Genomic DNA, 56164 nt, shown 5'->3' on the forward strand with positions numbered 1-56164 from the left:
AACTCACAACTCACAACTCACAACTCACAACTCACAACTCACAACTCACAACTCACAACTCACAACTCACAACTCACAACTCACAACTCACAACTCACAACTCACAACTCACAACTCACAACTCACAACTCACAACTCACAACTCACAACTCACAACTCACAACTCACAACTATTTCATTTCCCTGACAAACAATTACCCGCTGCCGGTCTTTTTATATACGACAATGTTTTTTAATAATTGATACTATGGAACAGCGCGAATTAGGCTTATCGGGCATTAAAATAGCGCCCCTGGTTTTTGGGGGCAATGTATTTGGGTGGACGGTTAAAGGTACCGGTACAGCATTGTTGCTGGATGCGTTTTTAGATGCAGGCTTTAACGCCGTTGATACTGCCGATGTTTATTCAAAATGGGTGCCGGGCAACCAGGGCGGCGAATCGGAAACCGAAATTGGCAAATGGCTTAAACAAAGCGGCAAACGCGATAAAGTAATTATAGCCACCAAAGTTGGGGGCGAGCTGGCAGCAGATAAAAAAGGGCTTAAAGCCGGTTATATCATCAAGGCTGCCGAAGATTCATTAACCAGGCTGCAAACCGATTATATCGATCTTTACCAGTCGCATTATGATGATGCCGCCACGCCGGTTGAAGAATCGTTAACGGCTTTTGACCAGCTGATAAAAGCTGGCAAAGTAAGGGCCATAGGCGCATCCAATTTCTCGGTAGAAAGATTGCACGAATCGCTCAAGGTAAGCCGCGAAAAAGACCTCGCAGCCTACCAAAGCCTGCAACCGGAGTATAACCTGTTTGACAGGGAAAAATACGAAACAACGCTTGAACCCTTCATCAAAGAACAAAATATAGGCGTCATCAGCTACTTTTCGTTAGCCAGTGGCTTTTTAAGCGGCAAATACCGCACCGAAGCCGATCTGGAAGGTAGCAACCGCGCCCCGATGGTAAAAAAATACCTCAATGAAAGGGGCGCAAACATTTTAAAGGTTTTAGACGAGGTATCCGCGCAATACAACAGCAAACCTGCCACGGTAGCTTTAGCCTGGTTAATTGCCCGGCCCACGGTAACCGCCCCGATTGTAAGCGCCACCAGCCTTCTGCAGCTAAAAGATCTTACAGCCGCTGCTGCTTTACAACTAAGTAACGAAGCCATTGAGGCGCTGAATACAGCAAGCGCTTATTAATTACTTTTTGATAAATTGTAAAGCCCTCGTACCTATTTTGCTTAAAGATTGCCGCGAGGCCAGGAAAAAACCACCAGGTTCCCTGACGTCCTGGCAATCTTTTTCCGCAGCTTGTGTCCTCACAAGCTGCTATCGCAGTATTTTGTCTGAACCTGGATTAAACAGATTTTCGGAATTTCTCGGATTTTGATTAACTCACCACTCACTACCCACCACTCACTACTCACAACTCACCCAACCCGTACCATTATCAAAAAGCAGGGCAAGCATGCACCGCCTATTATAGCCATGACGGCCAATGTTTTAAGCGAGGATGAAAACGAATTCACCATGGCCGGCATGAAAGATTTTGTAAGCAAACCTTTCACCTTTGAGCGGTTGGAGAATGTGATTCAGAAGTGGACCAGCGCTTAGTCAATAGTATTAAGTCGTAAGTCTAAAATTGAATTTTTTCTTTTTCGACTTAGAACTTAAGACTTTGGGCTAAAGACAATCCGCCAATTTATCGTTGACATGACACTAGAATAGCCAAAATAAAAAATCAGTAAATAGTACCATTCAAACTATATACAGTACCATTAAAGCAGTGGTATTGTGTGTAGCTTTGAATTATGATACAAAGTATTCCCGTTTATGATATTTGCTCCCTGTCCGACGTTCGGCAGGATGATCTGCTGGTAAGCCGGTTTGCACCGTATCTTGATAGTCATAAAAGCCTGTTTTTTCCGCATAGGCACTCCTTTTACCACCTGGTACTATTTACCCATGGCGCAGGCACACATAGCATAGATTTTGAAAACTTTGACGTAAAGCCCGGTCAAATATACTTTATGATTCCCGGGCAGGTACATTCCTGGCATTTTGATGGCTTTACCGATGGCTATATCATCAATTTTTCGGAGGCCTTTATCCAATCGTTTTTATTGCAACCGGGATACCTGGATAGCTTTTCATTTTTTAACGGCAATTTAAACGAAGCCGTGGTTAATCTTCCTGCCGATACCTTTACCATTGTAAAAGAACTGTTTGAGCATATCATCAATGAAATAAGCAAACCTGCCCCATCCGGCAGCGACATGGTGCGTTTGCTGATGCTGCAGATTTTTATCCATGTAAGCAGGCTTAATAACAACCCGGTTGCTATGGGTAAACTAAGTTACAACCAAACATTGCTTAAAAATTATCAAAAATTAATTGAACAGCATTACACCGATATCAAGCTGCCAAAAGATTACGCCGAACTGTTGTACATCACCCCAAACCACCTTAACGCGGTTTGTAAGGACCTATTAGGCCTTTCGGCCGGCGAGCTGATCCGTAACCGCACTTTGCTTGAGGCTAAGCGGCTGCTAACCAATCCGCAGTTAAGCATCAGCGATATCTCGCTCAAACTGAATTTTAGCGACAACTCCTACTTTACCAAATTTTTCAAAAAAACAGAAGGCGTTACCCCCGAAGAATTTCGCAAACAAATATTAACATCTTAAACTGGATGACATTATGGAAAGTAATCAATATAAATTAGCAGCCTGGCCCGCCATAGTACATGCAAAATGCCCCCGTTGTCGCCGTGGCAATATGTTTGCCAACAGCATGTATGGTTTTAAAGGCCAGGTAATGAACAAAACCTGCCCGCACTGCGGCTTAACCTTTGAGCGCGAGCCCGGCTATTTTTACGTAGCCATGTTTGTGAGCTATGCCCTAAACGTTGCCGAAATGGTTACGCTTGCAGTGGCCATAAGTGTTTTAACCGGCAGCAGTAACCCATGGTTATATTGTAGCATTATATTGAGTGTGGCGGTAGTTTTGTCGCCGTTTAATTTCAGGTATTCAAGGGTGATACTGCTGCACTGGCTTACGCCGGGGCTGCATTACCACCCCGAAATGAGTAAGGATAATTTTGTACATCATTAAACCCTGTGTAGCGCTTTCTGTCAAAATTACAACAGTCCACATTTACCGCGACTTTAATTTTTTGAGTTATGAAAGCAAGAATTGAAACCATAAAAACCGATATGTACAAAGTATTTATAGCAGGCAATGCCGATAACGTACAATTAGCCAAAGCTTACTTTTTACTGGCCATTCCCCTGTTAACTATATTTTTTACATTGGGGCATTTTAAATATTAAAAGCAGCGCTGCAAACTTTTAAAAACAAGACAGCCGGTACATTGCTGTACCGGCTGCTTGCAACTGTTTCCCTAACTAAATTAAACTAAAAAATTAACTGAATCGAACTATTTGAATTTTTGGGGCAGGCTAAATTGATTGAATGCCATTTGAAAATTATCCAGGTACGAGTACACGTTATAAGTTTGTTCCCGTTTGTCATCAACCGCGTAAAAAAGATATGACTGTGTATTGTCCTTTAAGCCGGTAAGCACAAACGGATTGGTTTGATTGGTAGCTATTGTTGAATGATGCAGAGGACTGTCATCATCGAGTTCCGGAGATGTAAATTCGTCTGTTTGCGATTGAACTTGAGGGTCGGATGCAAACACACTGGCACATGCCAGCAGCACGAGTGATGCAATCACGAAGAATAAAAAATGGTAAAAAAGTTTCATAGCGATAGGCGGATTAAAGTCAGGACTTAGGCATTAAATAAATGTTACATCAAAGATACGGCTTGACAATTAAAAAACACCCGGTGTTTTCACTGAAAATGCATACGTAGTTTTACGCAATTTTCAAGATAAATGGAATTTATTAATATTTTTTATAGCTAAACCTCCCAGATTTTGAATTCTTTGTAACATACCTATTACAATCATTGGTTCATTGGTTCATTGGTTCATTGGTTCATTGGTTCATTGGTTCATTGGTTCATTGGTTCATTGGTTCATTGGTTCATTGGTTCATTGGTTCATTGGTTCATTGGTTCATTGGAACGCGGGCATAGCGGGCATGCTGGCTTTTTGGCTGAATCTCTTCTATCCAATAATACCGCCAGAAAAGACTAATGAACTAATGAACAAGTGAACTAATGAACGAAAAGAAAAGACCAATGAACTAATGAACAAGTGAACCAATGAACTACCTATATCCCGCCGCCTGTAAATCAAACAGCTCGGCGTAGCGGCCGCCTTTCAGGAGCAGTTCTTCGTGGCTGCCAATTTCAACAAGCTCGCCTTTTTCTAATACCAGTATCCTGTCGGCCATGCGTACGGTGCTAAACCGGTGCGAGATCAGTACTGCCGACCGGCCTTTAGTGAGTTCGGCAAAGCGTTCAAAAACATTGTATTCGGCGCGGGCGTCAAGGGCCGAAGTGGGCTCGTCTAATATCAGCAATTGTGCATCGCGCATGTAGGCGCGGGCAAGGGCAACCTTTTGCCATTCGCCGCCAGATAGTTCAACGCCATCGGCAAAGCGTTTGCCCAGTTGCTGGTCATAAGCGCCGGGTAGTTTGGCAGCCAGTACATCGGCCAGGCTTTGGCGGGCCGAGTGTTCTATCAGCGGCCTGTTATCCTGTTCGCTTATTTTGCCCACGGCAATGTTTTGTGCAAAGCTCATCTGGTAACGCAAATAATCCTGGAAGATAATGCCGACGTTAAGCCGCAAATCGGCCAGGTCATATTCGCGCAGGTCGATGCCATCTAATAGAATGCGGCCCTCGGTGGGGTCATATAATCGGGATAGTAATTTAACCAGGGTGGTTTTGCCGGCTCCGTTCTCCCCTACCAGCGCCAGCTTTTCGCCTGGGTAAAGGGTAAAACAGAGGTGCCTGTTGGCCCATTTATCGGAGTTGAGGTACCTGAATCCAACATCCTCAAAAGTAAAGCCCTGCCGAATAGTTTCAGGGAATGGCAGGCCACTTACCGAAAGTTTAATTTTAGGCTCGATCTCAAAAAATTCAAAAAAATCGCGCAGGTAAATAGCCCCCTGCGATACGGCTGTAAAGCGGGTGAGAATGCCTTCCAGCAAAGCCCGCAACTGGCGGAACGATCCTGCCAGGAAAGCCAGCTCGCCAATGGTTACACTGCCTTGTACCGCGCGGATAATGATCACCACATAAGCGCCGTAATAGCCAAGGCTGCCCAGCATCGCAAAAAACGTACCCCATAATGACCGGTTAATGGCCAGCCGCTTATTATCAGCATAAAACTTATTCGAAAGCTGCTTAAAACGGTTAATGATAAATCCCGAAAGATCAAAAATCTTTACCTCCTTGGCGGTTTCATCGCTCGCCCCTAAATATCGGATATAATCCAATTCCCGCCGTTCGGGTGTTTGTCCACGGGTAAGCGCGTAGCTACGGTCGTTAAAGTACGATTCGCCTAAAAAAGCAGGGATAATGGCTATAAGGAGCAATATTATAAGCCATGGGTTAAAGGCCATCAAACCTACAGCCAAAAAGCCCATGGTAATTAAATCCTGTACCTGGCTCATTACCTGTGATAGCAATATGGTACGGCCAACGGTTTGCTGGCGGGCGCGTTCCAGCTTATCGTAAAACACCGAATCTTCAAACTGATCAAGATCCAATGTGGCGGCGTGCGCCATAATTTTTACGGATGTATGGTTGCTAAATAAATCGCCAAGCAGGCTATCCATAAGGGTGATGGCGCGGCTTAACGCGTCGGTTAATATCGCCAAAGCAAACTCAAGGCCTACCAACTCCCAAAGCTGGGCCATATCCTTTACCTGGCTGTGGCTCATGGTAACCACTTTATCAATAATCAGCTTGCCCACATACAATAAGCCAAGCGGCATGGCCGAGCGGGCAATACGCAACAGGGCGTTAAATACAGTCATCCAGCGGTTGGTTTGCCATACCAGACCGAAAAAGGCAGGCAGGTTGCGCAACGCGTCGAAACGTTCTTTTAGGGTTATTTTGTTGTCGATGGTATTTTTGGGCGGGCGGTTGGTATTCAATATAAAATGTTCCTTTGTTTAATGTATTTAAACAAAAATACTCAATTGGCAAGGGATTAGTATACAAATAGGGTATTTGTGAGGGGTGGATGACAATAGCTACATCTTATGTAACAGTTTAATCCGCCGTATCAATTTATAGGTTGATACAGCCCTTTTTATTTTCATTTGTGTTTGCAAGTACTCCAATATGATGAATAAAATAAAAATGGCTAAAGCCGAACCAAGGACTATCAGCCCGGCATAATGCGGGGCGTTTTTATCGGCCAACACGATATTGGCAACAATACCGCCGATAATCAACATCAAAACACCAGATGAACGGTTACTTAAACTAAACCGGCAAACGCAGTTGCCGCCCTTAACCACTACATTAAATATCAGCTTAGGGGCAAACCTATCAAACCGGGACATTAAACGGGTATAATTAATGTTGTTTTTAACTATTTGCCTCGCAAAAAATAAGTTAGTCATTTTTGATTGAAACCCAGCTAAACTTCCCCGTTCTTCAGAAAACCTATCTAAAGCAGCTTCCAACACCTTTCCATCTTCTGCCTTAAACCCAACTTTTTTAAAATAGATCATCTTTTTATGATCTAAATATAAAATAAATCTAAGCTATCTGCCGCACAGAAAAATAAACCTGTTACTTTTGCCGCCATCATGAGTACTTCATTAAAAAACACATTCGATAGCATAATTTTTGATTTAGACGGCACCCTTTGGGATAGCACCGCGAACGTGGCGCTGGCCTGGCAACACGCGCTTAACCAGGTTGATTATTTGAACGAAAATATGACCGTTGAACGCGTAAGATCAATTACCGGCATGACCTATGATGCTATATTTGACAAGCTGTTCCCTACCCTGAGTGATGAGCAGCGCAAAGAAGTACAAACCCTATGCGCCGTGAGCGAACTGGAAATATTGCATAAAAAAGGAGGTGAGCTTTACCCTGATTTGGAAGAAACCCTGAAATACCTGGGCGCAAAATACAAACTGTACATAGTGAGCAACTGCCAACGCGGTTACATTGAGGTATTCCTTGATTTAAATAACATGCACCCTTATTTTTTGGCGCACCAATGCTTTGGTACCAAGGGCAACCCCAAGGCTGATAATATTAAGGATATTGTGAACGATCATGGCCTGCAGGCGCCTGTTTATGTAGGCGATACTATGGGCGATTATACATCGGCAGTAAAGGCAGGTGTACCATTCATTTTTGCAAGCTACGGTTTTGGGGTTGTACCCGATGGTATGGTGGCAACTGTGGATAGCTTTGCTGAACTGACGGAACTTTTGTAGCTACAACCGGCTCCTGTTTTTTACCCAATTACTGGTTTCGATAGTTACGTTAGCTGCCACAGCGGCTCTCCTGTCACCAAGCAATTGTTCCATCAATATCGCGGCAATCCTTGCTTCTTCCTCATTTCCGGTTTGTAATACTTCGGGGCTGAAGTACTTTTTCACAAAATGGGTATCAAAATTGCCCGATGTAAAAGCCTCATGCTGCATTACAAATTTGCCGAAGCCCAAAGTGGTTGTTATGCCGGTTATCTGGTATTCGTCAATTGCCCTTATCATGCGTTCTATGGCTTCGGTGCGGTCTTTGCCATAAGTTATCAGCTTGGCTATCATCGGGTCGTAATAAATGGGAATTTCCATGCCCTGCTCAAAACCATCATCAACCCTTACCCCCGGCCCTTTTGGTGTAATATAAGTTTGCAGGGTGCCAATATCCGGCAGGAAATTATTGGCCGGGTCTTCGGCATAAACCCTTAATTCCATGGCATGGCCGCGAATTTGCAAATCTTCCTGCTTGAAACTGATGGGTAGGCCGCGGGCTATATTAATTTGCTCCTTTACCAGGTCAATCCCGGTAATCAGTTCTGTAACCGGGTGCTCAACCTGCAAACGGGTATTCATCTCCAGGAAATAAAAGTTGAGCGCATCATCCATGATAAACTCCACCGTACCGGCGCCGGTGTAGTTTACAGACCGGGCCACATCAACCGCGCATTTGCCCATTTGCGCCCTTATGGCAGGAGTAAGCACTTTTGAAGGCGCTTCTTCAATCACCTTTTGATGGCGGCGCTGTACCGAGCAATCGCGCTCAAACAGGTGTACAATATTGCCATGCGTATCGCCCAGTACTTGTATCTCGATATGCCTTGGCGACGAAACATAGCGCTCAATAAATACCGATCCATCGCCAAATGCAGACGTAGCTTCGGATACCGCCAATTGCATTTGTTCCTCAAAATCATCGGGACCGTCAACTATACGCATGCCTTTACCGCCACCGCCTGCCGCCGCCTTTATCAATATAGGGAAACCTACTTCAACCGCACGCTTTTTTGCCTCGGCTACATCGGTTATTGCTTCTTCGGTACCGGGCACCATGGGGATATTATACCTAAGCGCAGCTGCTTTTGCCGATAGCTTATTGCCCATTACCTCCATGGCCTCGGGAGAAGGGCCTATGAGAATTAACCCCGCCTGGCGCACCTGTTTTGCAAAAGCGGCATTCTCACTCAAAAAACCGTAACCAGGGTGAATGCCTTCGGCGCCGGTTTTTATGCAAGCCGCTATAATTTTTTCGCCAACAAGATAGGACTGATTCGATGGGGCAGCGCCGATATGCACAGCTTCATCGGCATAGCGCACATGCAATGCATCGCGATCAGCATCTGAATAAACGGCGACTGTTTTAATGCCCATTTCGCGGGCCGAGCGCATTACCCTTACAGCTATTTCGCCACGGTTGGCTACCAGTATTTTTTGCATAAAACAAATGTAACCGATTTAACGGTTAGCCGACAGGAAATTTATGGATATGCGCCTGAGCTGTTTCGGTTCAAATAAGCATTGGCTATGAATGCTGGTCACGACTCACTGCCATACGATATATGTCATCTCCTCCTTCAGAATTTCGCAAAATTTTACAACAATCCAAGACAAGTTAAAAACCGCAAGTCATCCTTGTTTCAGGATCCCACAGGACGGCACCCCAAATGCATGCTGTACAGCATGCATTTGGGGTGCCGAAATAAGCATGACATTAAAGATATTAAGCGTCGGTATTTTAAATCGACCTTAATTGTTTAAGTCAATAACATTTAAAGAGAAAGGATGGAATAGTTTGAACTCCGCTGTTATCTGCCAGACCTATCAATTCTGTAGCTTTTCCGGCTACAGCGATAGCAAACATAATGTTTAAGCGGCAACCAAAAAAACAGCGTTCTAACCAAGGGGCCCCTTTTTATCCGGGATATGCCAACATTGCCGCAGCCACGGCAACGCAGGTCTTTTTGGGCCGTTACAGGTTTTATTTTCGCGATGTTATCAATGCCGCTTTTTGCATCTAGTTCGGCTGTCATATTGTTTATTTATTAAGGGGTACTTTGAAGCCCTAATATAGCCAAAAGATTGTGAATTTATAGTGAACATTTAGCAAAACATCAAAAAAGGGTATTTTTAGCTTATTATGTACTTATTTTTCATTTTGGCCAAACAAAACGGCCTGTAGTTGGTACCACAGGCCGTTATCATATTATTCCTTTTTATCCGGTGCAGGTGTACCTGCCGGTGGCGGACCAGGCTGACCACCCGGAGGCGGGCCACCAGGACCAACACCGGGAGCACCAGGAGGCGGGCCGCCCGGGCCACGGGCCGGCAATGTTACTTCGGGGTGGGCCGAACCACGATGGCAGCTGTAGCAGTTAACGCCCGATTTTAATGTTAAGCCTAATGAGTCTTTTTTGGCATCAAAATATTTCTCGTTGATCTTGTTCATCATCTTGAACATATCGCGGGCCATTTTCTTTTCTGGTTTTGCATCACTTGCCCAATCCATTTGTTTTGCAGCTTCATCACGTACGTGGCAAAAATTGCAATGTACGCCCAATGAGTGTTCCCACTCTTCCATCACATCATGAAGTTGATCTTTAGTGATGTTTTTAGGTAATACTTTCAGGTTTTTCCAACCTGGTTCATCAGCCTTTTTCGGCGTCATCGATGTCATGGCACCTATTACCACCACCGACATTAAACCAAGGGTAACTAATATTTTTTTGTTTACCAGCATAATTGTCATATTTAAGTCATCTAATGTAGATATTAACTTTGAATGTTACAACCTTTAAAATAACGATTAATTGGTAACTTTTTAGATACAGAGTGGTAGATGTGCAGATTTCAAATGTGCAGATATGCAGATAAGGAATTAATGGTTTGCTCCATTAATTCAATTAACTTTTTATGGAGTTAATTAATTTCCAAAATCTGTACATCTAAATCTTTCATTTGAAATTTGCACATCTGAAATCTGCACATCATCAAAAGCTTAATTTTTCGCTGATGACCCAAAGTTTGTCCCGGGCGGCGTTATCTGTGGCGATAGCTGATGTTTTGGCAATTTTTTTCTTTTTAAAATAGCCTCCGTTATATTTATCGAGGCGTGGCGCGGTTGCCAGGAATACGATAGTTGCGGCCCCTTGTTGTGCACTGATCATAAACGGGCGAATCAGTGTGGTCATCAGTTTGCCCAGCCCTTTAAAATCATCCCAAAAATGGGTATTTACCACGCCGGGATGCAACGAAAATGCGAGAATACCCTTATTGGCAAATTTTGAGGCTAATGATTGCGTAAAATAAATATTGAACAGTTTATTCATCCCATAAACTTTCCAGGCGTTGTATGACCGCTCGCATTGCAGGTCATCAAACTGCGGGGTACCGCGTTTATGCGCCTCTGAACTAACGTTAATAACGCGTGCCTGCCCTTTTTGCAGCAACGGCATCAACAGGTTCGTCAATAAAAAATGCCCGAGGTGGTTAATGGTGAAGGTTAATTCAAAACTATCTTTACTTAGCGCGCGTTCGGCGAAAATTCCGCCGGCATTGTTAATGAGCGTGTTGATGGCAAATAACTTGCCGGATAATTCGGCGGCGGCATCTCGTACCGTTTGCAAATCGGCCAGGTCGCATTTAATAACATGCACATCCTTGTTCCCGGTTTCGTTAAGTAAATAGGTTTTGAGTTCATCGCCTTTTTGCATATTACGCACCAACAGGTAAAGCGAATGTCCCTGCCGGGCCAGTGAAAGCGCGGTTTCTTTCCCGATGCCCGATGTAGCACCTGTAATAACGGTTGTTTTTATTGCCATTCCCCCCAGCCCCCTAAAGGGGGAGCTTCTGATTGGCAAGATAGAGGTTTTTCCTTGAAGGAATTAAGGTTGATTTAATGTCGAACACCGAATATCCAATTTCGAATAATGAAGGATAAACTTCGGTGTTGGATATTCGAAATTCAGTGTTCGATATTATTTTTCACTTCTGCTTTTCTTACTTAATGACATTGGGGGGGGCTGAATGGGGCTCACTTCTGCATCACCATAACGCCATTCATCAGCAAAGTACTGCCGCCATCAGCTACTATGTTGTAAACTTTTTGGATGCCACCGCCTTTTTCGGTCTTTTGCAAAACGGTAAAGGCTTCGTATTTTCCGGTTTGCTCGTTAAGGCAAAGCACTTCCTGGCCGGTGGTTATCTCACCCATTTTTAGGTTGCCTTGTTTAGTAAGCATGGGATGATTAGGCGTGGCCTGCAATACTTTAGTGTTCAGGTTTATTAACCGGCCTGCATTTGTATTTTTTACAGCGGCCGATACAAGCACCAGGCGGGTTAAGGCGTAATTTTTTGCTTCGTGGGTGGTTAACTCCTTTACCTTAACTACCGAGCTTTTGTTGGTAGCCGGGTCAATAGTAATTACTTCATCACCGCTTTTAATAGCGCTCAGCATTTTTTTGCCGCCACTGGCCATGGTTACCATCTCGTCGCCGGGGAAACAGATATCGTTACCATAAGTGGCCGACTCCTCCTTCATATCCTTACCGCCGTTGAGCACCTTATATTGCTGAAAGCTCACTTCTTTTGACAGCACATAGGATAGCTTCAGGATAAAATTAGTTTCTACCTTATTAATGTTATCGATATCTAAAAAGTACTTTTCCCATACTTTGCCATCGGCGGTAAAATCGGGCACCAGCGCTTTGTATAGTTTGCCTTTTTCGTTGGTGTAAAACACCATCAGCCCAATTTCCTGCATACCTTCCTTAGCTATCAGCTTATAAAGGTCGACACGTTTTTTAAGCCCGTCAGATCCGGTGATGAAATAAGGTTTCCGGCTTTCATACCTGTCCAGTACGTAGGCATTCTCAAATTTTACATAAGTATCCTTATCCAGATCGGCAATAGTAAAAGTTTGCGCTTTGTTATACTCATCCATAGTAAGCGGACGAGGGTTTACCGGCGCTGCTATTTGCGCTTGTGTTAAATAAAAAGAGCCGGTTAAAAGTAGTGTTAATGTTAGTTTACGCATATATTGAGGAGAGTCAAGAGTCAAGAATCAAGAGTTAAGACTTTATTTATCAGTACTTAAAGCTGATTCTGCAACTGATATTTTGTTATTATATTACTTATTTGCTTTGAAATAGAAGATGAAGGAAATGAAAAAGTTAGAGCCAAAAGCCTTCCTGTCTTGACTCTTGACTCTAACCTCTTGATTCTTTTCTAAGACAGTTGTTTAAACGCCTCGGCAAATGCTTCCATTTCGTCCATACGGCCGATGCTTACGCGGCACCATTCTTTATTGTTGAATTGCCAGCTGCGTACGCCCACGCCGCGTTTCATCATTTCGCTCACAAATTTTTTGCTGTCCATTTTTAAGGGGAACATCACAAAATTGGCTGATGACGGAATATATTCGTAGCCTTCTTTTTTTAATACCGAATATAAATACTCTTTTGACGCCAGTGTTTTTTCTAAAGCTTCTTTCAAAAATGCCTCTTCACGATAACCGGCGATAGCACCGGCAATGGTTGTCGCCGACAGCGAGAAACCCGTTGTGTAATTAGATAAGGCCTTAATAGTTTCGGGTTGGGCTATAACATAACCGCAACGCAGGCCTGCAAACCCATATAGTTTAGAAAATGTACGTGCAACTATAATATTGTTGCCTGCTTTCATGGTACTTATCATCGATGCGCCTTTAGGATCGGGCAGGTAATCGATATAAGCTTCATCCACAAAAACAGTTACCTTTTTAGATACGCGTTCGCAAAAAGCTTTGAGCTTGGCGGTATCCAACACGGTAGCTGTAGGGTTATTGGGATTGCAAACATAAACCAGGCCGGTATTGGCATCAATTTTGGCCTCCATGGCATCCAGGTCGAGTTTGTAATCGGCAGTCAACGGCACCTTAACCCATTTGCCTTCCAGTCTTTCGGCATGTGATGGCAGGTCATCATAAGATGGATCGCCGGTAATAATGCTTTTTCCGCCCTTGCTATAATATATCGCAGCAGCAAGCAATAATGGCGACGAACCCGATTCCATCAGGATGTTATTTGGCTGAATACCCTCATAGTCGGCAATTTTTCCATAAAGCGTCCCCATTGATTGCATAGGATATTGGTAGCCCAGGTCGATAGCTTCCTGAACCGCTTTTTTTGCTGCAGGCGAGGGGCCAAAAGGGTTTTCATTGGCCAGCAAACGCGCCTTTAATACCGGCGGCGCATCCAATATGGCATCCTGGTCGGTAAAGCGTTTAGCTAAAGGTGCAAGCTTTTTAGCAACCGGCATAGCGGCCAGCTTGCTGATTGTCCCCGAAAACAAGGCCAGTCCCCCGGCCATAAATGCGCTGGATTTGATCCAGTTTCTGCGGTTAAGTGAGTTTGCCATTTTTTTAAGTATCAAGTAGTTAGTATCAAGTATCAAGACTTTATTTGTGACACCTGACGGATAGTTATTTGTCTTGTGTAATTAGTATCAAGTAGTTAGTATCAAGTATCAAGACCTATAATTCTGACACTTGACGATTTTTTTAATTATCTCGGCCTGTTAATAATTCAATCTTTTGTCCGGAAACATCTTCCCAACCCACGCATCCACCTTAGCTTTAATTCTTCCCTCAAACTCTATTTTGTCCATGTTTTATACAAAATCTTTCGTCCTATGGTCAAAAATCTTAACTCTTGATTCTTAACTCTTGATTCTATTTCCACAACCTATTTTACCGCCGGGTACAAAGCCCTGCCTTCTGTTACCCTGGCATGCAGGGCAGCCACTGTGCTGCGGGCCGATTCAAATGCGCCGGCCATCCAGGCGTTAAGATAGGTTAGGTGTTCGCCGGCAAAGTATACCTGCTTGTCGGGCTTTAATAGTACCGGGTATTGTGTTTTGCGTGTTTCGGTGCTATAGACAGCCCATCCGCCTAAATTGTACTTTGTTTTGTGCCAGCTAACTGAAAAAGACCCTTCAAATTCCTTATCATATTGAGGGTGAATAAGTCTGCCTTTTTCCAGTGCAAACTTTTCACGATCGGCATAACCTAAAGCGCCGATTTTCTGGGCTTTTTCATTAAAATTGTAATATCCAATCAAGATACCCTTTTTTCCTAAATAATCATAGGATGGGTAAAAAATTTGCGTTAAATCGTTGTTGGTGTGGGTAATACCACCGTAAATATGTTCATCCTCTTCCCAAAATCTCCGTTTAAACTGCAAACCTATTTTTCCGGTTTGGATATAACTGATATAATCGATAGCCCGGCTAACATCGCCCGAGAAATTGTTGTTTACGTTACTTAAAACAGGTAGTGGCAAAGTGCAAATACACATATCGCCGGTTAACTCATGAACGCCCGTGGCATCTTTATAAGTGATCTTAACACCTTCGGCCAGGTTATTAATCGCGGTAACCTCGGCGCCCATTTTTACAGATGGGGCAACCTTTTTTTCAAGGGCTTTGGCTATCTGATCCATACCGCCAACGGCCTGGAACATGGTCATCTGCAATTCGTAGGTGTATTCGGCCACGTTATAAAAATCAGGATCCATGAGGCCCGAGTGCAGTATATCGGCCAGTTTATGAGGATCGGCAATTTTGCCCGGCCTGTCACCTGCCCCCGGCGATTCGGTGTAGCCCCGCCTTGCAGATGCCTTGTAAAGCTTATCTATATCAAGGCCTCCTTCGGCTTGCAGGTAGGCAATTATCTTTTCGCCATCCTCTTTAGTCATTGCGCCGTCCAAACCTCCGTGATCGATGCTTTTAGCCAGCATTTCGGTCATGTAACCCCGGATATCATTATGCACCTCGCGTACGCGGATTTTTTTATTGGAGAGCGGGCCTTTGCCTTCGGCAAAGTAATAAGCGCCTTCATTTACGTTATTATACACCTGTATAGGTACACCCAGTTCTTTACAATAATGAAGCGTCAACTCATGATTGTGCGGTATACGCGACGGGCCGGCGTTGAAATATAGCCCGCCGTCAAATTTAGCTGTGGCAACTGGTTTATCTGTTTCCTGGTTAGTTGCGCCATTGCGCACGCTCCAGCAACGACCGCCGGTGCGCTGGCGGGCTTCCAGTATGGTGCATTGATAGCCTAATTTATTAAGCTCATAAGCACAGGTCATGCCGGCGAGGCCAGCACCTAATATGACAATGTGTTTGCCCTTGCCATCACCCTCCAAATTAAAGGCGTGCGCGGGAGCGGGTTTTAGCATGCCCAATGCCAACATGGCGGGGTAAGCCCCACCGGCCAGCATGGCGCCTTTACCCAAAAAATCTCTGCGGGTAATTGTTTTCAATAAGATCAGCTTTTATGTTTTACAATTATGTAAGGCTTAAAGATAGTTTTTTAAATGATTTAATAAAAGATATGCCTTAATTTTTTAATTATGATAATATCTACAGGATTTGTATGGATTATTTGAAAAGCATCCAGATTTGCCATTCAATAGACATTTTTACATATTATATAATTATCGCTTTAACCCAATACAAGTCGTCCCCATTTCTAATTGATTGTTATAGCGCTTCAGATAAGGAAATTATGTTGAGATTAAACATAAATTTGTAGATTTATACGCTTTATATCAGTCATAATTAATGAAACCTATTCTTATCTTAATGTTTATCTGTTTTAGCGGGGCCGCTTCAGCACAAAATTATTCTCGCGGTGTTAAAGTTGAATTGAAAGAGGATGCCATTTATTGGGAAAAGATGGATGGAAAGTCGATGCCCTTTAAACAAGACAGCACTACCATCTTTAAACGTATCCCCAACACCATATTCTGGACTTGTTTACGCAAAGACCAAATTGTATATACTACCGATTATTACATAGTTGAAACGGGGCGTTTCAAACAAATAATTGACAGTTTAGATATCAGGCAGCGGGCAAAAGAAAAGCTCGCCTGGAGAAAAGAAATGGTGCTTCGTTACGGCAAAAGCGACGCAGCATTAATTTTTGACAATAGGGTTAGAATCGGGATGAAAAAAAGTGCTGCAAGAGAGTCCTGGGGAAGCCCTCAAAAAATAAACCGTACAATTCTGGCTAACACAGTTGACGAACAATGGGTTTACGAAAATAGCTATCTGTATTTTACAAATGGCATCTTAACCGCCATACAGGATTAAATATTTTTATCGTTAAAAGCGTAGTAACAATATATAGTCCTACGCTTGGTTTGTAATGATTATTTTTTCATTTACTGGGCAGGTTGCCCCTTATGTGCTGCCACCTGCTTGTTGTAATAGTCAATCAGCTTATCTATATTCTTGAGGTTATACTTGTGCTGTTTAATGCTTTCAACCACCTGCTCCTCATCGCCCAATATCTCAACCATAATATCCTCAAAATTGGCATCGGTTATGCGTTGCATATCGGCAGTGCTTTCGCCAAAATAGTAGGTAGTTTTTGAGCTTTTACCACCGCCGCCATTACCGCCGCCGCCACCGAGCGAAACACCTACCCCGCCGCCAAGCCCCCCACCGTAACCACCGCTACCGTAGCCCATAGCTACGCCCGGCGAAAAATGAACGCCGCCACCCCCACCGGTTGCACCTTTGGCCGCGTACAGTTTAAGAGGTTCGTCCAATACTACCTGTACAAAATCGGTTTCCTCTTTGCTCCAGTCTTCGTTGCGCGGGGCATGGGCAACCACAAAGCTATCCTTGCCTGCCACAAACGAGCGGATATCGCTGGCGCTGAGTTTATAGGGATTTGTTTTTTCGTCGTCTTTAAACTCAATAAAGCCTTCATCCTTAATGGGGCCTTTGCCGCCGGGGTTTACGCGGATAAAGCCGGCAATTCGGTTACCTTTTACATCGGTAAAAGCACCCGACTGCCATTTTTGCGATTTTGCTGATACAAAACACAGCATAAAAAATAAAATGATTAAAATTGAGCGCATAACAAGTGTAAAATACAAAGAACGTAATTTTTAGATATTTAATATGATGACTGTTGATTTACGCAGCGACACCGTTACCAAACCAACTCCCGGCATGCTGGAAGCCATGTGGAGCGCCAAAGTTGGCGATGATGTGTTTGGCGAGGATGAAACCATAAACGCCCTTGAAGAAAAAGCCGCTGCCATGTTTGGCATGGAAGCGGGTATTTTTTGTCCATCGGGTACCATGACCAACCAGATAGCCATTAAATGCTTTACCCAGCCATTGGATGAGCTGATTGCCGACCAAACCGCCCACGTGTACCGCTACGAAGGTGGCGGCATAGCCTTTAATTCAGGCGTATCTACCCGTTTGCTCAACGGCTATCGTGGCATTATCACTGCCGAAATGATTGAGCCGGAAATAAACGCCGAGAACATTCATTACCCACACACCAGTTTGGTGGTTTTGGAAAATACCGTAAATAAAGGCGGCGGCAGCTGCTACACTTTAAATGATATTGAACCCATTGCCCAGCTTTGCCAGGCCAGGGATTTAAAACTCCATTTAGATGGCGCCCGCATTTTTAACGCACTTGCCCATACCGGCGATAAAGCTGTTGACTACGGAACTTATTTTGATGGTATTTCAGTTTGCTTATCTAAAGGGCTTGGCGCTCCGGTTGGCTCGGTTTTACTGGCCGATAAGGCGACTATAAAATACGCGCGACGCATTCGTAAGGTAATGGGTGGCGGTATGCGCCAGGCTGGTTTCCTGGCCGCGGCAGCTGTATATGCATTGGACCACCATGTAGAGCGCCTAAAAATAGACCATGCCCACGCACGTATTTTGGGCGAAGAACTGGCTAATTTAAGCTGGGTAAGCCATGTAATGCCGGTAGAGACCAATATTGTGTTGTTTGATACCGTAGAACCCGCCAAAGCCGTACTGACCAAACTGGCCGAAAAAGGCATCAAAGCCAGCGATACCGATAAACACCGCATCCGTTTTGTAACACACTTAGATGTGCATGCGGATCAGGTGGAATATTTGGTGGGAGTGTTAAAAGAGTTGTAAGTTTTGAGTGATGAGAAAGCAATAAGTTCAGAAGCCAAACCTTCTTTTTTAGTTTTAGGGCAATAGCAGCCGTTTGATGTTTTCCTTTTGTTAAAGCTTTTCTATTTCTTCAGCCGAAAGCCCGGTGAATTTTTCGATCTGGGCAACAGGCATGCCTTCTTTTTTCATTTCACGGGCAATAGCTTGTTTGCTTTTTTTTTCACCTTTTTTCTCGCCTTTTTTCTCAGCTCTATCCAATAAAAGTTCTTCAATACCCATGGTGTTACTCCTTTCTGTTAAAATTTCTACCTGTTGTTCAAATTTAGTGTTTATATCCTGATTTTCAAAGCGTATGTAATACCTTAAAAAATTCATCAGTACCCTTATCTTTTCTTTCGCTATCTGTTTGGCCAGTAATAGCCTGGTCAGGTTAAGCTTTAAATTCAGGAGCAGTTCGTCACGTTCCATGCTGCTTTTCAGGTCTTTGCCTGCAAGCGCCGCCTTTGCCGTAAGCACTACCAGGGCGAAAGGGTTATCGCTGGCTTGCAATGCTTCATCGCTTTGGTTGGCTATTTTATAAGTGTTAAACGTATAACGTAAGCTTGTGCCCATAAAGTCTATCGCAAAATGATTGGGTCTTTCCCTGGTATTGGATTCAGTAAATATAGCGTAGGCAACAATAGGCTTTTGATATTTATCCAGTATCCGGTAAAAGTAAGTGTACATGCGGCTGGCAAAATCTTTTTGATACTGGCCCTGTACCTCCACATGTACCAAAATCCATTCCTCTTTGCCTGCTTTAGTAAATACTTTAACCAGTTTATCAATCACCTTTGGCGAATACTCGTCGTTTTCGGGCGGAAAAACCTGTTCCAGCTCTTTATCCAGAAACTCAAATCCTTTATCAAAGTCGAAAATCTCCGTGGCTTCAGGACTAAGAAAGCATAGGAAATCGTCAAAAACATCTTCCAAAATCCCTTTCCAAAGGATGTCGTCTTTTCTTCTCATCAAACAATAATAAAGAAATATTTACCAGTAAAAAAAGAGTTGACGGTAATAAAAATCGAACATTTGTTGTGGCCTATCTCAACCCTGTTTCCGCTTGCTACTCAAATACTTCCTTACCGGGATATCGTAAGCCACCATGGCCAGGTAGCCCATGCCAACCAGCAATATTACACCTGCAATAACTATATAAACAATTTGGCCGGTTGGCGGCTTGTGGCTTATTACATAATTACCAAAAAACCAGATACCGACGTAATGGGTCATATACAAAGGGTAAGAAATATTACCCGCAAAATTGCAGAGTTTTTTAAGGCCTCCCGAAAGCGTGGCACCTGCCCCTAGAGCAATAAGCAACGGGAAGTAAAAAAGTACCACAAGTAATTGAGCAAGCCAGTTCCATTTGCTATGGGGCATCATTAAAGCCGCTAACAATAACACAGCAAGACCAACAAAGCCAAGCTTATTTTTGATGATGAAGTTAAACCGGTATACAAGCAACCCTGCTGTAAACGAATAAAAAATGCGGGCGCCGCCCTCCCAAAAGTTTTCGCCGGCCCAGCCGCCCGATAATATTTTGGCATGGAAGGCCACAAAACTGAGCGCTGCCGCGGCTATAACCAGCAATACAACTAAATACTTACGCGCAAGCCTGTAAAGCACAAACGCATAAACAATATTGGCTATATACTCCCAAAATAACGACCATGCCGGTGCGTTAAAACTAAAAAGGTTAAAATACCGCTCCTGCATGGCCGGGAACGGGATAAGCAGCATCGAGCTTACAAATATCACCGCCAGCCTGCCAAAACTGTAAGCCTCCGGGTGACCGCCAAACGGATCAATAAGGAAACCAACCAGGCCCAATACCGAGCCCAAAATAACCAATGGGTGCAGCCTGATAATCCTTGATTTAAAAAACTCAAGCACACCCATTTTACCAATCCGGTCATCATAAGCATATCCTATGACGAAGCCCGACAGGCAGAAAAAAAAGTCGACGGCGAGGAAGCCGTGGCCAATAAAATTTACATCGTAACTTGGAAAAAGGAACTCGGTAAAATGAAATACCACTACCGCCAAAGCGGCAACGCCACGCAGGCCGTCCAGGATTTCGAAGTGTTGTTTGGTTTTTAAATTTACAGGAATAGTGCTCATAAATAATTATTGCGTCGGCCATTGGCTACAGCAATTTTTAAAGATGTGTGTGATGTTTCAAGATTACCGATTAATATCAAACCCGGCAAATATTTGGCGGCGTTTGCATCCACCTTTATAAAAGGCAAAATCCCGGATGGTTGTCCGTCCGGGATTTTGCGATGCTTTGTATTTACTATTGTTTAGCTATCCTATACATTTTGCCATTATCAGTTACGCCGTACAACGCGCCGTCTTTACCGGTGGCAAGCGACCGCCAGCGTTCGCGTTTGTCTTTAAACAGGCGCTCTTCGCCTACAACTTTATTATCTTTAATAACCAGGCGCGCAATGTGCGATCCGCTAAGGGCGGCTACAAAAAGGTTACCCTTCCATTCCGGTATCATATCGCCGGTGTAAAAAGTAATACCGCAAGGCGATATAACAGGGTCCCAGTAATAAATGGGTTGGGTTACCCCCTCTTTTTGCTGGATACCATCACCAACTTTTTCGCCGCTGTATTCAATACCATAGGTAACCACAGGCCAGCCGTAATTATTACCCGGCCGAATGATATTGATCTCGTCGCCGCCGCGCGGCCCAAACTCATCTTCCCATAGTTCGCCGGTTGCCGGGTTCCAGGCCATCCCTTCGGGGTTGCGGAAACCGTAGGCATAAATTTCGGGCAAGGCATTTGGGGTATTGGCAAAGGGGCCACCAGGCACCGCCTTACCATCTTTGGTTAAGTGCAGTACTTTACCGATAGCAGCACTCAAATCCTGCGCTTTCATGCGTATATCGCCACCAGAACGCTCACCGGTGCTTACAAACAAGTTGCCTTGCTTATCAAACAAAATGCGGCTACCGTACTGCAAAGCGCCCCTGTAAGCGGGCTTTGCGCGGTATATCACTTCAATATGCTCTACCTGGGTTTCATCTGCAGATAATTTACCTTTAGCTACCGCCAGTACGTTTCCTTCGGGAGTCACTTCGGCATAATCCCAAAATATCATCCGGTTGGTTTTAAAATCAGGGTCGATGTTAACATCCAGCAAGCCGCCCTGGCCTTGCGCCAATACTGCAGGCAAATTACTTATCGTTTTATCGGCCTGTCCATCAGCTTTTAAAATACGCATAGTACCACCCTTTTGGGTTATCAAAAAGCGGCCGTCGGGCAATACGCAAAGCGCCCAGGGCTGCTTTAACTCGCTATTGATAACCGTTGCAGTCACCGCCATTTTGGTTTTAACACCCGTAATACGCGTTTGACCGGGAAAGGCTGATTTATAATCGCTGTTGGGCTTAATGGTTTCAACAGGTGCACCTTTGCCGGTATCGGCAACCGCAGTTTGTTGCGGGGCCGCATGGCAGGCCGCTATCCCGGCTGTTAACGACAGGCTTAAAATGAGAGTTTTATAGTTTTTAGGCAGCATGAATTTGGTTAATAAATGTTTATGATACATTAGTAGCTAAAACTACAAATTGGTTTTGAGGATAGCCTGCATACGCTGTAAAAATATTATGACATGCCCCTGTGGGCTATTGATCCTTATCCCTTCACCTAAAACTTAATCCCCTACCCCTTGTTGTACTTTGCATGAATCGCCTGGTACAAAAACTGGAAAAAATTGGTCGCGACCCAAAAGTTACTGCAAAGGCAGTTGGCTTACGTTATGTCTCAGATTCAACCCCAGGCTACACCCGTAAAAAAGCGGGCAAGGGCTGGAGTTATTATGATGCCGGGGGCGCTTTGGTAAAAGATAAGGAGTTGATTGCCCGTTTTGCCAAACTGGTTATCCCCCCGGCTTATACCAACGTATGGATCTCGCCTTACGAAAACAGCCACCTGCAGTTTACGGGCACCGATGCTGCAGGGCGTAAACAATACCGCTATCATGCCGGCTGGAACCAAATCCGTAATCAAAGCAAATACTACCGCCTGCAAACCTTTGCCGAACACCTGCCTGCTATACGTGCCCAGGTAGATAAGGACCTGGCCCGCCACAACCTTGACCATGAAAAAGTTGTAGCACTGGTGGTACGCCTGATTGAGCTGACCAGCATCCGCGTGGGTAATGAATCGTACAAAAAACTTTATGGCTCGTTTGGGCTAACCACCCTGCTTAATAAACATGTGGCCATTGAGGGACCAAAAATAAAGTTTGAATTTAAAGGCAAAAAAGGTATTTTTCATAAAGTAGCCTTGCAAAGCAGGCGCCTGGCCAGCCTGGTAAAACAATGCCGCGACATACCGGGCAAAGAACTTTTTCAGTATTATAAACCCGATGGCGAACGGTGTAGTATCGGCTCAGGTGATATTAACGATTACCTTAAAGGCATTACAGGCGAAGATTTTACCGCCAAAGATTTTCGCACCTGGAGCGGCAGTGTAAGCGCCCTTTACGCCTTTAAAGAAGCCGGCAAGTTTCAAAACATTACCGAATGCAAAAAGAAAATTGTAAGCGTATTGGACGAAGTGGCCATTAACCTTGGCAACACCCGCACCGTTTGTAAAAAATACTACGTACACCCAACGGTAATAAAGAGCTACGAGGAAGGCACCATATTTAAATACATTGATAAAATTGACGGGCACGAAGACGTAAAAGCTGCTGAGTTAAATATTGCAGAGCAAGCATTACTGAAACTGCTGGAAACTGAAAAACTCGCTATCGCGAGTTGAGGGGTTGATTGTCGGAATCAGAATTCTCAGAATTTTTAAATCAACGGAATTAAGGAACGTTTTATAACACAATTAACCAATCACTAAGCAACATGGTTGATTAAGCTAATGGGGATAGTAAACTTATCAACTACTAACCATTTAACTGATCCTATTATTAACTTAATCAACCTTGTTTTTTGTAGTGGATGGTTTGTTAAGTTGATTGTGTTAAGTGGTTGGCTATTTTGAATGAAGATTTTGACTATCAACGACTTAATCAACCCAATCTAACTCAATCAACTACTCACTTAATTAACCACTCACTTTTTCTTAAGCTCAATAACAATTACACCTTGTTTGGCTTTTTCGCCGTATTTTTTATCGGTGGCAGCATCGTTTTTAAGCACGTTTATACTTTTGATATTACTTTGGTCTACCTTTTTAAATTCGGCCTGGGTAACCTCTTTACCATCTACTAAAATCAGCGGGCTTGCTTTATCGTCATTCCGGGGACGGATCCGCAAAATTTTAGTTGCGGTGGCACTTATTCCATTTCTGCTATCAACCATAGTTACGGGATCGCCGTCGGCTGTCATCATCACGATGGTATCCATTGGTGTGGCACTATTTAAGGTAATAGCATTGCCTTTTATTACTATGTTTTTATGAATTGGCTTGCTGTTCCAGCTGGTAACCGTTGTAGCGCCGGAAGCCGCACTGCCAGATAGCCTTTTGGTGGTCCTTACACTACTTACCCCTGTGCCGGTTACGGTGATGGGTTCCGCATCGTCGATATCATCTGCAGTGCCTACAACAACTTCATCTATCTTCAGATTAGATTTAAGCGCCTTTGTGGATTTGGCCGACATCTTTACTTTGCTGAGGCCTTTAACCTTACCTACTACCACGGGATCGGCCGAGTTAACCGTATAAGCGTAATAAATACGCTTTGTTTTGCCGTTTGCATCCTTTAAAGTATCGCCGGCAATTTTCATATCCCTTATAAAAACTTTATCAACGCGGCCTTTTGAATGAGCGGGGCTAAAATCCATAACTGTAGCAAACCCGGCGCCTGTTGTACCTTTATATTTATCCAGCTTCTCTTTAAATTTTAAGCCCTCGGCCGAGTTTTTTGTGGTAATAAATACCAGCCCTACGTTATCGGCCACCTTATCATCCACAAGCTGCGCAGCATCGCTGTTTTTAAATACGTTAACGCTAAGTATATCGTCGGGATTTACATTTTTGATATCTCCTTTTTTACCGTTAATATAATACACAACCGAGTCGTTTCCATTGATATGGATAGCAAAAGCCCGTTTGGTAGTATCGGCGTTTACCATATCTTTTAAAATAAAATTCACTTTGGCATTCACATGCTCAATAGCGCCCTTATTAACGCTGTTTACCTTTATTTTACCTGCGGCTACCAGTTGTGCTATTTTTTCTATCAGAGCTTTACCGGCAACCGAATTTTTCCTTGTTGCAAAGGCCACTGCATGGTTGCCATCGCCGGCATTAAAATACTTTTTGGCATCAGCTGCTGTAAGGTAATCTATACTTTCGGTATCATCGGCAAAGCCATTAGCATTTGATACCTGTACCCCATCCAGGTAAAATACAGGGCTGGCGTTACCATCATCAGCTTTACCCTTAGCTGTGGTTACAGGGGTTTTATTCTCATCCTTACCTGGCAAAATCAATTTTATGGTAGCAGCCAGCTTATTTATGCCTACAGCATTACCCACATTATTTGACAATATGGTTATCGATTTAAAGGCGGCACTCTTTTTTACAAAATCGGCTTTTGAGATACTAAAAACCAACAACAGGCCAACTACAACCGGCACCATGAACACGTACCGGGTTAGGTTTATTTTTGAAGATCGTTTGGCGTTCATCATGATGATACGTTTTTTAATGGTTGATAAATTGAAATGGTTTACAATGCCAGGTTGCGTGTTATTAAAACTTACCGATACCAGGCTATACTGGTAAGTTTTACTATCTATCCCTTTTTTAAGGATCTTTTGATCGGTTATAAACTCGATATTTTCGCGGATGGCTTTTTTCATGAGCCAAATGCCCGGATTAAACCAATAAAAAATACTGCTCAGCTCGGCCAGCAGAATATCGGCAGTGTGCCATTGGTTTACATGCACCTGCTCGTGCAGTAAAATAGCCTTTAAATCGGCAGGCTCATGGTTAGCGGGATTAACAAATATGCTTTGCCAGAATGAGAATGGCGCGGCATCCTTATCCATCAGCCTTACCTGGTGGTTGCCAATAGTAGCGGGCTTTGAGTTTTTATATAAACGGTACAACGAAAATAGCTGCACAAACAAGCGGATGGCCAGCAGGGCTGCCCCTATCCAGAATACCAATTCGATATATACCCAGTAATTGGGCTTATCAACTGTTTTTGCCAGGGCTTGTGCGGGCGCCTGCCAGTTTATAACAACCTGCTGAACAGGCCGTGCCAATTGCTGGTGGCGTTGTATAAAATCCGAAACATTTATTTGGGGGTAAATGCTGGCAAACAATATAGCCGCAAGCAGGTAAACGCGGTTAAGGGTATAAAAAGTAAGGTGCCTTAATACCAGGTAATAACCGGCGCAAAACAATAACAAGGCAATATTTACTTTAAGCAAAAAAACAAACAGTGCTGGCATGGCTTTGGGGTTTATTGTTTTTCAATCAGTTTAATAATCTCTTGCAGGTCTTTTGCGCTTAGCTTTTTATCCTTGGCAAAAAAGGTTACCAGGTCTTTATAGGAGTTTTGGAAGTAGTCGTTCACAAAACCGCTCATAAAGCGTTTTTTGTATTCTTCCTCTTTAATGGCCGCGCTGTAGCGCAGGGAATTGCCCATTTTTTCACTCTTTAAAAAACCTTTACGTTCCAGTTTTTTTATAGTTGATGCAAGGGTGGTATATGGCGGCTTGAGTTCCTCCATCTGGTCAAGAAAATCTTTTATAAAACCCACCTCGCATTGCCATACCGCCTGCATGGCTTCTTCCTCTTGTTTTGATAATTTTTCCATTATTAACTACGATTATTTCGTAAATCTACGAATAGTTCGTAAATAACAAAATTATTTAACAAAAATTAACAAAGCCGGGAATTGGACGTTATCATATTGAAAATTTGGTATAAAAAAAGCCGTAAAAACGGCCTCTCCTGCAGTTTATATGTAATTGCTTAGCCAGATGCAATTATGCACCGTTAGGTGCTACCTGTTTGTAGCATTTGTTAAAAAAAATAAATTGCTCCGTAGGTGCAAACCCAGGCTGCAAGGTAACATGCATGGTAGTGAGGGTAGCCTCTACGAGGCAAAATATTTTGGGCCGTTCTTGCTACAAACGGGTTGCACCTAAGGTGCATTTTACCTCATCCTGCTTATTTAATCTATCTTAATACCCTTATAATACTCCGCTGCTTTATAATCTTTTCTCAACGGGAAACCATCCCAGTCATCAGGCAATAAAATGCGGCGCAGGTCGGGATGATTGGTAAAAAAGATGCCTAACAGGTCGTAAGCTTCGCGTTCGTGCCAGTCGGCAGTGCGGTATATGGCAGTAATGCTTTTAAATTCAGGCAATTGGTCGCTTTCGCGGTCGTGGGGCTTGCTTATCTTCAAGGTAAGCTGTGTTTTATAAGGAATAGATGCGAGGTGATAAACCACACCATAACGATTAGCCTCATCGTTATAGTGCAGCCCGCTGATGCTCGATAAAAAATCGAAATATGTTTTGGGGTTGTTACGCAACTCCAGGCATACCCGGTCAATATCATCGGGGTTAATTAGCAAGGCAGGCTGCAAGCCGCCGGTTTCTTCGCCGGCAATAACAGCCTCGCCAAATTTTTTGGTGAGTAATAATTTAATGTCGTTAAACATCATGGGGCCAAACGTACTTTTTTCCAGGTTTTTTTATCAGTTTTCTTGTAAAGGATGCGGTCATGCAGCCTACTTGGCCTGCCCTGCCAAAACTCTACAAGCTGTGGCTTTAAAATATATCCTCCCCAGTATGATGGTTTCGGAATTTCCTTGCCTTCGTATTCGGCTGTAAGCTGGGCTTGTTTTTCTTCCAGTACTTTCCGGTCTTCAATTTCCTGGCTTTGCGGCGATACCAATGCACCTATCTGGCTGTCTATAGGGCGCGAGTGAAAATACCGTTCAGATTCTTCCTTGCTCAATTTCTCCAATGTACCTTCAATGCGCACCTGGCGTTCCAGTTCGCCCCAAAAAAAGGTAATAGCGCCATGCGGGTTTTTAGTTATTTCTTTACCCTTGCGGCTCAGGTAATTGGTATAAAACATAAACCCCTCTTTATTAATACCTTTCAGCAAAACAATACGGGCCGATGGCTTTCCGTTTGTAGTTGCCGTAGCCAGTGTCATGACGTTAGGTTCGGGCAATTTTGCGGCCAGCGCTTCGTTAAACCATTGTTCAAACTGGTTCATCGGGTCGGCCTTGGTGCTGTTTTCCAATAAAGTAGCGGCAGAATATTCCTGCCTTAAATTTTGTAGTTGCTGCTCGTCCATTTGTGCAAACTTACTAATTAATTAATCCGTATATATTGATATATTTCATTTTCACATTTGAACATATTTTCAGTAAGCTTGTTGTGTTATTTAAATTTAAACCTGTATGTTAAGTACTATATCGGCAGCCGCCGGGCGTCTGCTTATTTCGGAACCATTTATGATGGACCCGAACTTTAAAAGATCGGTCATTATCCTCACAGAATTTTCTGCCGACGGTGCCATGGGCTTTATTTTAAACCATCATGGCGAATATATGCTTGGCGACGTACTGCCCGATGTATCCTACTCCGAAATGCCGGTGTATGAAGGCGGCCCCGTGGGCAAAAACACCCTGCACTTTATTCATCGGGCACCCGAAAAAATTGACGGCGGTATTGAAATTGCTTCCGGCGTATTCTGGGGCGGCGATTTTGAACAAATAAAAAAACTGGTGAGCAACTACCAGCTTAACGAAACCGAGATTAAATTTTTTGCCGGCTATTCCGGTTGGACACCACAGCAACTCGACGAAGAAATTGCCGCCGACAGCTGGATAGTAACCGACAAGTTTGCCCCCGAAACCCTTTTTGAAGGTGAAGAGCACAACTTATGGAAAGATGTAATTAAAGGCCTGGGCAACCGTTACGCGCATATAGCCAATTTCCCCGAAAATCCGGCGTTGAATTAGTTTGCAGTGGGCGGTTTGCAGTAGTTGAAAGGGCAATCCCGCTGGCCGGGCTGTATACTCATACGCCGATATACCAATGTCATTAAGCTAAGAATCTTAAATGATTTAATATCGGACACTGAATGTCGAATAATGAACAGAAGACTTCGGCGTTGGACATTCAAAATTCATTATTCGATATTATTTGGACTACTGTATTACCTTTGCCTTAATGAAAGTATCCGGATTTACATTTATCAGAAACGCGGTTAAAAACGATTATCCTATTGTCGAGGCCATTAACTCTATTTTACCCCTTTGTGATGAGTTTATTGTAGCCGCCGGGAACTCTGACGATGGTACCCGCGAACTGATTGAGGCCATCGGATCACCTAAAATCAGGATCATAGATACCGTTTGGGACGATTCGCTGAAAGATGGCGGCCGTGTATTCGCGGTTGAAACAGATAAGGCTTTCGCGGCCATATCGCCGGATAGCGACTGGGCATTTTATATCCAGGGCGATGAGGCAGTGCACGAAAAATACCATCCCCTAATCAAAAAGGAGATGGAAGATGCCTTAAGCAAGCCCAACATTGAAGGCTTGCTGTTTAAATACCTTCACTTTTACGGCTCCTATGATTACTATGGCGATTCGCGCAGGTGGTACCGCCGCGAGATCCGCCTGGTAAAAAATATCAAAGGCATTCATGCCTACCGCGATGCGCAGGGTTTTCGCCTTAACGACCGGAAGATTAAAGTTAAGCTGATTGATGCTTACATTTACCATTACGGCTGGGCCAAACCCCCGCAGGGATTAAATAACAAGATCCGCAACTTCAATAAGTTTTACCACGACGATGCCTGGATGGAGCAAAACCTGCCCGAAACTTTTGAGTTTGACTACAGCAACGCCGATAAATTGGTACGTTTTACCGATACCCACCCTGCACCTATACAAAAACGCATTACCGCCACCAACTGGAATATTGATTTCAGCACCAAAGAACTGCGCAAAGCGATGACTTTTAGGCGTAAATTTTTGCAGTTTGTGGAGAAGTATACAGGATGGCGGATTGGGGAGTATAGGAATTATGAGATAGTGGAACGGTAAAGGAACACCATCTGTCATCCTGAACGTAGTGAAGGATCTATTATACGTCTTGCATAGGCACTTACAAAGTTTGCGAATAGATGCTTCGTACCTCAGCATGACAGGGGGATCGCTACATTTATTCCATGTTATTCCCTATATATTCTGCGCAATCACAAACCCACTGGCCCAGGCCCATTGAAAATTGTAGCCGCCAAGCCAGCCGGTTACATCCACGCATTCGCCGCCGAAGAACAGGCCGGGGACTTTTTTAGCTTCGAGGGTTTTGGACGATAGTTCATCTGTGGATACGCCGCCGCGCATTACTTCGGCTTTGTCGTAGCCTTTATCGCCGGCGGGTTTTACTTTAAATTCGTGGATCAGCTGGCTGATATCTTCAATCTCGGTTTTGGTGAGCGATGCCAGGTTTTTCTCAACAGGGAGCCTATCGCTTAATGCTTCGGCAAACTTGCGGGTATACAGGCCAGCCAGGTAGGCCAGCAGCATTTTTTTGCCGTTGGTTTCTTTTTCCTGCTGAATCAGGTCGGCAATGTTTTGGTTGGGAAGCAGGTCGATATTGATGGTTTCACCGGGTTTCCAGTACGAGGAGATCTGCAATATGGCCGGGCCGCTCAATCCCCAGTGGGTAAACAGGATATTTTCCTCAAAGCTGGCCCTGTCGTTCCAAACACGGCAAAAAATGCTATTGCCGCTCAGTTGCTCAAACCATGGCTGATCTTTGCCTGTAATCGTAAGCGGCACCAACGCGGGCGCGGTATCTGCTATTTTTAAACTGAACTGGCGTGCAGTCCTCAATCCAAAATCGGTAGCGCCCATTTTGGGGATGGGTAAACCACCCGCTGCAATAACCACACTTGGCGCACTGATAAATTCCTGCCTGCCATTAATCTCAACCCGAACGGTAAACCCATCCTCAGTTTTCTCAACCAGTTTTACGTCGGCATTGCACCATATAAGTTGATCAAGGTCGGTACACAGGTCGGTAAATACGTTTACAACGTCTTTGGCCTTATCGCTCTCGGGGAACAACTGGCCTAAAGTCTTTTCTTTGCCTACGATGCCATAAGTTTCAAAAAAGCTGATGGTATCATCTACCGTCCATTGCGAAAAGGCCGATTTACAAAAGTGTGGATTTTGCGATATAAATTGCCGGTCGGTAGCGTACAGGTTGGTGTAATTGCAGCGGCCGCCACCGCTAATCAGGATCTTGGCCCCTACACGGTCGGCTTTTTCTAATATGAGCGTACGCTTGCCTAAAAAGCCGGCTTGTACCGCGCACATGAGTCCGCAGGCGCCGCCGCCAATAATTATTGCGTCGAAATCTGTTTGTTTTGTTAATTTTGTTGTCATGACCGAGGTTTCGCAAATATCAGAATTTGGAAAGATACTCATCTTTCTTATCACCGGGATAATAATGGTGTGCGTGATATTTTTTTTCAACAGGTTACTGGCCCCCAGCAACCCCAATTACGAGAAGCTAACTTCCTATGAATGTGGCGAAGAGCCTACCGGCAATGCCTGGCTGCCCTTTAATTCGCGTTTTTACGTTATTGCGTTAATATTTTTATTGTTCGATGTCGAGATGGTGTTTGTATTTCCCTGGGCCACCGTTTTTGGCAACCACGAGCTGATAGCCGCCGATAGCCGCTGGGGATGGTTCTCGCTGGCAGAGATGTTTATATTTTTAGGTATCCTGATTTTAGGCCTGGTTTACGTTTGGGCCAAAGGCGATTTGGAATGGATAAAAGCCAAACCAACCGTGCCCACAACCGATGTAAACATCCCGCTATCGTTTTACCAACAATTGAACCTGGAACAGGGCAAGTTTGTTGTAAAACCATTTAGCATGACCAACGAACCTGTTTCACCGGATCCTGTTGCTGCCGGTGCCCCGGCAGAGGCGCCCCCGGTACGCAAGCCCATGTTTAAACCCACTTTTAAAAAGCCCACAAATGAGTAGCGATATAACCAGCGAAGACGGCGGTGTAGTGATCACCAAAATGAACGACCTGCTTAACTGGGCGCGTTTATCATCCCTTTGGCCGCTCAGCTTCGGGATAGCCTGCTGCGCTATTGAAATGATGGGTTCTATGGCATCTACGTATGACCTTGATCGTTTTGGTGTTTTCCCCCGTCCATCAGCCCGCCAGGCCGATGTGATCATTATAGCCGGCACGGTTACCTTTAAAATGGCCGAACGCATTAAACGCCTGTACGAGCAAATGCCCGAACCTAAATATGTGATATCTATGGGTTCATGCTCCAACTGTGGCGGCCCGTACTGGCAGCACGGCTACCACGTTGTAAAAGGTGTTGACCGGGTGATCCCCGTTGATGTATACGTACAAGGCTGCCCTCCCCGCCCCGAGGCTTTGATTGGTGCTATTTTGGAATTGCAGAAGAAGATTGAGGGGGAGCATTTGATAAAGGCGTAGAGAAAATTCATATATGAAAGTCCTCATCGTCCTGCTTTCAGCTTTCACCCTTTCCGCCCTCGTCTCCCATTTTTTTATTGGCGATTGGAATCTCATTTTCAGCGGTAACCTGGCCATGATGCTTATGCTGTGTTTCTCCGCGTTAGGCCATTTTATGTTTACCGATGGTATGGTAATGATGATGCCTGCGTTTGTGCCTTTTAAAAAGCCCTTAGTGTACATTACCGGCATATTGGAACCTGCATTGGGTATCGCTCTTTTATTTTCGCAAACCAGGCATGTCACCGGTATTGCCTTATTGGTAATGTTTGTGCTGATGCTACCTGCAAATATTAACGCCGCCCTAAAACATATCAACTTTGAAAAAGCCACTTACGATGGCAGCGGCCCCGGGTACCTGTGGTTCAGGGTACCGCTGCAGTTATTATTTATTGGGTGGGTGTTGTATTTCTCGGTTGGGGTGTAAAAAATTTTCTATCCCGGTGAAATTGCCAATAGTTTGAGCAGCAGCCGGGCAGATACTCACCATTTCGGTCCATTTTAAAATTCGCTAAAAAACCTATCTTTAGCTATCCAACCAATTATGATATATGGGTGGCACAAGCTTCAGCCCTTTACAGTACTTCTCCCCATGAACTTTTATCCTTTAGCATGATTTCCCTCAGCATACCAATTTGCGGCATACCGTGGTCAAGCACTGTATCGTGGAATTTTTTGAGGGAGAAAGCGGCCCCTTCCTGCTTTTGGTAATCATCGCGTAGTTTCAGGATTTCCAGCTTGCCAATGGTGTAAAACAGGTAGCCCGGATCAAAGGTACCACGTATGGCCTCCTGGCGCGATGGCTTATCGCCCTGGTACCAGTTGTTCATGAAAAATTTGGTGGCATCATCTACATTCATGCCCTGAGTATGGGTTTTGATGGATACGCATAAGCGGCAAAGCCTCAACAGCGCATCGCCCGATTGTGCCAGGCGGTATTTGGCTGCCTTTACAGAATCGCCGTTGTGGCCGTAGCCTTCGTCGGCCATCATTTTTTCGCAATAGTGGGCCCAGCCTTCAACAAAAGCGTAGCTGCCGAAAATCTTTTCAATTTTGGTAGCCGACGATGCATTCAGGTGCAAAAACTGGGTATAGTGGCCCGGGTAGGCTTCGTGGATGGTTACATTGTCGGTGGTATAATAGTCAAACTGTTTTAACCAATCCTCTTTTTGCCGAGCCGTCCATTTAGGATCAACCGGTGTTATATAATAATAGGCCTCGGTGGCGGTAGTTTCAAACGGACCGGGGGTATCCATTGATGCGGTACCTGTTGCGCGGGCGTATTGCGGTGTTTCCTCCACCTTAACCCGCACCTGCGATGGCATGGTCACGATGTTTTTATCAATCAAAAACCGGCGAATCTGTTCCAGGTTCTTTTTAGCATCCGGAATCAGGCTTTCGGCAGTTGGATGGTCTTTTTGCAGGTCGTGATATACATCAACCGGTTTTTTATTAGGGTTGATGACCCTGGCCGCGGCATTAAACGAATCTTGTTCTTTTTTTAACTGGGCCAGGCCAATTTCCAATACCTTATCGGGCGTAAGTTTTATCCCTTCGCTGTATAACAGCATTTTTTGATAGCTGGCGGTGCCTATTGCGTATTTGTTATTGGCTTTGGGGAGTTTTTCCTTTTTCAGATAAGCCGCAAAATCATTTACAGCTGCTATAGCAGCTGCGTTAACCTTGTTGAAGGTTTTCATGAGCGTATCGTTCTTCACATCTTTTAGGGCCACCTTCAAGTCACCTCCCAAAAAAGCAGCCGAGCCTTCTGCTATCTGGATAGCGGTTTCTACATATGGTTTCGCCAGGGTATCATTCAGGTTTAGCCGGGCATCGGCCATCATTTTAGGGGCCTGTTTTTCTATCGCGATGATAGATTTCACCCTATCCGCTATCGGTGCAAAATTCCGTTTTATATAAATACTTACGTCAACCGCGCCTGCGTAGGTCATGGGGTTTTTAGTGTAAATCCCCAGGTCTTCGAAATTCCAGAGTTCCTGTTTAATGGCCGAGTGTAAAATACGGTAATCGTAAAATGTTTTGGGGGTAAACGATGCAGTATCAGCGGAGTCAAGTTTGGTATCAAAATCTTTTAACCGCGCCAGTTCTTTTTCGATAGAGGCCTTACTGATATCGGTAACCTTTCCATCGTATTGGTGATATCCAAGGGCTACACCATTGGCTGGGCGCCAGGCCAGGTAACCGTCGAGGTAGTCGTCGGCAATTTTCTGGAAGGCAGCATCGCCGGATACTGTATCACTGTTATTGGCTGCGGGCTTAGGCTTGCAACCGGCGAGGATGCAAAAAGGAATAATCAGTAAGGATAACTTTTTCATAATGATAGAATTGTAAAAACCTAAGTTAATAGTTTTGAAAACAATTAACAGCTAACTTATATTATATCAATAAAACATACTACTATGAAAAAGAAATTCACCGGTATACTGTTGCTTGCTGCAATGATTGCCACTTTAGCTACCAGTTGCGCGCCACCGAAGAATATGCCGCATCCGCCACCGCCGCCAAAACCGGCAGCGCCATAATAAAAAAAGCCTTCAACTGTAAAAAGTTGGAGGCTTTTTTGTTGATAATAACGCGCTGGTAACCTATATTTAAAGGCTATGAAATACCTATTCCTATTATTGATCCTATGCTGCGGATGCACGGTTAGCATGGCGCAATCCAAAACCTATACGGATACATCGTTAAAATTTGATCAATGGTATACCAAACTCGAAAAAAAGTGGGTGGTGACATCTAAAAGAGATGCAGATGAACACTATTTTTTTGGTTATATCTATATTGACCATAAAAACGGTTTTACTGTTGATCTTCGGGGTCTTTTTAAAGTAGATAAAAATAATAAATATGTAAGAGATACTGTAATGTTTAAAAACCAGTCGATAAAATATCGAATTTCAGAGACTTCTGAGTTATATGCCCTTTTACAACCTAAACACTTTGTTGAACTTGGTATACAAGCGGAGCCTGACTGGATAAAAACCTATTACACCTATACAGATACCGTAGCCCATGATTACCGCTGGGGACGGATCTATAATGACCGTAACGAATCGGCAATTGCGTTAAGTTACCTGAATGAAGCAAACCTGCTAAAACCACATGAGCCGAAGGTGGAATTTGAGCTTGCCTTTGCTTATAATGTTTTAGAACAATATGATAGTGCGATAAAAGTATTGGAAACAGCCATACCCTATAAGCCCGATAATATGGTTTTTTATAAGGAGCTGGGCTACGCGTACATGAAGAAAAAGTTATTTGAGCAGGCCATCGCGACCTATAAAAAAGGTATATCGAACGCACCCGATAAAAAATCGGATGCAAAAGGCGAACTGGCATTTAACATGGCAACCTGTTACAAAAACACGGGCAACCTGGCCGATTATAAAACCTGGATGCTGAAAGCCAAAGAGTTTACCCTGCCAGAATCGCCCTATTACCAGCAGATCATCGACGCGGGTTTTTAATAAAATGCCCCCTCGGTTAATCCTTTTCAAAAACAAATCGTCATATATATGTACGTTGTTTAATTAACAGGTACCATTAAAATTAAACACCATGAAAAAGAGATTTGTTGCATTTGCACTATTAATATCAGCAGTAGTAGTATCGGTATCATCGGGTTGTGTGGTACGCGATGGATATGGACGAGGAAACCATCACGGCAGGTATCACGACCGCGATCATGACGACCACGGACATGGCCACGACCATGATTACAACCAGGGTGGATATAACCACTACTAATTAAAGAAATTGTTTTGAGTGATTGTTTGTGAGTGATTGATGGCAAGGCGGTGAGTAATCACCGCTTTGTTTGTTTATATAGGTTGCCGCCCCGTTACTAAACTGACCTGAAAAACTTATTTGTATCCTAAACCCCGCAATAGCGATGGACGTGGATACCGGCCAATGTGGCTAAGGCCGGTGCAGTATGAACAGACAGCGCGGGCCGCAGGCATTGCCATAGGAAAGTAGCAAGTAGTTAGTATCAAGTAGCAAGACAGCCACATAGTGGATCAAGAACGAAAGTTATTTTTCTGATAGAAGCTACAAGCAACACGCCTGCAATATTACAATTTTCAGTATTTTTGTTTAAACAGTTAATCATGGTTCCCTTTGACTCAACGCTTGAAGATATTATGCAACTGGATTTTGCATCCAGGGAAATGCTACTTGAAATTTTACAAAGGCGACAAATTGAAGCACGTAGGAACGAGATAGCCAAAATAGCTAAGAAATCCTTAAAGGAATTTCAAATGGGAAAAGGCGTTCCACTTTCGGCTAAAAATGCTATTGCTATACTTAACATCCCATAAATTTATATATCGTCATTAGAAAAAAATATTTTTATCCAATGACCTTTGAAAGCTAGCCGCAAGCCCGGGAGATTTTCTTTCAAAGTTCTAAAAAACTTAGAGCCAAAGATGAACAAGGACAAAATATTAAGCCTTTCAATTGAAACTTGGAACGAAAGTTTTGTAGGGATTTCTGCGCTTGATGTATCCGATAGGATCGATTTGTGCCACTCCGAAGTCATGTCAATTATGAAAGAACTGCAAATGGAGGGGAAAGGGCATATAAATGAAGACGTTTTATTATATCAGGTGTCATTTAATTCAAAATCAACAATTAATAACAGGATTATACCTGAATCAAAACCAATCCACACGCATGTTTTTTTTCCATCAAAAGATATTTTAACGGAGCATTTCCTAGCGAACTCAAAAAAATATATTGATCAAGGCAACTATTCAAAATTGATTCACAAAGGAGGAGACCAACTTGAATTGATTTACTTTGAGATCGATGTTTTGTCGAAATATTCAAATAAGCTGGAGATATATTATTTACAAGACGATGTTACTGGAGGAACGTTGAAACTCTCTTCACATTATCTAAAAGATAAAAATGATTCAGAATTAGATGAAATATTTTTTGACAAAGTTTGGTATGGCAAAAGGAAACAAAGTAACGGCCATCTATCTGTTTGTGTCATGCTTATTTATCTTTCTAAACTTCCAATAAAAGAACAAAACTATTGGAGTTCATTCGAAATACGAGACCCCTTGTTTATAACAGATGATGGTGATTTTTATAATTTTATGTCAAAAGCATTTCGGGGAGAGTGGGTAGAAAGCAATGATCCAGTTGAAGGACTAAAATCTGCTTTTCAAAGTATAAATTATGTTTTAAATTTGAAAGTCTTTAAAAAGATTCACAATCCATACTTAAAATATCCTAACACAAACACATATAAAGAATTTGTCGATTGTAATAGTGAATTGTATAAATTGATAGGTCCAGACAACATCGATTTATCTTCATTAAAAAGGATTTTTTTAGACTTTTGCAATGGAGATAAAATGGATTTTTTTCACGAAGTCTCAAAAAGAGAGTTGTCTACTTTACAGGTATTTGAATTGATTTTAAATCGAATTAATAAGAACCTTTGTAAAGAGTTCAAAGCTCATTGGAATAAAATAAAAGATCATAGAATTTCTGGCGACCACAAAATCACTATACCACTTTCTAATGATGATTTGTATATTGACATTTTTCGCGATATCTGTCGGCAAACAAATATTATTATAAATGATATCGCCATAGAGTTTCAAAAGCTTGCTAAATAAACATTTTACCCCCCAATGCCCCCTTCCATCCACCAAACCAACCCTTTACAAAACTTTTTCTGCGCAATCCCTTGAAAATCAAAAAATACTCCGTACCTTTGCAGTCCTTAAAATAAGGATAAAACTGTAAATACAAAAAGGAAAAAATGCCTACTATTCAGCAATTAGTTAGAAAAGGTAGAGTAGCTCTGGTTGACAAGAGTAAGTCGCCAGCGTTGGACAGCTGTCCACAGCGAAGAGGAGTATGCACACGCGTGTATACCACTACCCCTAAAAAACCAAACTCAGCAATGCGTAAAGTTGCCCGTGTGCGCTTAACCAACGGAAAAGAAGTAAATGCTTACATCCCAGGTGAAGGCCACAACCTACAGGAGCACTCTATTGTTTTGATCCGCGGTGGTCGTGTTAAGGATTTACCAGGTGTACGTTACCACATCATCCGTGGTGCGTTAGATACATCAGGTGTTGCCGGCCGTAACCAACGTCGTAGTAAATACGGAACAAAACGTCCTAAACCAGGTCAGGTAGCTGCACCTACTAAGGGCGCACCAGCTAAGAAGAAAAAATAATTAAGGAGGATAGAAAGCAATGAGAAAGTCAAAACCAAAAAAGAGAATTATCCTTCCTGATCCAAGGTTTAATGATACCCTGGTTACAAGGTTCGTAAATAACATGATGTATGATGGTAAAAAATCTACCGCATACGCTATATTTTATAACGCAGTTGATATTGTTGAAAAGAAAACCAGCGAAAGCGGTTTAGAAACCTGGAAAAAGGCTTTAAACAATGTTATGCCTGCAGTTGAAGTTAAAAGCCGTCGTGTTGGTGGTGCTAACTTCCAGGTACCAACCGAAGTTCGTCCGGAGCGTAAAATCGCTTTAGGTATGAAATGGTTAATCAGCTATGCCCGTCGTCGTGGTGAAAAAACCATGATGGAGAAATTAGCCGGCGAGATCATATCAGCAGCTAAAGGTGAAGGTGCAGCAGTTAAAAAGAAAGAAGATACGCACAAAATGGCTGAAGCCAACAAAGCGTTCTCTCACTTTAGATTTTAATTATTGAATTAGTGAGTTAGTGAATTATTGATTTAGTAACATTAGGCTAATCAGTAATTCACAACTTTGCAAGTTCATTAATAAAATTACTGGATAATAGGATCAGTGATTTGAAACCATTAAAGTAATTTATTTTTCATTCACTAATTCACTAATTCAATAACTCAATAATTACTATGTCAAGAGATCTAAGATTTACAAGAAATATAGGTATTGCCGCTCACATTGATGCCGGTAAAACTACCACTACCGAGCGTATACTTTACTATGCTGGTGTAAGCCACAAAATTGGTGAAGTACACGAAGGTGCAGCTACCATGGACTGGATGGCACAGGAGCAGGAACGTGGTATTACCATTACATCTGCTGCTACTACAGTAAACTGGAATTACAGGGGTCAAAAATACCATATCAACATTATTGATACACCGGGCCACGTGGATTTTACCGTTGAGGTAAACCGCTCGTTGCGTGTATTGGATGGTTTGGTGTTCCTTTTCAGTGCTGTTGATGGTGTTGAGCCACAATCAGAAACCAACTGGAGGCTTGCAAATAACTATAACGTTGCCCGTATAGGCTTCGTTAACAAAATGGACCGTTCCGGTGCCGACTTTTTAAATGTTGTAAAACAGGTAAAAAGCATGTTAGGCAGCAACGCCGTGCCTCTTCAATTGCCAATTGGTTCTGAAGAGAAATTTCAGGGTGTGGTTGACTTAATTAACTGGAGAGGTATCGTTTGGAATGAGCATGATAAAGGTATGACCTTTACTGAAGTGCCTATCCCAGAGGATATGATCGAGGAAGCTACCGAGTGGAGAGAAAAATTACTTGAATCAGTAGCTGAGTATGACGAAAGCCTGATGGAGAAATTTTTTGATGCTCCTGAAACAATTACTGAACGCGAAGTGCTTGACGCTTTACGTAAAGCTGTTTTAGATGCTAAAATTGTTCCTATGGTTTGTGGTTCATCTTTCAAAAACAAAGGTGTACAAACCATGCTTGATTACGTGATGGAACTGTTGCCTTCGCCAATGGATGTTGAAGGTATTGTAGGCCACCACCCAGATACAGGTGAAGCAATTTTGCGTAAGCCATCAGAAAAAGAACCATTTGCAGCTTTAGCGTTTAAAATTGCGACAGATCCTTTCGTAGGTCGTTTGTGCTTTATCCGCGTATACTCAGGTAACCTTGAGGCTGGTTCATATGTGCACAACATGCGTTCAGATAACAAAGAGCGTATTTCACGTATATTCCAGATGCATGCTAACAAGCAAAACCCTATCCCTAACGTAGGTGCAGGTGATATTGCAGCGGTAGTAGGCTTTAAAGATATTAAAACAGGTGATACCCTGTGCGATGAGAAACACCCGATCATTCTTGAGTCGATGAATTTCCCTGAGCCGGTTATCGGTTTAGCTATTGAGCCTAAAACTCAGGCTGATGTTGATAAATTAGGTATCGCTCTTGGTAAATTATCTGAAGAGGATCCAACTTTCCACGTAAAATCTGACGAAGAAACCGGTCAAACCGTTATTAGCGGTATGGGCGAGCTTCACTTAGATATCATCATGGACCGTTTGAAACGTGAGTTTAAAGTAGAGGTTAACCAGGGCGCGCCACAAGTTGCTTACAAAGAAGCAATTACAGGCACCATTCAGCACCGCGAAACTTACAAGAAACAAACCGGTGGTCGTGGTAAATTTGCCGATATCCAGGTTATACTTTCACCAAATGACGAAGGTAAAGAAGGTTTACAGTTTGTGAACGAAATCAGCGGTGGTTCAATCCCTCGTGAGTTTATCCCATCTGTTGAAAAAGGCTTTGCAGCTTCAATGGCAAACGGCGTATTAGCCGGTTTCCCGTTAACAAGCTTAAAAGTACGTTTAATTGATGGTTCGTTCCACGCGGTCGATTCAGATGCGCTATCTTTCGAGTTAGCAGCTAAGATGGCTTACCGTGAGGCATTGCCAAGGTGTAAACCAGTATTGTTGGAGCCTATCATGAAAATCGAGATCCTTACCCCTGAAGAAAACATGGGTGATGTAATCGGTGACATGAACCGTCGTCGTGGCCAGCTTTTAGGTATGGATTCACGTGCAGGTGCGCAGGTAATTAAAGCTACTGTACCACTTTCAGAAATGTTTGGTTATGTAACCCAGTTACGTACCATCACCTCTGGCCGTGCTACTTCAACCATGGAGTTTGATCACTATGCTGAAGCACCACGTAACGTACAGGAAGAAGTAGTTGCCAAAGTAAAAGGCAAAAAAGCTGCTGCAAACGCTTAAATCAATTTTGAATTATTGAATTAGTGATTGAGTGAATTAAAAACACAAAAAAGCTAATTCAGTAATTCAATAAATCAATAATTCAATAATTACCCTAATAAATAGCTCTTAGGGTAATCTAATTAACAAACAACATGAGCCAAAGAATCAGGATCAAATTAAAATCTTACGATTACAACCTGGTGGATAAATCTGCCGAGAAAATCGTAAAAACAGTAAAGCCAACAGGCGCTGTAGTTAGCGGACCACTTCCGTTACCAACCGAAAAGAAAATTTTCACCGTTTTACGTTCACCACACGTAAACAAAAAGGCACGTGAGCAATTTCAATTATGCTCATACAAGCGCTTATTAGACATTTACAGCTCGAACTCGAAAACTGTAGATGCCCTGATGAAGCTTGAGTTGCCAAGCGGCGTTGAAGTTGAAATCAAAGTTTGATAGATGCCCGGCCCACTGAAAGGTGTGGGACAACATAAAAAAACACCATCCGGTTTCGGATGGTGTTTTTTTGTTATCAAAACAATTTATTGTAATTTTATAATATGGCGTCATATGTAGTACATCCCTCAAAAAACCAGGAAAAAGTTATTAAGGCTTTTTTTGAAGCACTGGAAATTCCTTTTGAAGAACAGGAAGAAGAAAACTTACCTGCTCATGTATTAGAAGGTATTGCTAAAGGACAGGTAGATATCCTTGCCGGCAGAACTGTAAGTTTAGAAGAATTTAAAAAGCGGTTAAGTTCTGCTAAATGATCTATACAATCGTTTTTTCTTCAACAGCAATAGAAACTTTCGATGCCATAAAATCCCAAATAGAAGAGCGGTTCGGAAATAAAATCGTAGCTGAATTTGAGGAACGCACCCTTAAAGTACTCAAGACAATTAGCCTGTCACCAGAAATATTTCAAAGTTTAAAACAAGCCGCCCATATCCGAAAAGGCTTTATCTATAAAAACTGCTCTATGTTTTATGAAGTAAAAGCAACCCAAATTGAGATTTTATTTTTTTGGGATAACAGGCAGGAGCCTATTTTATAAAACTCTTTTGCCCTAAAAATCTTACTACTTGATACTTACTACTTGCTACTAATAATAGCGATGCCTACGGCCCGGGCTCTCTGCTCATACTGCACAGGCCTTAGCCACATTGGCCGGTATCCGCGCCGATCCCTATCGCGAAATTTTGTCTGAACCGGAATTCATCGAATTAAATAATTAACAGAATTCTAAAAATTCTTTAATTCGATGAATTCCGACAAACTCACCTCAGATTTTCAGATAATTGCCATCATCTGCATATCTGAAATCTGCACGTCTGTAATTTGCACATCAAAAAATCTTACTACTTGATACTTGCTACTTACTACTAAGAAACATGTTGCGGCAGCTGGCTCATATCCATATACGCAAACTCCCATAGGTGGCCGTCAAGGTCCTGGAAACCCCAGCCGTACATCCAGCCATGGTCTTGTTTATCATTTGGAGTGGTGGCACCGGCGGCAACTGCTTTGGCTATCATTTCGTCGACAGCTTCGCGGCTATCTAAGGAGATGCAGTTAATGGCTTCAGTTACTTTAGTTGCATCCGCAATTTCCTTTTTTGTAAAAGTTTTAAAGAAAGGCTCGGTTATCAGCATAAAAAATATGGTATCACTTATAACCAAAGAACCAGCCATATCGTTGGTAAATTGCGGATTGAAGCTGTAGCCCAGGCTGGTGAAAAATTCGATTGATTTGTTAAGATCTTTAACCGGAAGGTTTACAAAAATTTGTGTTGCCATGATAGTTTGTTTTATTTGTTATGATACAAATGTAAACCCAACCATCCAAACCCATGCGGTGCAAATACGACAATTAAAGGGCAATTATTGACAGCCTTACCTACAACCCTATTTGCTTGCGTATTTTGGCCGGGAGCTTTTCGGCGATAAGCCAGTAAGATTGCTTGATGTAAAACTCCCAATCGTGGATGCCCAGGCAGCTGATATCAGCTATATGTACCCACTTATACCTGCCGATATAAGCCTGGGGCGAAAAGCAGTCCTTTTGCAGGGTTTCCTCAAAATCATCGTCCGGTACTTTTACAGATGCAGTTGGCGGCACAGAATCTGGCCCGGTAAACAGGAAAGTTTTACCGCCTACGTTGAAACATAGATGCTCGCCCAGTTTAATGTCTTCGGTTACGCCCGGCAGTTTGTGGCAAATGGATTGAAGGGTTTCTATGGTCATGATGCAGGGATTAGGAAAAACTTTTATTCTGCTTGATTATTGTAATCTACAAATTTCTGCTTAGCGCGGCGACTTTTTTTGATTGAACGAAAAGCGAGTTACCTGTTATCGATAACATCGAAAAAACAAGCAGCTTTTTAATCTTACTTTTTATACAATTCGATTTTCCGTCCATCGGGATCAATAACTACCGCCATAAAACCAAATATTGTTGATACTGGCTCTGATGCAAATACGATATTATTCTCTTTTAATAATTCAATGGTTTTATCAAAATTATCTATCTCAAAACCTAAGCGCAAACTTTTATCCGCTTCTGATTGGTTTTTTGTTAGGGGATACATTTCAATTACAGTTTGATCAACAGTAGCTGAATAATGATAAGGAGAATTACCATGTTTGTGATATTCAAAAACAAAACCTAATAACTCATAAAATTTGGCAAGCTTTTCCGTATCGCCTGTTCTGATGACTAATAGTTTTACTTTCATGATGAATGACTCCCTCTACCCTTGTAAGTTAGCAATTCCACTCGTCGTGAATTTATAAATCGACCCATATTTTTACATTCTCAGATGGCCGTCGGCTCTTTTTACGTTCAACATATGCCCTTATTTCCGCTGCGTCATCCGCATCGGGCTGCAGCCTTAAATACTCCTGGTAACTGGAAAGCATTTGATCTACTTCGGCGTATGTTAGTCCCTTTGTTTTTAACAGGTTGGCGTAGCATTTACCAATATACCAGTTGGCCGAGTAATATTGCCCGCTCTGCTTATCAATTAAGGGCAAGGCCTTTAAAAATTCATTAACCGATTTTCTGTCCTGCGAATTTTCAAAATAACCTATTCCGCTGTACCAACGGGCTGCTACATTATTTGAATCTGTTTTTAAAACCTGTTGAAGTACAATTTCGGCTGCTGCAAACTTTTTTTGTTGAATCAGGGTAAGCCCAAGCTGACATTGATAAATAAGGTTTGTTGGATCGGCCTTGATACCATCCCTAAACGCCCTCTCGGCCTTGCTTAACTGACCCTTATCTAAAAAGGCATTGCCTTTTTCCAGGTAATCTTCCTGCGCTAAACATCTTATGGTAGCAGTTATTAAAATCAACGTTATAAGGGTATATTTTGCAAGGCTTTTCATATGATGAAATTTGGTTTAAAGGGATATTTTTTTGAGCTATTATGATGCCGGGAAGCTTACTAACCCTTATTGTCTTTTACCGCCTCATAGCAATATGTTGATGTACCCATTTTGCCTCGTCTTCGGGCGTTACTTTATCTGCACTGCTACTTGTCCTGCTGAATGTAGCCTGCGCAAAATGATAAGGCTCGCTATCGTCAAAAAACGGACCGACAACACCCAGCATCCATCCATTTTTTGCGGCCCAGTGAGGTGCATCAACCCGATATTTAAATACCTCATAGTGTACAAAATTGTTATTTCCGTCAAAATCAATAGTTACCCGTTTTATATGTTCAATTTCATCGGGGCAGGCATCAAGCTCTGTCGGAAACTCGAGCCAGACTGCCAGGGCACTTTCAGCACCCTTTAAAAGCGTAAAATATTCTGCAGGAAAAAGCGCGGCCTTATCATATTTTTTTAAAATATGATAAGCATCGTGCCTTGTGAGGATATTTTGCGCAAACGGTAAAATATCATCTGTTGATATCTCGGTTTCGTTGTTCAACTGATCAAAAAGTAGCTGGATCCTGTTAAATCGCAGGCTTTCGAGTTTTTTTCGTTGCGCCCTTACTTTTAAAAAGCGGTAAGCAACAAAACCGATAAGGGCAAAAACAATAGCGCCGATGATGATAAATAGTATTTCCATTTTAGTATGAATATAAATTTAAAAAATGAATAATTTATACCACCCCAATATATCTTTCCGCCTAAAAAACGCATGGCCTTAAACTCCAAAATGCTGGTGGTTTACAATGATATCAACAGACATTAATTACCTTTAAGCGTAGATTACAAACTAAACAACACACAAATATGACCACGGAAAATTTAAAGGACGGAGACGACTGTAAAGTTATAGGAGGAACCCACGCCGGAAAGTCCGGCAAAGTATGTGATATAAACACCAGTAAAACCGGGCACATTACCATTACCGTTGTACAAGAAAACGGCGACCGGTTTAAAACATTAGGCAAGAATGTAGTGGTGATACCTCCAGGAAATTCCTGAAATATAGACCCAATTCTACCCATCAACATTTTGACACTCCCCTCACCCACCGTCAATCACAAATGCCTATCTTTGCCCCTATTAATTGACGACCCATTATGCTTAAAGGATTTTTTAATGTCCCAGCTCCTGTAAACGAGCCGGTTTTAAACTATGGCCCCAGAAGTTTAGAGCGTGTAGCCCTCAAAGCCGCTTTAGACGAGGCCCGCGCGCAACAGTTAGATATACCTATGTACATTGGCGCGCAGGAAGTACGCACCGGCACCAAGCTGGAAATTCGCCCGCCACATGATCATAAACACCTGTTAGCTACCTTTAGCGAAGGTGATGCCAGCCATGTAACTGCCGCCATCAATGCAGCCCTTGCCGCCAAAGCTGATTGGGAAAACCTGCCCTGGGAGCAACGTGCCGCCATATTTTTAAAAGCTGCCGATTTAATTGCCGGCCCGTACCGTGCTACCATAAACGCGGCTACCATGCTTGGTCAATCAAAAAACGCCTACCAGGCCGAGATTGATTCTGCCTGTGAGCTGATAGATTTTCTGCGTTTTAACGTGGAGTACATGACCGAGATCTACAAACAACAGCCCCCAGTATCGGGCAAAGGCGTTTGGAACCGCCTGGAACAACGCCCGTTGGAAGGTTTTGTGTTTGCTTTAACCCCTTTCAACTTTACAGCTATTGCAGGTAATTTACCGGCATCGGCAGCTATGATGGGTAACGTAGTAGTTTGGAAACCTGCCTACACGCAGATTTATGCGGCCAACGTGATCATGAAAATATTTAAGGAAGCCGGTGTACCCGCTGGCGTTATCAACCTGATTTACGTTGATGGCCCGGTTGCCGGCGAAGTAATATTTAACCACCCCGATTTTGCAGGCATCCACTTTACCGGATCGACAAAAGTTTTCCAAAGCATCTGGCAAACTATCGGCACCAACATCCATAAATATAAAACTTATCCACGCATTGTAGGCGAAACCGGAGGTAAAGACTTTGTGCTTGCCCACCCAAGCGCTAATGCCGATGTGGTGAGCACAGCCTTGGTTCGTGGCGCATTTGAGTACCAGGGGCAAAAATGTTCGGCTGCTTCCAGGGCTTACGTACCGGCCTCCTTATGGCCTGCGGTAAAAGCCAATATGCAGCGCGATATTACATCGTTCAAAATCGGTCCGGTTGAGGACTTTGAGAATTTCATTAATGCAGTGATCACCGAGGTATCGTTTGATAAACTGGCTAAATACATTGATGCCGCTAAAACAGATGAAGGTGTTGAAGTTGTTGCCGGTGGCAGCTATGATAAAAGCAAAGGCTGGTTTATTGAGCCAACCGTGTTAAAAGTAGAAGACCCATACTATGTAACCATGTGCGAAGAGCTTTTTGGTCCCGTATTAACCATTTACGTGTACGAGGACGATCAATTTGATGAGGTGCTTAACATTGTAGATAAAACATCCATCTACGCCCTTACAGGCTCTATTATCTCGCAGGACCGTTATGCCATTGCCAAAGCAACCCAGCACTTGCGCAACGCAGCTGGAAACTTCTATATCAACGACAAACCAACCGGAGCCGTTGTTGGCCAGCAGCCATTTGGCGGCGCCAGGGGATCGGGCACTAATGATAAAGCAGGTTCGATGATCAACCTGTTACGCTGGGTTTCTCCACGCACCATTAAAGAAACCTTCGATCCCCCGACTGATTACAGGTATCCGTTTTTGGCTAAGGAATTGTAAAGTTAAGAACTACCATAACTCTTAAAAAGCCGCGAGAATAAAATTTCGCGGCTTTTTTTTGTAATAAAACATATTACCTGCTTTAAGGTATTGCCAGTTACAACTTTCTTGTTTAACTTTATGATATAAAGGCAACTACATGTCTTATATCCAAACCTTATTGCTATGGCCTACGGAAACATACTTACTGTTTATAACTCCAATGAAGCGATTCTTGATGCGGTAAAAACCATCTTAAACGGGCTTCCATTCAGAAAATTGGAAAGCACTTTCTTTTTACAAACGCAGGACCGGCAACAAACACGTGATATTGTAGGTAAGCTTATTGCAGCATCGGTTGTTTTTACCTTTTACTACATTGACGATTTTAATGGAGATGCATTGCCCTTTGCCGGTATTGATACGCAACTAATACAAGACATTAAACATATCCTTTTATTGATATGATTTTATTGATATGAAAAGATATATCCTATTTATACTAAGCTTACTCATAAGTTTTAGTTCGTGCAAAATACTGGATGACCATAAATCATATTATCCGGTGGGCGATGATCCCAATATTGGCTGGAAAAGTACCATGGGCAAAGCCAAACCATATGAGCATATACTGTTTGAAGCAAACCCAATCGTGCGTTATAGCGTATTCAACGATGTATACAAGCTAAAAAACGAAGACAATAATGATTATGTGAAAGCATATTATATATCATACCGGCCGCAATTAAGAATGTATACCCAAAAGTCCCTGCCGGTAAAAACGCCGTCGTACCGGATATTATTAGGCTCTCAACAGGTTTTCAGGATTGACAAACTCAATTTACTCGCTATTTCTTTAGAAAGCGGCCATTATTCGAACGGCCAGGACGGAGGAGCTTTTACGGATAAATATCCCGATGAATCACCGGAAAGCGATGCTATTTATAAAACCATAACCTCTCAAACCGATTTATCAACCATGCTTAACCGGAAAAGTGGAAACTTTTCGACCGATTTGACCGAGATGATAGTGAATTTCAGGTTAAATAAGCCGGATAGGAATGATATGGCCAGGTTAACTCATTCGTTTAAATTAGGCGGTACGCTTTATCATAACCGTTTTTTGGGAATTGGTAACTTTGGCGGCTATTCCGACAACGACATCAGGATATACGGCAAAGTGAGGGTAAATGGCGGTTACGAACTTAGCTGGAAACAAAATTGGCTCAGATATTCATTTGCTATAAATGGTGAGCGAATATTCAACGCCCACCCATCCGTTAATCCATGGCGTACAGAGATTATTTTCACGGTATACCCTTTCAAGCCAACACCTGATCTTGGCGTATTCACAACGTTCGTAAATGGCCATGATAACTACAACTACCGCTTTGTCGATTCGGGTAACCAATTTGGCCTGGGCATTTCATGGAATCTCTTCCCGCCAATAAAGCTAAAAGGGCTTCAACAATAATGCCGGAAAGGAAAGCTAAGATCGATTTGATTTTGACAATGGACGGATTATCTCAGGTTTGGTTACTGGTGATTTTGCTTACTGCAACTTCTTCAAAATATTTATCCCAACCATATCTACTGTTTCACCGCAGTTTGATAACACTACTACAGCAAGATTTTTCTCGCGGTTAAAAGCTAAAAATGAACTACTGCCAAACGTACCGCCATTGTGAAAAATGTACTCCACTCCGTTTACAGTAATAATATGCCAGGCCAGGCCCAGTTTGGCGTCCTTTTTAAAAGTTAGCTGATGTGTTAATTCCAGCGCTTTACCCAATTTATCGTCAGGCGGATCCATATTGGCTTTAACATAGGTCAGCAAGTCGTTGACCGATGAATGTAAAGCCCCACAGGGCGCCAGGGCATCAAAATCCCACAAAGGGGTTACATTACCTTCGGCGTTATAAACAATGGCTTCACGGGCCTGTGACGCAGCGGTTAGATGCTGTGCCGTACTTTCCATTTTTAATGGTTTGCAAATCACGTCGGCCACCAGCTGATCGTAAGTTTTACCGCTTACTTGCGCAAGTATGGTTCCTAACAAGCCCACGGCCAAATTGGAATACGCATACTGTTCGCCCGGTACACTGTTTAGCTTACAGGTTTTCAGATAAGCAAACAGGAGCTTTTTATTGTATAGCATATAGGGGTTAAGAGGATCGGTATTGGCGGGAAAATTATCCGGAATCCTCTCCAGGCCAGATGTATGGTTGCTTAAAGTAAGCAGTGTAATGTCTTTTAAATTTGGATTGGCCGCTACCGAATCCGGTAGGTATTTGGTTATGGGGTCGCTCAGTTTTAGCTTTCCCTCGTTAACATAGTAGGCCAAAATTACCGATGTAAAAGTTTTGGTGATAGAGCCAATCTCGAAGATGGTGTTGGCATCAGGCAGGATACTTTTACCTTTGGCTGTTTCGCCATACCCGTAAGTGCTAATGTTGCCATCTTTTAAAACTCCAATACTTAAGCCTGCGGTATTAGCCTGTTCAATGTAAGGGGAAACAGCTTCAGCTACCGCGTTATCTATGATGGTAAGCAGTTTGTTTGATGTTGCAGCCCGTTCTATCCTGTGAGCTGTAGCCTCTTTAAAAGGTTGAAAAAGTAGAATATCGATCTTGTTCGCCTGATCAAGGCCTATCAGCAGTTGTAAAGTAATGCTGTTGAATATGACTTTATAGGTAGCTACCTTATTATTTACAAAACTAACGAGCGACGATCCCTTGATTACACCCAGCGGAAACAGCTGCTTTTCGCTCACATTCCCGAAGGCAGTGCGGCTTAGCTGCGCTTTGAAACTATCGCCCGCAAGGGCATATATGGAATCGGCCTGTTTGGCATTAAAGTAGTGTTTTACCAAAGCGAATACCGAATCGGTTTTGCGTTGCTGGATGCTTTGGGCAGATGCAGTAAATGAACCAAATAAGAAAATAATGACCGCAACTTGCCACGTGCTTTTTTTTAATTTTACCAGTAAGATGCTTTTGCTTATTGATCCCATGATAAAATTTGATTGAATTTACTATTAAAAGGATCGGTTAATTTAATAAATCTCTGTTGATTATATGGCCACCTGATTCTGTTGACTATAACGCCAATTGTTGCTCCTATCATATAAGTATACCCTATAAATGCAAACATATTTCCGGGATCAGCGGCAAGGCTTTTAATGGATACAATAGAAGTAGTTACAAGCAACATACTAATGACTATCCATAAATATGCACCGAGGATTATTCCGCCGTCGGTTATGCAATACAGCCATATTCCCTTTGCCCGGGCTTCCTCCCATTTCTTTACAAAATTGATGTTATAAATATCCTCTTCGGTAAGCCCTTTGCTTTTTAACTTATTGATATAAGCTAACCTGGCATCGTAATGGTAGTAATCGCGCCCAAATGATACCAGGAAGAAAATAAAAGGTGTGACAGAACCATTGAAATAAGAAAGAACAGCGCAAAAAACAAATGCCGCAATCGTGCCCTTATAAGTACTTTTCCAATACGTTTTAAGCAGATCCTTCTTCACTTTGATGCTATATTTATGGCGTTTGCCCAGCCAGTAAGTACAGCACAGCCATCCGCACGGCAACACCGTTCTCCACCTGGTCTAATATAATTGATTGTTTACTATCGGCTACATCGCTGGTTATCTCCACGCCGCGATTTATGGGGCCGGGGTGCATTACGGTGATCTCCTTATCTAACGAATCCAATATGGTTTTATTGAGTCCGAAGAGCATGGTGTATTCCCTTAAGGATGGGAAATATTTAATATCCTGGCGCTCCAGCTGGATGCGCAGCATGTTTGCCACATCACACCAGTTTAAAGCTTTTATCAGGTTATGTTCCACTTTAACACCTAATGAGCCAATATATTTAGGGATCAGCGTGGTAGGTCCGCAAACCATCACCTCGGCACCTAATTGTTTAAGGCAAAGGATGTTTGAAAGCGCTACGCGCGAATGCAAAATATCGCCGACAATTACCACCTTTTTACCGGCTACATCACCATACTTTTCGCGGATAGAAAATGCATCCAGCAAAGCCTGCGTAGGGTGTTCATGTGCGCCATCGCCAGCATTCACTATCTGGGCTTTTACATGTTTGGATAGGAAAATGCCCGCGCCCGCGTAGGGATGGCGCATTACCACCATATCCACCTTCATCGCCAGTATGTTGTTTACCGTATCAATCAGCGTTTCGCCCTTGCTCACCGACGAAGATGATGCCGCAAAGTTCACCACATCTGCCGAAAGGCGCTTCTCTGCCAGTTCAAACGACAAACGGGTACGCGTGGAGTTTTCAAAAAATATATTGGCAATGGTTACATCGCGCAAAGAAGGCACCTTCTTTATCGGTCGGTTTAAAACGGATTTAAAGGTATCAGCCGTTTCAAATATCAACTCAATATCTGCCCGGTTTAAATCTTTTATGCCTAATAAGTGCCTTGTGCTTAGTCCTGCCATGGTGTGTTTGTGTGCGTATTCTGTTTAAGTCCGTCGTTGCTTCGTTCCCTCCATGACATATTCAATTTCCCTGTCATCCTGAGTTACGAAGGATCTATTTACCGCCTTGCATCGCCGCCCTGTAAAGTCAGCGAATAGATGCTTCGTACCTCAGCATGGCAGTTTTGTATTGTAAGTCATCCCCTTTCAGAGTCCGTGGATTTCATCACTCGCAATGACGCTTTTGTATTGTTATTCCTGTGCTTCTGATACAAGTACTATCTTATCTTCTCCATCAGTATCCTTCCAGGATACTACTACTTTCTGGCTCGCAATCGAATCCACTTCAATTCCCACATAATCTGCTGCTACCGGTATATGTCTTGAATATCGCCTGTCAACTAACGCCAGCAGTTCTACTTTCTCTGGCCGGCCAAATGCCTGCATGGCATCCATGGCGGCGCGGATTGTGCGGCCTGTCCACAGTACATCGTCCATCATGATCACTTTTTTTCCTTCAATTATAAAATCAATTTTGGTTTGATTGGGCACCAGCGGCGACCCCTGGCGACGAAAATCGTCGCGGTAAAAGGTGATATCAAGGTCGCCCTGCATAATTTTGCTTTCGGGAAGGATCTTGCGGAGTTCTTCTGCAACGCGGCGGGCCAGGTAAATGCCCCGTGGTTGAATACCAATCAATACCGAACCCGAAAAATCGTTATGATTTTCGATTAACTGGCGACATAAACGTTGTATGGTGATCTGAAATTTCTGTCCGTCGAGCAGCGTTAGATTTTGCATCGTATGGGTGGATTTGGGCAAAAATAGTAAATAGTTTTGAAAGCCCCCTCTAAATCTCCCCCGGAAGGGGAGACTTTTTTAAATCACAGTAAATCTCATACTTTGGGTATAAAGCAGGTTATTTACCGGCTAAATTCTCCAGAGCTGTCATTGCCCGCTCCCCATCCTTTTTAGCTACAAAAATATGGTCATGATAATAGGCGGCAACTACATTACAGCTTATTCCCTCTTTGGCCAAAGCGGCAGCAAAAGCGGCGGTAAGGCCGGTGGCTTCTAATGACGAATGGATGGTTAACGTAATCCAGGCGGCAATGTAGCTATACTCCAGCCCAAGTGCATCGGCTGTTTCTTTTTCGAGGATCACGGTTAGCGCCTCTTCTTCCTTAAACGTGGCTACAACTTGTTGTATGTCGATGTTTTGATCATTTGATACAGTACAGTAAACATAATCGCCCTCATTTAAAAGAGGAGTCATGTTTTTGAGCAGGGTGTCGAGGTTGGTTTCTCCGGCCATGAGTCAGAAAGGTATGTTTGGTTATAAGAAGTTTTCGTGATTTTAAAAACCGACTAGCATAGCGGGTTTTATATTTCAGGCATATTTAAACTATTATTGAATCCTTCGTAATATACTCCATAATTAGAAGATTGCCATGTGCCATTTAACATTTGTTCAATAATCTCAATTGTTGCAATTAGACTTTGAGTTTTAATTGGAAAGTTCCATTCAATCTGAAAATATTCATCTATTTTGGAACGCTCAAACTCATTTAAGTATGATATCGTAAGCTCGTTCCCTTTATATAACAATATTGTTTTTGTATGATTAAGTACACCGAGAAAGATGTCTCTATCATCAGCATTTATTATGGATCTGTTTAATGGAATATTTACCATACCCAAACTGCTACCATTCCTATTGTAGTCGCAACTTCGATATAGTCTTTGCAGGTTATCAGAAAAGCTATTTAAACCAATACTTTCAAATGCTTCACAAATGAACTGTGAAAGCACTTCGATAAAAGATTCAGGAATCCAAAAACCTTTTTCCTTATATTGTAAATAAGCTACATTAGGCATATTTCGAGGTATAAGTAATCTTTTATTAGATGTTTGCAGCGAGATAAAATAAACATTCTCGTTACCATATTTTACGCATTTGTTCAATTTCGGCGTGTAATTGCCCGGCCTGCTCTGCTGAAATACATCCTTTTAACAAAGCAGAAAGCTTAGCTGGCTGTGTTTGTACTTTTTCATTAACTACCTGTATCAGATCCATCTCTTCAAGATCATGAATGAGCTTAAGCGTTTTATCGTCTTTTACTTTTATGGTTAATGTAGTCATCATCAAAAGGTAATAAGTCAAATTTACAATATTCCGCAGGCATTATTTTATGAAACTTTTGAGGTAAACGCCTCTTTGCAGCCATGCCAATGCTCAGGGAATACTCAAATATTTCGTCGGCACCCCCGTAGTTAACCAAACATTGTCACTCGTTTGATAAAACACCCAGCCTTCTTTGGCCAGACCTGCTGCGTCTATCTCAATCAAAACCGGCTTACCGTGGCGTTTGCCAACAGACAGGGCGATTTCTTTATCAGAGGAAAGATGTACAAACTGCCGCTGCATGACAAGCAAGCCATTTTCTCTTATAGCTTCTACATTATTTACCGATGTCCCATGATAAAGCAACTCCGGTGGCTCAACCGTCTTTTCGTCCAATATAACTTCGATGGAATGACCGTGGGTGGCCCTTATCTTACCGCCATCGTCGCTAAACTCCCACCTTACTTTATCAAAAGATTTGCTTAGTTCCACAATTTCGGCATGGGTAAACACCTGCCCCTTTGCGGCAAGTGATTGTATTAGTTCATCGACCGATGCCCAGCCAAAATCATCTATGCTGAGGTTGCCGTCTTCGGGATGATGCCTGAGCCAGTAGCTAATGAGCTTACTGGTTTGTTTTGTATCCTGCATGGTATTTAATGTTATAAAAAAAAAGCCCTTCCAATTTCTCGGAAGGGCTTAAGAATATTACGTCAGTTAAGCTTATGCTTCTTCGCCTTCAGATTCTTTTTTAACAGCAGGGGCTGGCGCAGCTTTGCGGGCTTTGCTTTCAGCACCTTCCATTTGCTCTTTTAACTGAGCTAATACGCTAAGGTCGCCTAAAGTTGATTTTTCAACTGATTCTTTCACTTTTTTAACCGCATTGCTGGCAGATTTTGCCTCTTTTTTGCGGTTTTCAAATTCCTGAACACGAGCGTCAGCGCGAGCTTCTTCCCATATACGTGAGTGTGAAATTACGATACGTTTGTTTTCTTTGTTAAATTCAATGATCTTGAATTCAGCAGCCTCTTCAGCTTTAACGCTTTTGCCGTCTTCTTTAACCAGGTGTTTAGTTGGCGCAAAGCCTTCAACACCGTAAGGTAAAGCTACAATAGCACCTTTGTCAGTTACTTTTAACACAGTACCTTCATGTATTGAATCAATAGTGAAGATGGTTTCAAAAGTATCCCAAGGGTTTTCTTCAAGCTGTTTGTGGCCTAAGCTTAATTTACGGTTATCGATATCAAGCTCTAAAACAACCACGTTTAATTTTTCACCAACTTTAGTGAATTCATTAGGGTGGTTAACTTTTTTAGACCATGATAAGTCGCTGATGTGGATTAAGCCGTCAATTCCGTCTTCCAGTTCAACAAACACACCAAAGTTGGTCATGTTTTTAACTGTAGCAACGTGAGTTGTGCCGATAGCGTATTTCTCGCCAGCGTTTTGCCATGGATCAGGAGTTAATTGTTTAACACCTAAGCTCATTTTGCGTTCGTCGCGGTCAAGTGTTAACACTTGTGCTTCAATCTCATCGCTTACTTTAAGGAATTCCTGAGGATTGCGCAGGTTTTGTGACCATGACATTTCTGATACGTGGATCAAACCTTCAACACCAGGGATGATTTCAAGGAATGCACCGTAATCAGCAACAGTAACAATACGTCCTTTTACTTTCGAGCCTACAACGATGTTCTCGTCAAGCGACTGCCAAGGGTGTGGAGTTAATTGTTTTAAGCCCAGAGCGATACGTTTTTTCTCGTCATCAAAATCAAGCACAACAACGTTGATTTTTTGATCCAATGCAAGAATTTCGCGTGGATGCTCAATACGGCCCCATGAAATATCAGTAATGTGTAATAAACCATCAACACCACCAAGGTCAATAAATACACCAAAGTCTGTAATGTTTTTAACAGTACCTTCCAATACCTGACCTTTTTCAAGGCGGGCAACGATTTCTGTTTTTTGGTTTTCCAAATCGTCTTCAATCAGCACTTTGTGCGATACCACTACGTTTTTAAACTCGTGGTTGATTTTAACAACTTTGAATTCCATTGTTTTACCAACGTACACATCGTAATCCCTGATAGGTTTAATATCGATTTGTGAACCTGGTAAGAAGGCTTCAACGCCCATGATATCAACAATTAAACCACCTTTAGTTCTGCTCTTCACAAAACCAGTGATGATTTCATCATTATCAAGTGCTGAATTAATGCGCTCCCATGATTTTTGAGTTTTTGCACGTTTACGTGAAAGTACTAACTGACCGTTAGCATCTTCCTGCGACTCTACAAATACATCAACTGTATCACCGATCTTCAGATCAGGTGTATCACGGAATTCTGATACTGAAACTAAACCGTCTGATTTAAATCCTACATTCAGAACTACATCTTTGTTGTTAACATTAACAACAGTACCGGTGATAATTTCGCCTTTGGTGATAGAGCTGAAAGTTCCATCATACAATTTTTCGAATT

The 56164-nt window shown here is 42.8% G+C and carries 62 protein-coding genes (1 of these 62 cut by a window edge); 29 read left to right on the plus strand and 33 right to left on the minus strand.

Annotation, left to right across the window (positions count from 1 at the left end; translation table 11 throughout):
- Positions 1–247 precede the first annotated feature (247 nt).
- From AC1DXF_RS25870 to AC1DXF_RS25890, 5 genes are all read left to right on the plus strand, one after another.
- Positions 248–1198: an aldo/keto reductase gene (locus tag AC1DXF_RS25870; protein ID WP_477451594.1), complete on the plus strand. Its 951-nt coding sequence runs from the start codon at positions 248–250 to the stop codon at positions 1196–1198.
- A 186-nt stretch (positions 1199–1384) separates the two neighbouring features.
- The gene (locus AC1DXF_RS25875) at positions 1385–1612 is read left to right on the plus strand and encodes a response regulator (protein WP_477451595.1); all 228 of its coding nucleotides are present in this window, start codon (positions 1385–1387) and stop codon (positions 1610–1612) included.
- Between the two features lie 197 nt (positions 1613–1809).
- Positions 1810–2685 (plus strand): AraC family transcriptional regulator, encoded by an 876-nt coding sequence (locus tag AC1DXF_RS25880; RefSeq protein WP_477451596.1) that lies wholly within the window; start codon positions 1810–1812, stop codon positions 2683–2685.
- Between the two features lie 13 nt (positions 2686–2698).
- On the plus strand, positions 2699–3112 hold the full coding sequence (locus AC1DXF_RS25885; protein WP_477451597.1) for a DUF983 domain-containing protein: 414 nt from the start codon (positions 2699–2701) through the stop codon (positions 3110–3112).
- 68 nt (positions 3113–3180) lie between these two features.
- Positions 3181–3330: a hypothetical protein gene (locus AC1DXF_RS25890; RefSeq protein WP_477451598.1), complete on the plus strand. Its 150-nt coding sequence runs from the start codon at positions 3181–3183 to the stop codon at positions 3328–3330.
- A 107-nt stretch (positions 3331–3437) separates the two neighbouring features.
- Here AC1DXF_RS25890 and AC1DXF_RS25895 read toward each other — a convergent pair whose 3' ends face one another.
- The 3 genes from AC1DXF_RS25895 to AC1DXF_RS25905 form a co-directional block, all read right to left on the minus strand.
- Positions 3438–3767, minus strand: coding sequence for a hypothetical protein (locus AC1DXF_RS25895; RefSeq protein ID WP_477451599.1), 330 nt, complete (start codon positions 3765–3767; stop codon positions 3438–3440).
- Positions 3768–4236: 469 nt separating this feature from the next.
- Positions 4237–6075 (minus strand): ABC transporter ATP-binding protein, encoded by a 1839-nt coding sequence (locus AC1DXF_RS25900; RefSeq protein WP_477451600.1) that lies wholly within the window; start codon positions 6073–6075, stop codon positions 4237–4239.
- A gap of 99 nt (positions 6076–6174) precedes the next feature.
- Positions 6175–6660 (minus strand): hypothetical protein, encoded by a 486-nt coding sequence (locus AC1DXF_RS25905; RefSeq protein ID WP_477451601.1) that lies wholly within the window; start codon positions 6658–6660, stop codon positions 6175–6177.
- 78 nt (positions 6661–6738) lie between these two features.
- Between AC1DXF_RS25905 and AC1DXF_RS25910 the strand changes: the two genes are divergently transcribed.
- On the plus strand, positions 6739–7383 hold the full coding sequence (locus tag AC1DXF_RS25910) for an HAD family hydrolase (RefSeq protein WP_477451602.1): 645 nt from the start codon (positions 6739–6741) through the stop codon (positions 7381–7383).
- Here the strand turns inward: AC1DXF_RS25910 and accC are convergent, their stop codons facing one another.
- The 6 genes from accC to AC1DXF_RS25940 form a co-directional block, all read right to left on the minus strand.
- Positions 7384–8865, minus strand: coding sequence for an acetyl-CoA carboxylase biotin carboxylase subunit (gene accC, locus AC1DXF_RS25915; protein ID WP_477451603.1), 1482 nt, complete (start codon positions 8863–8865; stop codon positions 7384–7386).
- Between the two features lie 766 nt (positions 8866–9631).
- Positions 9632–10165 carry a c-type cytochrome gene (locus AC1DXF_RS25920; RefSeq protein WP_477451604.1) on the minus strand — a complete coding sequence of 178 codons (534 nt, stop codon included), beginning with the start codon at positions 10163–10165 and terminating at the stop codon, positions 9632–9634.
- A 250-nt stretch (positions 10166–10415) separates the two neighbouring features.
- Positions 10416–11246, minus strand: coding sequence for an SDR family NAD(P)-dependent oxidoreductase (locus tag AC1DXF_RS25925; protein WP_477451605.1), 831 nt, complete (start codon positions 11244–11246; stop codon positions 10416–10418).
- Between the two features lie 212 nt (positions 11247–11458).
- Complete coding sequence (locus tag AC1DXF_RS25930) at positions 11459–12460, minus strand: Hint domain-containing protein (RefSeq protein ID WP_477451606.1); 1002 nt, start codon at positions 12458–12460, stop codon at positions 11459–11461.
- A gap of 191 nt (positions 12461–12651) precedes the next feature.
- Positions 12652–13821, minus strand: coding sequence for a pyridoxal phosphate-dependent aminotransferase (locus AC1DXF_RS25935; RefSeq protein ID WP_477451607.1), 1170 nt, complete (start codon positions 13819–13821; stop codon positions 12652–12654).
- Positions 13822–14147: 326 nt separating this feature from the next.
- Positions 14148–15731, minus strand: a complete 1584-nt coding sequence (locus tag AC1DXF_RS25940) for a flavin monoamine oxidase family protein (protein WP_477451608.1) — start codon at positions 15729–15731, stop codon at positions 14148–14150.
- A gap of 301 nt (positions 15732–16032) precedes the next feature.
- Between AC1DXF_RS25940 and AC1DXF_RS25945 the strand changes: the two genes are divergently transcribed.
- The gene (locus tag AC1DXF_RS25945) at positions 16033–16563 is read left to right on the plus strand and encodes a hypothetical protein (protein ID WP_477451609.1); all 531 of its coding nucleotides are present in this window, start codon (positions 16033–16035) and stop codon (positions 16561–16563) included.
- Positions 16564–16634: 71 nt separating this feature from the next.
- On the opposite strand, the gene AC1DXF_RS25950 is transcribed toward AC1DXF_RS25945, so the two are convergent.
- Positions 16635–17309 (minus strand): hypothetical protein, encoded by a 675-nt coding sequence (locus tag AC1DXF_RS25950; RefSeq protein WP_477451610.1) that lies wholly within the window; start codon positions 17307–17309, stop codon positions 16635–16637.
- A gap of 73 nt (positions 17310–17382) precedes the next feature.
- Here AC1DXF_RS25950 and AC1DXF_RS25955 point away from each other — a divergent pair, with 73 nt between their 5' ends.
- Complete coding sequence (locus AC1DXF_RS25955; RefSeq protein ID WP_477451611.1) at positions 17383–18396, plus strand: threonine aldolase family protein; 1014 nt, start codon at positions 17383–17385, stop codon at positions 18394–18396.
- 90 nt (positions 18397–18486) lie between these two features.
- Here the strand turns inward: AC1DXF_RS25955 and AC1DXF_RS25960 are convergent, their stop codons facing one another.
- The 3 genes from AC1DXF_RS25960 to AC1DXF_RS25970 form a co-directional block, all read right to left on the minus strand.
- Complete coding sequence (locus AC1DXF_RS25960) at positions 18487–19383, minus strand: RpnC/YadD family protein (RefSeq protein ID WP_477451612.1); 897 nt, start codon at positions 19381–19383, stop codon at positions 18487–18489.
- Between the two features lie 78 nt (positions 19384–19461).
- Positions 19462–20538, minus strand: a complete 1077-nt coding sequence (locus AC1DXF_RS25965) for an acyltransferase family protein (protein WP_477451613.1) — start codon at positions 20536–20538, stop codon at positions 19462–19464.
- Positions 20539–20713: 175 nt separating this feature from the next.
- Positions 20714–21949, minus strand: a complete 1236-nt coding sequence (locus AC1DXF_RS25970) for a PQQ-dependent sugar dehydrogenase (RefSeq protein ID WP_477451614.1) — start codon at positions 21947–21949, stop codon at positions 20714–20716.
- Positions 21950–22113: 164 nt separating this feature from the next.
- Here AC1DXF_RS25970 and AC1DXF_RS25975 point away from each other — a divergent pair, with 164 nt between their 5' ends.
- Entirely contained in the window at positions 22114–23199 is a 1086-nt protein-coding gene (locus tag AC1DXF_RS25975; protein WP_477451615.1) for a DNA topoisomerase IB, read from the plus strand.
- Positions 23200–23501: 302 nt separating this feature from the next.
- Here AC1DXF_RS25975 and AC1DXF_RS25980 read toward each other — a convergent pair whose 3' ends face one another.
- The 4 genes from AC1DXF_RS25980 to pdxH all read right to left on the minus strand — a co-directional run bounded on the left by AC1DXF_RS25980 (position 23502) and on the right by pdxH (position 27723).
- Positions 23502–25853: a M56 family metallopeptidase gene (locus AC1DXF_RS25980; RefSeq protein WP_477451616.1), complete on the minus strand. Its 2352-nt coding sequence runs from the start codon at positions 25851–25853 to the stop codon at positions 23502–23504.
- 11 nt (positions 25854–25864) lie between these two features.
- Positions 25865–26221 (minus strand): BlaI/MecI/CopY family transcriptional regulator, encoded by a 357-nt coding sequence (locus AC1DXF_RS25985; protein ID WP_477451617.1) that lies wholly within the window; start codon positions 26219–26221, stop codon positions 25865–25867.
- A gap of 360 nt (positions 26222–26581) precedes the next feature.
- Positions 26582–27079 (minus strand): NADH-quinone oxidoreductase subunit C, encoded by a 498-nt coding sequence (locus AC1DXF_RS25990; RefSeq protein ID WP_477451618.1) that lies wholly within the window; start codon positions 27077–27079, stop codon positions 26582–26584.
- Positions 27076–27723: a pyridoxamine 5'-phosphate oxidase gene (pdxH, locus tag AC1DXF_RS25995; protein WP_477451619.1), complete on the minus strand. Its 648-nt coding sequence runs from the start codon at positions 27721–27723 to the stop codon at positions 27076–27078. Before pdxH ends, AC1DXF_RS25990 begins: the two co-directional genes overlap by 4 nt.
- Positions 27724–27829: 106 nt before the next feature.
- Between pdxH and AC1DXF_RS26000 the strand changes: the two genes are divergently transcribed.
- Both AC1DXF_RS26000 and AC1DXF_RS26005 read left to right on the plus strand, forming a co-directional pair.
- On the plus strand, positions 27830–28393 hold the full coding sequence (locus tag AC1DXF_RS26000) for a YqgE/AlgH family protein (RefSeq protein WP_477451620.1): 564 nt from the start codon (positions 27830–27832) through the stop codon (positions 28391–28393).
- Between the two features lie 211 nt (positions 28394–28604).
- On the plus strand, positions 28605–29486 hold the full coding sequence (locus AC1DXF_RS26005; RefSeq protein ID WP_477451621.1) for a glycosyltransferase family protein: 882 nt from the start codon (positions 28605–28607) through the stop codon (positions 29484–29486).
- Positions 29487–29621: 135 nt separating this feature from the next.
- Here the strand turns inward: AC1DXF_RS26005 and AC1DXF_RS26010 are convergent, their stop codons facing one another.
- Positions 29622–30836: a BaiN/RdsA family NAD(P)/FAD-dependent oxidoreductase gene (locus tag AC1DXF_RS26010; protein ID WP_477451622.1), complete on the minus strand. Its 1215-nt coding sequence runs from the start codon at positions 30834–30836 to the stop codon at positions 29622–29624.
- Between AC1DXF_RS26010 and AC1DXF_RS26015 the strand changes: the two genes are divergently transcribed.
- Genes AC1DXF_RS26015 through AC1DXF_RS26025 form a run of 3 tightly spaced genes read left to right on the plus strand, consistent with a single transcriptional unit; the run spans position 30835 to position 32387 of the window.
- Positions 30835–31446: an NADH-quinone oxidoreductase subunit A gene (locus AC1DXF_RS26015; protein WP_477451623.1), complete on the plus strand. Its 612-nt coding sequence runs from the start codon at positions 30835–30837 to the stop codon at positions 31444–31446. The two genes, AC1DXF_RS26010 and AC1DXF_RS26015, sit on opposite strands and share 2 nt — an antisense overlap.
- Complete coding sequence (locus tag AC1DXF_RS26020; RefSeq protein WP_184549335.1) at positions 31439–31921, plus strand: NADH-quinone oxidoreductase subunit B; 483 nt, start codon at positions 31439–31441, stop codon at positions 31919–31921. Before AC1DXF_RS26015 ends, AC1DXF_RS26020 begins: the two co-directional genes overlap by 8 nt.
- A 13-nt stretch (positions 31922–31934) precedes the next feature.
- The gene (locus tag AC1DXF_RS26025; RefSeq protein ID WP_477451624.1) at positions 31935–32387 is read left to right on the plus strand and encodes a DoxX family protein; all 453 of its coding nucleotides are present in this window, start codon (positions 31935–31937) and stop codon (positions 32385–32387) included.
- Positions 32388–32535: 148 nt separating this feature from the next.
- Here the strand turns inward: AC1DXF_RS26025 and AC1DXF_RS26030 are convergent, their stop codons facing one another.
- Positions 32536–34296 (minus strand): DUF885 domain-containing protein, encoded by a 1761-nt coding sequence (locus tag AC1DXF_RS26030; RefSeq protein WP_477451625.1) that lies wholly within the window; start codon positions 34294–34296, stop codon positions 32536–32538.
- Between the two features lie 84 nt (positions 34297–34380).
- Between AC1DXF_RS26030 and AC1DXF_RS26035 the strand changes: the two genes are divergently transcribed.
- The 11 genes from AC1DXF_RS26035 to AC1DXF_RS26085 all read left to right on the plus strand — a co-directional run bounded on the left by AC1DXF_RS26035 (position 34381) and on the right by AC1DXF_RS26085 (position 41996).
- Positions 34381–34503 carry a hypothetical protein gene (locus AC1DXF_RS26035; protein ID WP_477451626.1) on the plus strand — a complete coding sequence of 41 codons (123 nt, stop codon included), beginning with the start codon at positions 34381–34383 and terminating at the stop codon, positions 34501–34503.
- A 78-nt stretch (positions 34504–34581) separates the two neighbouring features.
- On the plus strand, positions 34582–35448 hold the full coding sequence (locus AC1DXF_RS26040; protein ID WP_477451627.1) for a tetratricopeptide repeat protein: 867 nt from the start codon (positions 34582–34584) through the stop codon (positions 35446–35448).
- 91 nt (positions 35449–35539) lie between these two features.
- Positions 35540–35728, plus strand: coding sequence for a hypothetical protein (locus AC1DXF_RS26045; RefSeq protein ID WP_477451628.1), 189 nt, complete (start codon positions 35540–35542; stop codon positions 35726–35728).
- Between the two features lie 362 nt (positions 35729–36090).
- The gene (locus AC1DXF_RS26050) at positions 36091–36300 is read left to right on the plus strand and encodes a hypothetical protein (RefSeq protein ID WP_477451629.1); all 210 of its coding nucleotides are present in this window, start codon (positions 36091–36093) and stop codon (positions 36298–36300) included.
- Positions 36301–36408: 108 nt separating this feature from the next.
- Positions 36409–37614, plus strand: a complete 1206-nt coding sequence (locus AC1DXF_RS26055; protein WP_477451630.1) for a hypothetical protein — start codon at positions 36409–36411, stop codon at positions 37612–37614.
- A gap of 146 nt (positions 37615–37760) precedes the next feature.
- On the plus strand, positions 37761–38183 hold the full coding sequence (rpsL, locus tag AC1DXF_RS26060) for a 30S ribosomal protein S12 (RefSeq protein ID WP_090645085.1): 423 nt from the start codon (positions 37761–37763) through the stop codon (positions 38181–38183).
- 19 nt (positions 38184–38202) lie between these two features.
- Positions 38203–38670, plus strand: coding sequence for a 30S ribosomal protein S7 (rpsG, locus tag AC1DXF_RS26065; RefSeq protein ID WP_090645082.1), 468 nt, complete (start codon positions 38203–38205; stop codon positions 38668–38670).
- A 176-nt stretch (positions 38671–38846) separates the two neighbouring features.
- Entirely contained in the window at positions 38847–40958 is a 2112-nt protein-coding gene (gene fusA / locus AC1DXF_RS26070) for an elongation factor G (protein WP_477451631.1), read from the plus strand.
- A gap of 134 nt (positions 40959–41092) precedes the next feature.
- A complete protein-coding gene (rpsJ, locus tag AC1DXF_RS26075) occupies positions 41093–41398 on the plus strand; it encodes a 30S ribosomal protein S10 (protein ID WP_022830652.1) in 306 nt (101 codons plus the stop codon).
- Positions 41399–41502: 104 nt separating this feature from the next.
- On the plus strand, positions 41503–41712 hold the full coding sequence (locus AC1DXF_RS26080) for a hypothetical protein (RefSeq protein ID WP_477451632.1): 210 nt from the start codon (positions 41503–41505) through the stop codon (positions 41710–41712).
- Positions 41709–41996, plus strand: a complete 288-nt coding sequence (locus tag AC1DXF_RS26085) for a type II toxin-antitoxin system RelE/ParE family toxin (RefSeq protein WP_477451633.1) — start codon at positions 41709–41711, stop codon at positions 41994–41996. The genes AC1DXF_RS26080 and AC1DXF_RS26085 overlap by 4 nt, the downstream gene beginning before the upstream one ends.
- A gap of 328 nt (positions 41997–42324) precedes the next feature.
- Here AC1DXF_RS26085 and AC1DXF_RS26090 read toward each other — a convergent pair whose 3' ends face one another.
- The 5 genes from AC1DXF_RS26090 to AC1DXF_RS26110 form a co-directional block, all read right to left on the minus strand.
- Positions 42325–42738, minus strand: coding sequence for a VOC family protein (locus AC1DXF_RS26090; protein ID WP_477451634.1), 414 nt, complete (start codon positions 42736–42738; stop codon positions 42325–42327).
- Positions 42739–42838: 100 nt separating this feature from the next.
- Positions 42839–43186 (minus strand): MmcQ/YjbR family DNA-binding protein, encoded by a 348-nt coding sequence (locus AC1DXF_RS26095; protein WP_477451635.1) that lies wholly within the window; start codon positions 43184–43186, stop codon positions 42839–42841.
- 143 nt (positions 43187–43329) lie between these two features.
- Positions 43330–43677, minus strand: coding sequence for a VOC family protein (locus AC1DXF_RS26100; protein ID WP_477451636.1), 348 nt, complete (start codon positions 43675–43677; stop codon positions 43330–43332).
- A 52-nt stretch (positions 43678–43729) separates the two neighbouring features.
- Positions 43730–44329 carry a tetratricopeptide repeat protein gene (locus AC1DXF_RS26105; protein WP_477451637.1) on the minus strand — a complete coding sequence of 200 codons (600 nt, stop codon included), beginning with the start codon at positions 44327–44329 and terminating at the stop codon, positions 43730–43732.
- A 76-nt stretch (positions 44330–44405) separates the two neighbouring features.
- Positions 44406–45017 carry a hypothetical protein gene (locus tag AC1DXF_RS26110; protein ID WP_477451638.1) on the minus strand — a complete coding sequence of 204 codons (612 nt, stop codon included), beginning with the start codon at positions 45015–45017 and terminating at the stop codon, positions 44406–44408.
- A 167-nt stretch (positions 45018–45184) separates the two neighbouring features.
- Between AC1DXF_RS26110 and AC1DXF_RS26115 the strand changes: the two genes are divergently transcribed.
- From AC1DXF_RS26115 to AC1DXF_RS26130, 4 genes are all read left to right on the plus strand, one after another.
- Complete coding sequence (locus AC1DXF_RS26115; protein WP_477451639.1) at positions 45185–45379, plus strand: KOW motif-containing protein; 195 nt, start codon at positions 45185–45187, stop codon at positions 45377–45379.
- Between the two features lie 98 nt (positions 45380–45477).
- Positions 45478–47115: an L-glutamate gamma-semialdehyde dehydrogenase gene (gene pruA, locus AC1DXF_RS26120; RefSeq protein WP_477451640.1), complete on the plus strand. Its 1638-nt coding sequence runs from the start codon at positions 45478–45480 to the stop codon at positions 47113–47115.
- Positions 47116–47280: 165 nt separating this feature from the next.
- Positions 47281–47562 (plus strand): hypothetical protein, encoded by a 282-nt coding sequence (locus tag AC1DXF_RS26125; protein ID WP_477451641.1) that lies wholly within the window; start codon positions 47281–47283, stop codon positions 47560–47562.
- 10 nt (positions 47563–47572) lie between these two features.
- Positions 47573–48568, plus strand: a complete 996-nt coding sequence (locus tag AC1DXF_RS26130; RefSeq protein ID WP_477451642.1) for a hypothetical protein — start codon at positions 47573–47575, stop codon at positions 48566–48568.
- Positions 48569–48646: 78 nt separating this feature from the next.
- On the opposite strand, the gene AC1DXF_RS26135 is transcribed toward AC1DXF_RS26130, so the two are convergent.
- From AC1DXF_RS26135 to rpsA, 9 genes are all read right to left on the minus strand, one after another.
- Positions 48647–50107 carry a serine hydrolase domain-containing protein gene (locus AC1DXF_RS26135; RefSeq protein ID WP_477451643.1) on the minus strand — a complete coding sequence of 487 codons (1461 nt, stop codon included), beginning with the start codon at positions 50105–50107 and terminating at the stop codon, positions 48647–48649.
- The gene (locus tag AC1DXF_RS26140) at positions 50095–50634 is read right to left on the minus strand and encodes a hypothetical protein (protein WP_477451644.1); all 540 of its coding nucleotides are present in this window, start codon (positions 50632–50634) and stop codon (positions 50095–50097) included. Before AC1DXF_RS26140 ends, AC1DXF_RS26135 begins: the two co-directional genes overlap by 13 nt.
- Positions 50635–50647: 13 nt before the next feature.
- Positions 50648–51574: an aspartate carbamoyltransferase catalytic subunit gene (locus AC1DXF_RS26145; protein ID WP_090467170.1), complete on the minus strand. Its 927-nt coding sequence runs from the start codon at positions 51572–51574 to the stop codon at positions 50648–50650.
- Positions 51575–51805: 231 nt separating this feature from the next.
- Positions 51806–52354 carry a bifunctional pyr operon transcriptional regulator/uracil phosphoribosyltransferase PyrR gene (pyrR, locus tag AC1DXF_RS26150; protein ID WP_477451645.1) on the minus strand — a complete coding sequence of 183 codons (549 nt, stop codon included), beginning with the start codon at positions 52352–52354 and terminating at the stop codon, positions 51806–51808.
- Positions 52355–52472: 118 nt separating this feature from the next.
- A complete protein-coding gene (locus AC1DXF_RS26155) occupies positions 52473–52868 on the minus strand; it encodes an ACT domain-containing protein (protein WP_477451646.1) in 396 nt (131 codons plus the stop codon).
- Positions 52869–52936: 68 nt separating this feature from the next.
- Entirely contained in the window at positions 52937–53431 is a 495-nt protein-coding gene (locus AC1DXF_RS26160; RefSeq protein WP_477451647.1) for a hypothetical protein, read from the minus strand.
- 61 nt (positions 53432–53492) lie between these two features.
- Positions 53493–53699: a hypothetical protein gene (locus AC1DXF_RS26165; RefSeq protein ID WP_477451648.1), complete on the minus strand. Its 207-nt coding sequence runs from the start codon at positions 53697–53699 to the stop codon at positions 53493–53495.
- Between the two features lie 90 nt (positions 53700–53789).
- Positions 53790–54329, minus strand: coding sequence for an RNA 2'-phosphotransferase (locus AC1DXF_RS26170; RefSeq protein ID WP_477451649.1), 540 nt, complete (start codon positions 54327–54329; stop codon positions 53790–53792).
- Positions 54330–54401: 72 nt separating this feature from the next.
- Positions 54402–56164 carry the 3' portion of a 30S ribosomal protein S1 gene (gene rpsA / locus AC1DXF_RS26175; protein WP_477451650.1) on the minus strand. The gene runs 217 nt beyond the window's last position, so the window shows 1763 of its 1980 coding nt (coding positions 218–1980); its start codon lies off the right edge, out of view — the gene reads right to left on this strand; the stop codon is at positions 54402–54404.

The organism is Mucilaginibacter sp. P2_A5 (assembly GCF_056404995.1).

Excerpts from the sequence above, each read along its gene's own strand:
- AC1DXF_RS25950 (WP_477451610.1), bottom strand. The coding sequence starts at position 17,309 with ATGCTGTGTTTTGTATCAGCAAAATCGCAAAAATGGCAGTCGGGTGCT.
- AC1DXF_RS26100 (WP_477451636.1), bottom strand. The coding sequence starts at position 43,677 with ATGAAAGTAAAACTATTAGTCATCAGAACAGGCGATACGGAAAAGCTT.
- AC1DXF_RS26145 (WP_090467170.1), bottom strand. The coding sequence starts at position 51,574 with ATGGCAGGACTAAGCACAAGGCACTTATTAGGCATAAAAGATTTAAAC.
- AC1DXF_RS25910 (WP_477451602.1), top strand. The coding sequence starts at position 6,739 with ATGAGTACTTCATTAAAAAACACATTCGATAGCATAATTTTTGATTTA.
- AC1DXF_RS26105 (WP_477451637.1), bottom strand. The coding sequence starts at position 44,329 with ATGAAAAGCCTTGCAAAATATACCCTTATAACGTTGATTTTAATAACT.
- pyrR (WP_477451645.1), bottom strand. The coding sequence starts at position 52,354 with ATGCAAAATCTAACGCTGCTCGACGGACAGAAATTTCAGATCACCATA.
- rpsG (WP_090645082.1), top strand. The coding sequence starts at position 38,203 with ATGAGAAAGTCAAAACCAAAAAAGAGAATTATCCTTCCTGATCCAAGG.
- AC1DXF_RS26170 (WP_477451649.1), bottom strand. The coding sequence starts at position 54,329 with ATGCAGGATACAAAACAAACCAGTAAGCTCATTAGCTACTGGCTCAGG.
- AC1DXF_RS26050 (WP_477451629.1), top strand. The coding sequence starts at position 36,091 with ATGGTTCCCTTTGACTCAACGCTTGAAGATATTATGCAACTGGATTTT.
- AC1DXF_RS26125 (WP_477451641.1), top strand. The coding sequence starts at position 47,281 with ATGGCCTACGGAAACATACTTACTGTTTATAACTCCAATGAAGCGATT.
- AC1DXF_RS25945 (WP_477451609.1), top strand. The coding sequence starts at position 16,033 with ATGAAACCTATTCTTATCTTAATGTTTATCTGTTTTAGCGGGGCCGCT.
- AC1DXF_RS25990 (WP_477451618.1), bottom strand. The coding sequence starts at position 27,079 with ATGATGTTTAACGACATTAAATTATTACTCACCAAAAAATTTGGCGAG.
- AC1DXF_RS26085 (WP_477451633.1), top strand. The coding sequence starts at position 41,709 with ATGATCTATACAATCGTTTTTTCTTCAACAGCAATAGAAACTTTCGAT.
- AC1DXF_RS26110 (WP_477451638.1), bottom strand. The coding sequence starts at position 45,017 with ATGGAAATACTATTTATCATCATCGGCGCTATTGTTTTTGCCCTTATC.
- AC1DXF_RS25920 (WP_477451604.1), bottom strand. The coding sequence starts at position 10,165 with ATGCTGGTAAACAAAAAAATATTAGTTACCCTTGGTTTAATGTCGGTG.
- AC1DXF_RS26055 (WP_477451630.1), top strand. The coding sequence starts at position 36,409 with ATGAACAAGGACAAAATATTAAGCCTTTCAATTGAAACTTGGAACGAA.
- AC1DXF_RS25925 (WP_477451605.1), bottom strand. The coding sequence starts at position 11,246 with ATGGCAATAAAAACAACCGTTATTACAGGTGCTACATCGGGCATCGGG.
- AC1DXF_RS25930 (WP_477451606.1), bottom strand. The coding sequence starts at position 12,460 with ATGCGTAAACTAACATTAACACTACTTTTAACCGGCTCTTTTTATTTA.
- AC1DXF_RS25955 (WP_477451611.1), top strand. The coding sequence starts at position 17,383 with ATGATGACTGTTGATTTACGCAGCGACACCGTTACCAAACCAACTCCC.
- AC1DXF_RS25935 (WP_477451607.1), bottom strand. The coding sequence starts at position 13,821 with ATGGCAAACTCACTTAACCGCAGAAACTGGATCAAATCCAGCGCATTT.
- AC1DXF_RS26080 (WP_477451632.1), top strand. The coding sequence starts at position 41,503 with ATGGCGTCATATGTAGTACATCCCTCAAAAAACCAGGAAAAAGTTATT.
- AC1DXF_RS25980 (WP_477451616.1), bottom strand. The coding sequence starts at position 25,853 with ATGCCAGCACTGTTTGTTTTTTTGCTTAAAGTAAATATTGCCTTGTTA.
- AC1DXF_RS26040 (WP_477451627.1), top strand. The coding sequence starts at position 34,582 with ATGAAATACCTATTCCTATTATTGATCCTATGCTGCGGATGCACGGTT.
- AC1DXF_RS25905 (WP_477451601.1), bottom strand. The coding sequence starts at position 6,660 with ATGATCTATTTTAAAAAAGTTGGGTTTAAGGCAGAAGATGGAAAGGTG.
- AC1DXF_RS26130 (WP_477451642.1), top strand. The coding sequence starts at position 47,573 with ATGAAAAGATATATCCTATTTATACTAAGCTTACTCATAAGTTTTAGT.
- AC1DXF_RS26020 (WP_184549335.1), top strand. The coding sequence starts at position 31,439 with ATGAGTAGCGATATAACCAGCGAAGACGGCGGTGTAGTGATCACCAAA.
- AC1DXF_RS25890 (WP_477451598.1), top strand. The coding sequence starts at position 3,181 with ATGAAAGCAAGAATTGAAACCATAAAAACCGATATGTACAAAGTATTT.
- AC1DXF_RS26030 (WP_477451625.1), bottom strand. The coding sequence starts at position 34,296 with ATGAAAAAGTTATCCTTACTGATTATTCCTTTTTGCATCCTCGCCGGT.
- AC1DXF_RS25965 (WP_477451613.1), bottom strand. The coding sequence starts at position 20,538 with ATGAGCACTATTCCTGTAAATTTAAAAACCAAACAACACTTCGAAATC.
- AC1DXF_RS26115 (WP_477451639.1), top strand. The coding sequence starts at position 45,185 with ATGACCACGGAAAATTTAAAGGACGGAGACGACTGTAAAGTTATAGGA.
- AC1DXF_RS25870 (WP_477451594.1), top strand. The coding sequence starts at position 248 with ATGGAACAGCGCGAATTAGGCTTATCGGGCATTAAAATAGCGCCCCTG.
- accC (WP_477451603.1), bottom strand. The coding sequence starts at position 8,865 with ATGCAAAAAATACTGGTAGCCAACCGTGGCGAAATAGCTGTAAGGGTA.
- AC1DXF_RS26045 (WP_477451628.1), top strand. The coding sequence starts at position 35,540 with ATGAAAAAGAGATTTGTTGCATTTGCACTATTAATATCAGCAGTAGTA.
- AC1DXF_RS25880 (WP_477451596.1), top strand. The coding sequence starts at position 1,810 with ATGATACAAAGTATTCCCGTTTATGATATTTGCTCCCTGTCCGACGTT.
- AC1DXF_RS26090 (WP_477451634.1), bottom strand. The coding sequence starts at position 42,738 with ATGGCAACACAAATTTTTGTAAACCTTCCGGTTAAAGATCTTAACAAA.
- AC1DXF_RS26165 (WP_477451648.1), bottom strand. The coding sequence starts at position 53,699 with ATGATGACTACATTAACCATAAAAGTAAAAGACGATAAAACGCTTAAG.
- AC1DXF_RS25985 (WP_477451617.1), bottom strand. The coding sequence starts at position 26,221 with ATGGAAAAATTATCAAAACAAGAGGAAGAAGCCATGCAGGCGGTATGG.
- AC1DXF_RS25885 (WP_477451597.1), top strand. The coding sequence starts at position 2,699 with ATGGAAAGTAATCAATATAAATTAGCAGCCTGGCCCGCCATAGTACAT.
- AC1DXF_RS25895 (WP_477451599.1), bottom strand. The coding sequence starts at position 3,767 with ATGAAACTTTTTTACCATTTTTTATTCTTCGTGATTGCATCACTCGTG.
- pruA (WP_477451640.1), top strand. The coding sequence starts at position 45,478 with ATGCTTAAAGGATTTTTTAATGTCCCAGCTCCTGTAAACGAGCCGGTT.
- AC1DXF_RS26025 (WP_477451624.1), top strand. The coding sequence starts at position 31,935 with ATGAAAGTCCTCATCGTCCTGCTTTCAGCTTTCACCCTTTCCGCCCTC.
- AC1DXF_RS25975 (WP_477451615.1), top strand. The coding sequence starts at position 22,114 with ATGAATCGCCTGGTACAAAAACTGGAAAAAATTGGTCGCGACCCAAAA.
- rpsL (WP_090645085.1), top strand. The coding sequence starts at position 37,761 with ATGCCTACTATTCAGCAATTAGTTAGAAAAGGTAGAGTAGCTCTGGTT.
- AC1DXF_RS25960 (WP_477451612.1), bottom strand. The coding sequence starts at position 19,383 with ATGAGAAGAAAAGACGACATCCTTTGGAAAGGGATTTTGGAAGATGTT.
- AC1DXF_RS26095 (WP_477451635.1), bottom strand. The coding sequence starts at position 43,186 with ATGACCATAGAAACCCTTCAATCCATTTGCCACAAACTGCCGGGCGTA.
- AC1DXF_RS26135 (WP_477451643.1), bottom strand. The coding sequence starts at position 50,107 with ATGGGATCAATAAGCAAAAGCATCTTACTGGTAAAATTAAAAAAAAGC.
- AC1DXF_RS26035 (WP_477451626.1), top strand. The coding sequence starts at position 34,381 with ATGAAAAAGAAATTCACCGGTATACTGTTGCTTGCTGCAATGATTGCC.
- AC1DXF_RS25970 (WP_477451614.1), bottom strand. The coding sequence starts at position 21,949 with ATGCTGCCTAAAAACTATAAAACTCTCATTTTAAGCCTGTCGTTAACA.
- pdxH (WP_477451619.1), bottom strand. The coding sequence starts at position 27,723 with ATGGACGAGCAGCAACTACAAAATTTAAGGCAGGAATATTCTGCCGCT.
- rpsJ (WP_022830652.1), top strand. The coding sequence starts at position 41,093 with ATGAGCCAAAGAATCAGGATCAAATTAAAATCTTACGATTACAACCTG.
- AC1DXF_RS26155 (WP_477451646.1), bottom strand. The coding sequence starts at position 52,868 with ATGGCCGGAGAAACCAACCTCGACACCCTGCTCAAAAACATGACTCCT.
- AC1DXF_RS26010 (WP_477451622.1), bottom strand. The coding sequence starts at position 30,836 with ATGACAACAAAATTAACAAAACAAACAGATTTCGACGCAATAATTATT.
- AC1DXF_RS26015 (WP_477451623.1), top strand. The coding sequence starts at position 30,835 with ATGACCGAGGTTTCGCAAATATCAGAATTTGGAAAGATACTCATCTTT.
- AC1DXF_RS26000 (WP_477451620.1), top strand. The coding sequence starts at position 27,830 with ATGTTAAGTACTATATCGGCAGCCGCCGGGCGTCTGCTTATTTCGGAA.
- AC1DXF_RS26160 (WP_477451647.1), bottom strand. The coding sequence starts at position 53,431 with ATGCCTAATGTAGCTTATTTACAATATAAGGAAAAAGGTTTTTGGATT.
- fusA (WP_477451631.1), top strand. The coding sequence starts at position 38,847 with ATGTCAAGAGATCTAAGATTTACAAGAAATATAGGTATTGCCGCTCAC.
- AC1DXF_RS26005 (WP_477451621.1), top strand. The coding sequence starts at position 28,605 with ATGAAAGTATCCGGATTTACATTTATCAGAAACGCGGTTAAAAACGAT.